The following is a 52,705-nucleotide window of genomic DNA, read 5'->3' on the forward strand; positions in this document are numbered from 1 at the left end:
TCATGTCATCCTCTCTTTCGAGGCGAGCGGAACGCCCGCGCAACGGAGCCGTCTGCTCCATGGATGACACTATGCGGTCGCGACGCTGACGATCCGCTGAGTCCGGGTGTCAGCATTCCGTCAGCAAAGAAAAGCCGTCCGGAGCAAGGCTCACGGACGGCTTGAATTCTCTGATATCAGGTCCCGCCTACTTCGGAGCGAGAACCATCATCATCTGGCGGCCTTCGAGCTTCGGCTCGGCTTCCACCTTGGCGATCGTGGTCGTGTCGTCCTTGACCTGAAGCAGGAGCTTCATGCCAAGTTCGAGGTGGGCCATTTCGCGGCCACGGAACTTAAGGGTGACCTTGACCTTGTCGCCTTCGTCGAAGAAGCGCTGCATGGCCCGCATCTTCACCTCATAATCGTGGGTGTCGATGTTCGGACGCATCTTGATCTCTTTGATCTCGATGATCTTCTGCTTCTTGCGGGCTTCGGCGGCCTTTTTCTGCGTCGCGTATTTCAGCTTGCCGAGGTCGAGGATTTTGCAAACGGGCGGCTCGGTGTTGGGCGAAATCTCGACGAGGTCGAGTCCTGCTTCTTCCGCCATCGCGAGAGCCTGAGCGGTCTCTACGACGCCGAGATTGGCGCCTTCGGCGTCGATCAACTGGATGCGGGGGACGCGTATTTCGCGGTTGGAGCGCGGGCCGCTGTTGGTAGGGCCTTCCGCCTTAAAAGGTCTGCGAATGGTCGTATTCTCCTCAGTAGTTTACAATAGGGGCTCTATCTGCCATCAGCGACGTGCGATTGCAATCACCGAAGCAGCCGGGTCCGCGTTCTTATCACGGTTTCTACGCGAAATCATCTCCGGAAATCACCGCCGGACGGCCTGCTGTGGGCTCAGACGAAGGTGGAAACAGAATGCAGGACGAGGCGCTCGGCGTACAGTTCATCGATGTGGGGCAGGTCCCACATGTAAGGCGGATTGCCGCAATTGCAACCCCCGGCGCGACCAGTGACGTTACAGTTGTCTGGCTCGGCGGCTACCGGTCAGACATGACCGGCACAAAGGCCATAGCGCTCGAGGCTCAGGCCCGCAGACTTGGTGTGAGTTTCCTTCGTTTCGACTATTCCGGCCATGGCCAGTCGAGCGGGCACTATACCGAAGGCACGATCTCGCTCTGGCTCGAGGAGTCGCTTGCCGTGATCGCCCGGCTTGCGCCCGGCAAACTGGTTCTCGTCGGATCGTCGATGGGTGCCTGGATCGCGCTCCGGGTGATTGAGGAGTTGCGCAAGCGCGGCGAAGGCAGCCGCGTCGCCGGCATGGTGCTGATTGCGCCGGCGCCGGACTTCACCTCTGTGCTCATTGAGCCGCACCTGAGTGAAAAAGAGCGCAGTTCGCTCGCTGAGAGAGGCTATTTCGAAGAAGAATCGGCCTACTCGTCGGAACCAAACCGCTACACACGTGCCCTGATCGAGGATGGCCGCCACAATTTGGTCATGAGCGGCCTGATCCACACCGGATGTCCGGTCCACATTCTCCAGGGTATGAAGGATCCAGACGTTCCCTATGCCCATGCGCTTAAAATCATGGAGAAAATCGTCGGTGACGACGCGATCCTGACGCTTGTTCGCGATGGCGACCACAGGCTTTCACGCCCCGAAGACATTGCGCAGATCGAAGCCGCGGTCGGTGCCATGCTTGCCCATGCCTGATTTCAGCCGCACGTCTTAACCATAGTTTTCAATGGCTACTATTCGTCCCCCCACAATCATTGACACCAGACCCCGAAATCACTTTAACTCTTTATTAAGAATTTCGGGGACCGGAAGTTATGGCGGGAACGATCGGAAAGGCTGCAATTGCGGCACTGGCGCTTGGCGTGAGCGCACTTTCGGGGACTTTTGCTGCTGAGGCTGCATCGCGCTACATGCGCACCGGTGCCGTCACATCGCAGCCGATCGGCCACTATCAGTTTTGCCAGGCCAACAAGGCCGAGTGCTCCCTCATATCGTCCAATGTGACACCGGCGCGTGTCACCGATTTCGGCTGGAACGTGATCAAGGAAGTGAATTCCGAGGTCAACCGCCGCATCCTGCCGATGACCGACCAGGACATCTATGGTCGCGACGAGGTCTGGGCTTTCCCGACCGATGTGGGTGACTGCGAAGACTTCGTTCTCGAAAAGCGCCGCGAACTGATGAAGCAGGGCTTCTCGGCCTCCAACCTGTTGATCACCGTCGTTCGCAAGCCCGATGGCGAAGGCCATGCGGTGCTGACCGTCCGCACCATGGACGGCGACTTCGTCCTCGACAATCTCGACGAGCGCGTCCGCCTCTGGACCGAGACCCAGTATCGCTTCATGAAGCGGCAGGCCGATTATGACAGCGGCCGCTGGGTGAAGATCGAGAACGGTTTCGACGTGCTGGTCGGCGCGGTGGATCAGTAAGGCCTGAATTCCTCACGCATTGCCAATGAGGATGCCGGCGGCGAGCACCAAAGCGCCGCCGAGCACGACTTGTAGTGTCGCCTTGAAGAACGGCGTCTCCATGAAGCGGTTCTGAATAAACGCGATCGCCCAAAGCTCCACGAACACCACGGCAATGGCGATGGCTGTCGCCAGTGTGAAATCCGGTATCAGATAGGGCAGCGCATGGCCCAGGCCACCGACCGCGGTCATGGTGCCCGAGGCCAAGCCGCGCTTGATGGGTGACCCGCGGCCCGATATCTTGCCGTCATCATGCGCCGCTTCGGTGAAGCCCATCGATATGCCTGCGCCAACCGAGGCGGACAGACCGACCAGAAAGGTCTGCGTCGTGTCGCCGGTCGCAAAGGCCGCGGCGAAGATCGGTGCCAGTGTCGATACGGACCCATCCATGAGACCGGCAAGGCCTGGCTGGACATAAGTGAGCACGAATTGGCGCCGGGACGCCTCGTCCTCTTCCGAACGTACGCTGTCCGGCGTGTGGGTCGCCGCCAGCCGCCGCGCAAGCGCCTCATGGCCGCGCTCGGCCTGGGCGAGGTCGCCAAGCAGCTTTCGCGTTGCTGCATCGGAGACGCGGGAGGCCGCTAGAGCATAGAATTCCCCCGCCGCCCGCTCCATGGCTTCCGCCTGATCCCTTATCTCCGTGATCGGCAGCGATCGGACCAGCCAATCCGCCTTTCGATCGGGAAACTCCCTGATATGTTCGCGCCTCACCAGCGGGATGCGCTCGCCGAATCGATTCCTGTGCAGTTCGATGAGCATCTGGCGATGATGGCTCTCCTCTTCGGCCATGTCCTCGAAGATCTGCGCGGACGCGGGATAGGCGTCGCGCAGCAGATCGGCATAGCTGAGGTAGATGCGACCATCATCCTCTTCATTGGAAATTGCGAGTGCGAGGATCTCCTGCTCGGAAAGAGAGGCGAGCGGGCGCTTGGAGGTACGGAAAAGGCGGGCAAGCATGGCGCGGTCCAGATTTTAGAATTATTCTAAATATGAACCGCGCCTGCCGGAAGATCAAGCTCACGGATCGAGACTGATCGTCTCGGTCGCGCCACCGGTGCAAGTGTAGCAGCAATCGGTGCAGCTTTCGCGGCCGCCGGGACCTACGCCCCAATACGTGCCGCGGTCACCCTGGATCCATGCGCCATAGCAAATCTGCTCACCTTCCTCGCAGGAGAGTGGCATCTGCTTGGCCTCGCCATCGTCGAGGATGTAGACCTCGCCGTTGCCCGGCCACACATGGTTTCGGCCCTGGCTGTGGAGCTCGACCTCCACGGCATTCGGATGGTTGTTCTGCATCATGAAGGTCACATCGGCAGCGAAAGCCGGCGCGGCACCAATGATCTGCGCGGCCAGCAAGATTGCAGCCGCCATCAAAGTTTTGAATTTCATTCTATACCCCTGACGCCCGCGGAAATGCAGGCAAGTTACTGATAGCATGGCCGAATTCCGAGTGATACATTGGACTGAGAAAAATGCTGACAGCATTGCGCCAAGCGATCCGGCCCGTTGCTACATCGCTGGACGCGGCCCTGCCTGCCACACTATATGAGGCGATCCAACTGGAACGATCCGATGCCTGAATTGCCGGAAGTGGAAACCGTGCGCCGCGGCCTCGCGCCCTATATGGAAGGCCGCCGCATCCGCACGCTGACGCTCAACCGGGCGGACCTGCGCTTCCCGCTGCCGACCGATTTCCGCGCCCGTGTCGAGGGTATCCGCGTGCACCATCTTTCCCGCCGGGCGAAGTATCTGGTGATCGGGCTCGAGAACGATCTCTCGATCATCGCCCATCTCGGAATGTCGGGGTCGTTCCGCATAGAAGAGACGACCGACGCCCTGGCCGACTTCCATCACCCGCGCTCCAAGGACCAGGCGCATGATCACGTCGTCTTCACCATGGTCGACGACGAGGGTGGCGAAGTCCGCATCATCTACAACGACCCGCGCCGATTCGGTTTCATGGATCTGATGCCAACCAGCGACCTTGACCGTTATCCCGCCTTCAGCACGCTGGGACCGGAGCCCATGGGCAATACGCTCTCGGCTGATTATCTCGCCGATCGCTTCGCGGGGAAGAAGAGCCCGGTCAAGGCGGCCCTGCTCGACCAGCGCGTCATTGCCGGCCTTGGCAACATCTATGTCTGCGAGGCCCTCCATCGTTCCGGCATAGGGCCGGAGCGGCTGGCCACGACCCTGGTCACCAAGACCGGACGGCCCTCCCGCCAGCTCGACGCGTTGACCCGCGCGATCCGCGACGTGATCGCCGAGGCCATCGAGGCCGGCGGGTCCACGCTGCGCGATCACATCCAGACCGATGGCTCACTGGGCTACTTCCAACACCGGTTCCGGGTCTACGACCGCGAGGGTCAGCCTTGCATGACGCCCAGCTGCAAGACTGCCGTGGCCAGGATCGTCCAATCGGGCCGCTCGACGTTCTATTGCCCGAGCTGCCAAAATTGAGGAGATCGCCAGCGGAACCCGACAATCTGGGCGTTCACCAGATTCTTTTCCACGGGATCATTGACGACGTCCGGCTTTGGAGCTATACGCCGCCGCACAGATTGAGAAGCTTCAAAACGGTTTCTCCTGATGCTCCCTCATTGCTTGGCATTGAGGCCGCCCCTCCGGGGCCGCGGCGCAGGGGCACGTTGGAGCATTTGGATTAGAGAGAGGCAGAAATGGCCAATACTACTTCGGCGAAGAAGGCGACCCGCAAGATCGCTCGCCGCACCGCAGTCAACAAGAACCGCCGTTCGCGCGTCCGTACCTATGTCCGCAAGGTCGAGGAAGCAATCGCTTCTGGCGACAAGGCTGCCGCAGAGGCCGCTCTCAAGGCCGCCCAGCCGGAATTGCAGCGCGCCGCCACCAAGGGCGTCATGCATCGCAACACGGCATCGCGTAAGGTGTCCCGTCTTGCCAATCGCGTGAAGACGCTCGGCGCCTAATTTTTCCTCCCTCAGGGAAATAATCGAAGCCTGGCCGTTGGCCGGGCTTTTAGCGTTTGCTAAACTACCGCACGAATTCGTGCTGCAGTGCAGCTTTTCCTAGTATTTGGTGTGACAGTTTTTCTTGTGCTTTTTCAACAACTTCCCTGAGGTTGTCACAAAACGGTCAACCTTCCCTTGCGGAAGTTCGTCACATTTGGCGGTCAAGCGAATTTTTTATTTTTCCGCAGATTCGGCCGTTTGGCAGCACCAAAAAAAGAATCTCTTTGATTCATTTGCGATTCTTTTTGGAGGGTCGCGGCCTTCAGAAACAGCATCGGAATGTCAATGCCTTTCTCTTAATGCACGGTAAAAATCCCGGTTGATTTGAGGTCCTGAACTTGCCTAAATGAAGTCCATGAAGAGCCCGGAAATCCTTCCAACGCTAGCCTTGCACGGCCGGTCAGGATGGGTCCGCGCTCCTCAAGCAAAACGGATTTTAGTTCCGAGCAATCCTTGACCGGCGGGCATTCGCGAACACACCGAGAAACATATTTGTTTCCCGGCGGGAAGTCTTTGACTACGCGAATTCGGTCCAGGATGCGAGAAAGGAGACAGGATGGGGATGCCGGACCGCTGATGGTCCGAGAACACGAATGGATAAGATGACCCGGGAAAAGCCACGAGGTCTGCATTTCGCTCCATGGGGATGAAGCGTCACGCGGAGGCAGTCCCAACAAAGATGCGATCGGGGTTCTGACCCCGTCAAAACGACATGCAGAAGGCGGCGACATGCATATCAATATTGCACAAAAGAGCGTATTTTCCCCCGCGGAAAGTGCGCCTATGTCCATAAAGAAAATTTCCGAAAATGGTGAGGGGGATGCAGGCATGCGGCAGGAGGCCTTGTTCGAGCGCTTTAGCGCGAAACTCAAGGCCAAGGTCGGACCCGAGGTCTATGCAAGCTGGTTCGGCCGGCTCAAGCTTCACTCGGCTTCGAAGAGCGTCGCGCGCTTCACTGTACCCACCACATTCCTGAAATCCTGGATCAACAATCGCTATCTCGACTTGATGACGGCGCTCCTGCAGGAAGATGAGCCGGGCATTCTCAAGATCGAGATAGTGGTGCGCAGCGCCACGCGGGCCAATGGCCGGCCGGGGGTGTCCGAAGAAGCTGCCCCTGCTGTTCCCGAAGTGCAGGTCGCGACACCGGCCCGTAAGCCGATGACGCCGTTTTTCACCGCGCCGAACAGCCATGCCAAGGACGCGCCGAGGACCGTCTCCCAGTCCCCGCTTTTTGGTTCGCCGCTCGACAGCAAATATACGTTCGACAGCTTTGTCGAAGGTTCGTCCAACCGCGTCGCCTTGGCCGCCGCGAAGACGATCGCCGAGTCCGGTTCCGGTGCGGTACGCTTCAATCCGCTCTTCATCCATTCGAGCGTCGGTCTTGGCAAGACTCACCTGCTGCAGGCCGTTGCCGCGGCGGCACTCGCCAATCCGCGCAATCCGCGCGTGGTCTATCTGACCGCCGAATATTTCATGTGGCGCTTCGCAACCGCGATCCGCGACAATGACGCGCTGACGCTCAAGGAATCGCTGCGCAACATCGACATCCTTGTTATCGACGACATGCAGTTCCTGCAGGGTAAGATGATCCAGAACGAGTTTTGCCATCTGCTCAACATGCTGCTCGACAGCGCCAAGCAGGTCGTGGTGGCGGCGGACCGCGCGCCGTGGGAGCTGGAATCGCTCGACACCCGCGTTCGCTCGCGTCTGCAGGGCGGCGTCAATATCGAGATGGAAGCGCCCGACTACGCGATGCGCCTCGAAATGCTCAAGCTTCGCCTCGCCCAGGCACGGGAAGAGGATCCCAATATCCAAATTCCGGAAGAGATCCTCGAGCATGTGGCGAACTCGATCACGGCCTCCGGCCGCGAACTCGAAGGTGCCTTCAACCAGCTGATCTTCAGGCTCTCCTTCGAGCCGACGCTGACGCTCGAGCGCGTGGATGAACTGCTCGCCCATCTCGTGGGCGCCGGCGAACCCAAGCGCGTCAGGATCGAGGACATCCAGCGCATCGTCGCCCGGCACTACAATGTCTCGCGGCAGGAACTTGTCTCGAACCGGCGCACGCGTGTCATCGTCAAGCCGCGCCAGATTGCAATGTATCTTGCCAAGACCATGACGCCGCGCTCCTTTCCGGAGATCGGCCGGCGCTTCGGCGGGCGCGATCACACGACGGTGCTGCATGCGGTCCGCAAGATCGAAGAACTGATCTCCAACGACCAGAAGCTCGGCCACGAGATCGAGCTTCTGAGGCGGCTTATCATCGAGTAGGGAAAATGTTGGTCGCAAGCCTTCTAATGTATGACCGACCGGATGTGGTCCAGAACGCCAACAATGCGCTCTGGGCGGCACTCCGCGATCGTCTCAGAGTGCGCGGCCTCGACGTTCCCGATGCGCTCGATCGCAGCGGCGGCCACGACAGCTATTGGCTGCGGCCCGATCTCGTCTTCGGCCAGACCTGCGGTTATCCTTACGTCCAGGAACTCAAGGGCCGGGTGCGACTCGTCGCCACCCCCGTCTTTCGCTATTCCGGCGGCAGGGGTGCGCGGCGCGCCAGCTTCATTGTCGTGCGGGAGGATGACACGGCCCGCTCAATCGCCGATCTCGTCGGCAAGCGGGCGGCGATCAATGACTGGCTTTCGAATTCCGGCATGAACCTGCTCAGGATCGCCGTAGCGCCCCATGCCAGGGACGGACGCTTCTTCGCCGATGTCATCGTAACGGGCGGCCATATGATGTCGATTGCCGCGATCCGCGAGGGCCGCGCCGATACGGCAGCGATCGACAGCATCACCTGGGGCCTGCATGAGCGGCATGCGCCGGAGATGGTCGCCGGCATCAAGATCATCGGGGAAACGCCGATGGGGCCGGGTTTGCCCTACATCACAAGGCTTGCTTCCAGCGATGCCGACGTCGCCGCCCTGCAGCAAGCACTGGCCGAAGTGATCGCCGATCCGGCCAATGCCGAAGCGCTGGATACACTCGGCCTAACCGGCATCGAAGTGTTCTCCGATGCCGAATATGCCGAGCTCGAAGGCTTCCGCGACGAAGCGCGGAAGCTTGGTTACCCGAAAGTCGCCTGATCTGCCCTGACCGTGGTCGCGGGCTCGCGTCCGTCCTCGGTTTCCGGATGCCAGGGATGGATCGGGCTGTGATGCTGCCGGAAAAGGTAGCGCTTCGCCACCTCCCAATAGCCGTTATAGACCAATCCGCCATTCAGCCGGATATAGGCCTCACGGTTCTCGCGATAGAGCGCTGGGATCTTGTACCAGGGAATCGCCGGCCTGTTGTGGTGGACGATGTGCAGGTTGTTGTAGAGGAACAGCAGGCCGAAGGCCGGCGAATTCTCCACGATCGCCGTCCGCTCCTCCTTGGTCTCGGCATAATTGTGCTCGGCGAAGGAGCGCAGCCGCGAGAAGGACAGGCCAGCATAGACGAAGGCCACCAGGTAGATCCAGAACGGCATCCCTGCCACCGCCAGCACCCAGTAGAGCACGACAGCAACGCCGGCAAAATGCAGGAGCCAGGTCGGGACATGCCTGAGATCGCCACGGGCGATCGCCATGGCCTCATGGCTCCACAGTGCGACGAAAGCGATGATCGGGCCGAAGAGCAGCCGGCCGACCAGCGTATTGTTAAGCTGGGTGATGAGCCGGCCGAAGCCGCCGAGCCTCTGCCAGGTCGGCCCCGTGAGATAATAGGATTCGGGATCCTCGATCGGGTCCGTCAGCCATTCGTCGTTGTGGTGCTTGAGATGCGCCCGTTTGTAGAGCGGGTATGGAAGCCAAAGACCGATCGGCAGCGAGCCGATCGCATCATTGACCCGCCGGAAGCGGGTCGGATGGCCATGCAAGACCTCGTGCTGCAGGGATCCATGCCAGGCGACAAGCCAGCCGCCGACAAGGAGAAGCAGGACTAAGGGGACCGACTGCCAGAAGTAGGTAAGAAGGAGCCAGCCGGCATAGATGAAAAGAGCAAGCAGGAGGGTGGGCCACTCGACCGTAAAGCGGGATCGTTTGCTCCGCTTCACGGACGGGCTCGGTTCATCGAAATGAATCGTCGCCATGATATTCCGAGAGTCAAGAATCAGGTTCTGAACGCGGAGAGCGGATCGTCCTGGCGCTACCTAATGTATAGATTTATTGATCAAGCTTGCGCGGAGGTCAAGTGGCGTCCCCGCGCCGAGCGAAGAAATCGACTGAATTGGTAGACTTTCCTCAGAACGCTGTTCCAGCTGCGTTATTTCCGGATCATGCCGCGAGGTCTGCCACCACCGCGTCGAGGATGAGCATGCCCTGCGGCGTGCAGCGAAGCCGCGAATTGCCGAGCCGCTCGATGAAGCCATGGCCAATGAGAAAGTTCTCGCGGTCGATGTCGAGCTCGCGGCCTGAAAGCGCGGACCAGCGGGCGAGGTCGAGGCCTTCGCGAAGGCGCAGGCCCATCAGCAGCATCTCGTCGGCCTGTTCGTCGGTCTCCAGCGCATCCCGAACGACCATGCCGTGACCGTGTTCGCCGACCAGCTTCAGCCATTCCTCCGGCGTGCGGTGCGTTGCCGTCGCATATTTCCGGCCATTCGCGGTCAAGCGTCCATGCGCACCCGGGCCGAGGCCGACATAGTCGCCATAGCGCCAATAGGTGAGATTGTGACGGCTTTCGGCGCCAGGCTGGGCGTGGTTGGAAACCTCGTAAGCCGGCATGCCGGCGTCGGCGGTGAAGCTTTGCGTGATCTCATAGAGTTCTGCGGCGTGATCCTGATCGGGAATGACGATCTTGCCGGCCTTGTGCAGGCCGAAGAAGGGCGTGCCCTCCTCGATCGTCAGCTGGTAGAGCGAGAGGTGGTCAACGGCGTAGGAGATCGCCTCCTGGAGCTCGCGCGTCCATTCCTCGCCGGTCTGGCCGGGGCGGGCATAGATCAGGTCGAAACTCATCCGCGGGAAGATTTCGCGCGCGAGCTTCACCGCCCTGAGCGCATCGGCGACATCATGCAGCCGGCCGAGGAATTTCAGGTCGCGATCGTTGAGCGCCTGGACGCCAAGCGAGACGCGATTGACGCCCGCCGCACGATAGCCCCTGAACCGTTCGGCCTCGACGCTCGATGGATTGGCCTCCATCGTGATCTCGATTCCCGAGGGCACGTGCCAGTGGCGGGCGATCCCGTTGAGGATCGCCTCCACCGTCTCCGGCTTCATCAGCGATGGCGTGCCGCCGCCCATGAAGATCGAGGTCACCGTGCGAACGCCTGTAATGGCGCGCATCGCCGTCATCTCGCGCAGGAAGGCCGCGACGAATGCATCCTGATCCACAGGCTGGTGGCGAACATGGCTGTTGAAGTCACAATAAGGGCACTTGGCCGCGCAGAACGGCCAGTGGACATAGACGCCGAAGCCGGGTTCGCCCGTATCGGCAAGCAATGGGCCGTCCGTGATCATCAGCCTTCCAGGCAGGTTTCGACGAAGAGCTTGAAGGCCCTTGCGCGATGGGAGAGCGCGTCTGCATCGCCAGGCTTCCAGCCATGCTTATCTTCGGCCGGCATTTCGCCAAAGGTCTCGGCAAAACCTGTCGGCTGGAAAACCGGGTCATAGCCAAAGCCAAGATTGCCGCGCGGCGGCCAGACGATATGGCCCTCGACCTCGCCGCGGAACAGCTCCGTATGACCATCCGGCCAGGCGAGGCAGAGCACGCTGACGAAGCGGCCGGTGCGGCTTTCGGGGGTCTTGGCACCCTTCTCGTGAAGCGCCTTCTCCACCTTTTCCATGGCCATGCCGAAATCGCGGCTGCCGTCCTCGCGCTCGGCCCAGTTGGCAGTGTAGACGCCCGGCGCGCCGTCCAGCGCATCGATGGCGAGGCCGGAATCGTCCGACAGAGCCGGCAGGCCCGAGGCCATGGCCGAGGCGAGCGCCTTGATCTTGGCATTCTCCTCATAGGTCGTGCCGGTCTCGTCGGGCTCGTCGAACTTGAGATCGGCAGCCGACTTGGCTTCGAAGCCGAGCGGGCCGATCAAGTCGCGGATTTCGCGGATCTTGCCGGCATTGTGGCTGGCGACGACGATCGTCTTGGTATCGAGCTTGCGCATTCGTCTTTCCTATTCGATACCCCAGATGCGGGCTTCAGTGAATTCGAGCGAATTGCCCGAGGGATCGCGGAAATAGATCGAGCGTCCACCCTGCGGCCATTCCATGTCGGATTCGATAGCGACGCCAGCTCTCTCCAGCCTTGCCCGCCACTCGTCCAGCTCAGTGGCCTCTGCCCGGAAGCAGAGATGGCCCGGCCCTCGCGCGCCATGCGGCGGTACCGGCAGCTGACCGACCTTATAGTGGGCCTCTGTTTCGTCAGGGTTGAAGATCAAGAGCACGCCCGGCCCGCACCGATAGAAGACATGCCTGATACCGGCGCGCGTGATCTTTTCCAGTCCCAACACGCCGCCATAGAAGGCCTCGGCGGCGTCGAGATCACCGGCGTAGAGCGCGGTTTCCAGGACCTGGGATGGCGGCTTCGTCATCGTTGCGTCAGGCGATCGCCTGCTTCTGCAGTTCGACCAGCTCGGACACGCCCTTCTTGGCGAGGCCCATGAGCGTCAGCAGTTCTTCTTCGCTGAAGGGCGCACCTTCTGCCGTGCCCTGGATTTCGACGATGCCGCCCTTGCCGGTCATCACGAAATTGGCGTCGGTTTCGGCAGAGGAATCCTCGAGATAATCGAGGTCGAGCACCGGCTGGTTGGCAAAGATGCCGCAGGAAATGGCGGCGACATGGTCCTTCAGAACCTTGTCGAGCTTGACCATGTTGCGGCCTTCCATCCATTTCAGGCAATCATAGAGCGCGATCCAGCCGCCGGTGATCGAGGCCGTGCGCGTACCGCCATCGGCCTGGATGACGTCGCAATCGACGGTGATCTGGCGTTCGGAGAGCGATTCGAGGCTGACGACGGCGCGCAGCGAGCGACCGATCAGGCGCTGGATCTCCTGGGTGCGTCCGCCCTGCTTGCCCTGCGTGGCCTCACGGCGCATGCGGTCGCCGGTCGAGCGCGGCAGCATGCCATATTCGGCCGTCACCCAACCCTTGCCGGAGTTGCGCAGCCATGCTGGCGGCTTTTCCTCGACGCTTGCGGTGCAAAGCACGTGGGTATCGCCGAAACGGACGAGACAGGAGCCCTCGGCATGCTTGGAGAAGCCCCGCTCGAAGCTCACCTTGCGCATTTGATCTGTCTTCCGCCCCGATGGCCGCATGCTCGAACTCCTTCATGAATATGCGAGCGTCTTAGAGACTTTCTCACCGAAATGGAACCGGTTCTGTTGCCGCAAGCGTTCCCGTGTGCCGGAGCTAGCATTTTCCTTTGCGAAGGCGCCGCAAACCCCTATATTCCAAGATATGCATCAGTGGGTAACGCGTATGAAGGGTCTCGACGAACGGTCTGGTGAGATTTTCCGGCGGATCGTCGACAGCTATCTCGCAAGCGGCGAGCCGCTCGGATCACGCTCGCTGTCGCGGCTGCTGCCCATGTCGCTGTCACCTGCCTCCATTCGCAATGTAATGAGCGACCTCGAGGAGCTCGGGCTCATCTATTCGCCGCATACATCCGCCGGGCGGCTGCCGACACAGCTCGGCCTCAGGTTCTTCGTCGACGCCTTCATGCAGGTCGGCGATCTCTCGGAGAAGGAACGGCTGGACATCGAACGGCAGCTGAGGCCCAGCAACCGCAATATGCCGGTCGAAAGTGCGTGGAACGAGGCGAGCCAGATGCTGTCCTCCGTCTCGCGCGGCGCGGGCCTCGTCATCACTGCCAAGAGCGACACGCTGGTCAAGCATGTCGAGTTCATCAGGCTCTCGCCGGAAAAGGCGCTTGCCGTGCTGGTCGGCGGCCTGGATGAAGTCGAGAACCGCATCATCTCGCTGCCGGTCGGCATCACATCATCGCAACTCACGGCGGCCGCGAACTTCCTCAATGCCCATCTGTCAGGTCTGTCGCTTGCCGAGGCCCGCACCCGGATCGACAAGCTCACCGATACGATCCGTGCTGAACTCGATCAGCTCTCCAGCGACCTCGTCGAGCGCGGCCTCGCCATGTGGTCGGGTGACGCCGGCGACGGCCGCTCGGCCCAACTCATCGTTCGCGGTCGCGCCAATCTGCTCGAGGGCGTCGAGGGCACCGAAGATATCGAGCGGCTGCGCCTGCTGTTCGACGATCTCGAAAAGAAGGAGTCGCTCTCCGACATCCTCAGCCTTGCGGAAGGCGGCCAGGGCGTCAGGATCTTCATCGGCTCGGAGAATACGCTTTTTTCCATGTCCGGCTCGTCGCTGATCGTGGCACCCTACCGCAATGCCGAAAACCGGATCATCGGCGCCGTCGGCGTGATCGGTCCGACCCGGCTGAATTATTCGCGCGTCGTGCCGATGGTGGATTACACCGCGCAGCTGATGTCGAAGTTTTCCGGGTGACCTTCACGGCACCTGAAATGCGCGCCCTGCCCTGCGGAAGCGTGTTTCTTCGCGACAAGCCTTGATTTTTTCGCTCCAAACCTCGATATCCGCACCAAATCCCTGGAAGATTATGAGTTGCGGAGACCGTGATGACGGACGACAACAAGAACGCCTACGAGACGGAAGTGAAGGACGCCATGGCAGCCGAGCAGGCCGCTGTCGAAACGCCTGTTGCCGCGCCCGAGGCGGAGGCCGCGTTTGATCCCTTTGAGATACTCAAGGTCGAACATGCCGACCTCAAGGACAAGTATCTCAGGCTCGCCGCCGAGATGGACAATCTCCGCCGCCGCACCGAGCGCGAGATCAAGGACGCCAAGACCTATGCGGCAGCAGGCTTTGCCCGTGACATGCTTTCGGTATCCGACAATCTTCGTCGCGCACTGGATGCGGTGCCGGCCGAAGCGCGCGCTGCCGCCGAGATCGGCCTGATGGCACTGGTCGAGGGGGTGGAAATGACGGAACGTTCCATGCTTTCGGCGCTGGAGCGCCACGGCGTCAAGAAGATCGAGCCAGCCGGCCAGAAGTTTGATCCTCACTTCCACCAGGCGATGTTCGAAGTGCCCAATACCGACCTGCCGAACAACACCGTCATCCAGGTGGTGCAGGACGGCTATGTGATCGGCGACCGCGTGCTCCGGCCCGCCATGGTCGGCGTGTCCAAGGGTGGTCCCAAGACCGACGCTCCGAGCACCGCCGAGAGCGCCAGCTAGACCGTCAAGCGACGATCGCCGCGGTGATAGCCTTCGCCGCGGCAACCGCATCGGCGGGCGCGAGCCTGACCTGCAGCCCACGCTGCCCACCATTCATGTAAACGAGATCGTGCGCCATGGCTTCGATCTCGAACACGGTGGGCACCGACTTCTTCTGGCCGAAGGGCGAAATGCCGCCCACGACATATCCAGTCACTTTTTCCGCCATCGGCGGCTTCATCATGTTGGCCGACTTGCCCTTGAAGGCAGCGGCGAGCTTTTTCATGCTCACCTCCCTGTCGGACGGAAGCACGACGCAAACCGGCTTGCCATCGACCTCGGCCATCAGGGTCTTCAGCACGATCGACGGCGATACGCCGAGCGACTCGGCCGCCTGCATGCCGATGCGGTCGGCATCGGGATCATAGTCATAGGCGATGACATCGAATTTCGCACCAGCGGCGGCGAGCGCCAGGGTGGCGCGCGTGGATTTGGACATGGTCAGCTCTTCTGGAAGATCTCTGCATATACCGCCGGCTTGAAGCCGTTCATTACTGTGTCGCCCAGGACCAGGACCGGGCGCTTGATCATGGTCGGCTCGCGGGTCATCAGGGTGATCGCCCGTTCTTCGTCGAGGTCCGCCTTGTCGGCATCGGGCAGTTCCTTGAAGGTGGTACTCGCCTTGTTGAGCACCTTTTCCCAGCCCACGCGGTTGCACCAATCCCGGACGACGGCGGCATCGATCCCTTCGGCGCGATAGTCGTGGAAATCGTAGGTGACATCGTTCGCCTTCAGCCAGTCGAAGGCCTTTTTCATCGTGTCGCAGTTCCTGATACCGTAGATCTTCGCCGTCATTGCCATGCCTCATGCGCCTGCCCGTCCATAGCACAATCGGGCGGCTGGAAAAGCGCTGATCCGGCACTATCGCATTGCCGTGTCAGGGCCTGGATTTAGTGATTGTTAAGCATCCCCGCCTACCTTGCCCGGCGCCGCCTCCATCTGCGCGGCCATAGGACCTATTATGGCTTCGACTGCCCTTGCGCTGCTGCTGCCGGCCACCATGGCCATTTGCGCCGCCGCCCTCCTGATGATTTCGCGCTTCAACGTGCCGGCTGCCTTCGCCTGGGGCGTGGGCTTCGCATTTTGTGCGGCGGGCTTCGCGACTCCGGCCACGCCTTTGCCGGTGCATCTCGCCGCGCTCATGAGCGACTTCTTCTTCGTCGCCGGCTTCCTTTTCCATGCCGAAGCGTTCCTCACGCATTTTTCGTTCCCGCTCTATCGGCGCGAGCGGGTGGCCTTTGCAGCCATCTATCTGATCATGAATTTCTATGTCGTGCTGAAGCTCGAGAGCCTGCATCTCGAACTGCTTCTCAACGACATCGCCACCTCATGCCTGCTTGGCTTTGCGCTGGTGCGGGTGATGCACCATGCCCGCACGCCCGCCGACCGCGCGGTCGTCATGACCGGCAGCGTGGTGGTGATCGATACGCTGGTCCGCGTCCTCGCCTTCGTCTATTTTGCCAATTCGACGGATCGGCTGGAAGAATTCACCCAGTCCTCCTACGCCCAGGCGATGCAGATCACCACGACGCTGATCGGCCTCGTCTATGTGCTCTCGATTGCCGCAGCACTTGCCGATCGCGTGATCCGGCAGTTGCGCGATGCGGCCGAGCGCGATCCGCTGACAGGCCTGCTCAATCGCCGCGGTTTCGACCGGGCGGTCGCCGATCTCAGCCAGGGCGGAAAGGTCGCCGGCGCTGTGGTGACCTGCGACATCGACCATTTCAAGCAGGTCAACGACCAGTTCGGTCACGCAACCGGCGACCGCGTCATCCAGGCGCTTGCCCAGGCCCTGCGGCACGGCTTGCCGATCCAAACGATTTCGGCCCGTTTCGGCGGCGAGGAATTCGTAGCGTTTCTGCCGCATGCCAGCCTCGCCGAAGCCGGCATCCTGGCCCAAACGCTGCGGGGCCGCTTCGCCGCGCGGGACTGGCGCCACATCAATATCGACCGGCAGATCACCGCGAGCTTCGGTGTCGCCGCCGTCGCCGACGACGAAGAGTCGGCGAAGCCGGCCATCAAGCGCGCCGACCGGGCACTCTATGACGCCAAGGCCGCAGGCCGGAACAAGGTGGTCTGGGACGGCGGCAACTACGAGCCCGGCAGCGCCATCGTCGATATTCAGCAGGTCCTGAAGGATGAGGCACGGCGGGCGGGCGACGGAACGTGAACGTCTCCCTTCGCGGTATCCGCCACGCGCATCGAGAGCTCTAAGCGTCAGGCAGCTTTTCCTGCGGCCACAGGAATTCATGGCTCCCCTGCCCCACCAGGCTTCGGACGAGCCAAAGTCGATCGACCGTCCAGTTGATCGGCCTCGACAGATGCTCGGGCATGACCGGCTTGTCGTAATGGATCAGCGTCATGTGGACGAGGAAGTCCTCCTGAAACCCGTGCGGCAAGGCGCCCAGCCCGTCGAGCCTGTCGGCCAAACCCAAAACCACGGAACGAAGCGCTGGATTGGGTTCGGTCGCGGCAAGCGCGATGGGACGACTTGAGCGGCTCCGCAGACTCACGACACTATCGAACTTGATTTCGAACGGCTCGAAACACACGCCATAAATCGCCGCCCTGGCATCGTAGATCAGGCTCTGCTCGAGGACCGGAGCATGGTCCAGGCCAATCAGGCTGATGTAGAGGCGCCGGTCGGACAGGGGCTGGCGGTCGATGCGATAGAGGTCACGGTAGTCGCGCGCAATGGCTTGGGCAGCCGCCGCAGTGGTACGGTCCGGCCGGGCGGCGATGAAGAGATCTTCGCCACCGGAACGGTCAGCCCATTTGCGTGACGCCTGCGGTTTTGCCGGGCTGCCGAGATCGAAACCTATTTGATCATTGGACATGCGAGCGCTCCCTCTTCTGGACGGTGTTCCGTCAAGCTATCCAGATTTTCGATTGCGTCAAGAACAAAACAGGAACATTATTCTGACGAGATGCCTTTCCCAAGAATCGGGTTGAAGGTCAGCGCGCCAAGCACGATCTTGAGGGGGAACGAACGGAAGGATTCGAGCCATGAGCCGGTCGAACCGAAATTACCAGATTTTCGAGACCGCCGCCGGCTGGTGCGGCATCGCATGGAACGAGGCGGGCATCGTCCGTTTCACCCTGCCGACATCGAGCGAGGCCAGCGCGGAGCGCTCGATGCTGCGCCGCATGCCCGAGATCACGCGCGCGGAGCCGCCGGCCGACGTGCAGAATACGATTGCCGACGCCCGGCGCTATTTTGCAGGGGAAGAGATCGACTTCTCGCATGTCCGCCTCGATCTCGGGCCGCAGGATGCGTTCTTCGCCAAGGTCTATGATGCGGTTCGCCGGCTGGGTTGGGGCGAAGCGACGACCTATGGGGCGGTGGCCAAGCAGCTCGGTGCCGGGCCGGAGGCTGCACGCGACGTCGGCCAGGCCATGGCCAACAACCCGATCCCCCTGATCGTGCCGTGCCACCGCGTGCTAGCCGCAGGCAAGAAGATCGGCGGCTTCTCGGCCCCCGGCGGCTCGGACACCAAGCGCCGCATGCTGGAAATGGAAGGCGTGGACGTCACGCCGCCAAAGCCGGTACAGCAGTCGCTGGCGTTTTAGGCTGCGCTGGTGCTGCTGCATTTCCAAACGATCGAGCAAGATCATGCCATCGGTCCGATCCACATCGTGGCCGATGGCGCCAGGCTGCTTGCCATGGAATTCGGCGACGTCGAGCATCGGCTGATGCCGATGCTGCGGGCGCGATACGGCGCCGATATCAGGCTCGAAGCAGTGGACGACCTGCATGAGATCGTGGCTACCATCCGCACCTATTTCGATGGTGATATCCATGCCATCGATGCACTTGCCGTCGATGGCGGCGGCACGGATTTCCAGCGGCAGGCGTGGGGCGCGCTTCGCAGAATCCCGCCTGGCGAGGTCAGGACCTACGGGCAGATGGCAGCCCTACTTGGACGGCCGAATGCGGCCCGTGCCGTGGGAGCGGCCAATGCGCTGAACCCGATCAGCCTTGTCGTGCCGTGTCATCGCCTCGTCGGCAGCAATGGCGCCCTGACCGGCTATGGCGGCGGGATCGAGCGTAAGCGCTGGCTGCTCTCGCACGAGCGGCGGTGGACGAACGTCTGACGCGCCGCTTAGATCGACGATCTCGACCGACCGGGTTGCTCTTTGCCGTAAAGGCTGCGCCGGGCCGCCAAGTATCATCAACGTCGATTGCCGGCGAATATGCTGTCGTCGTCATCAGGCTTCACGATCGGCGGCCAGTCGCTGGTGATGCCCGGCTGCACCGGCCGTTCGATATAGGTGGAGAGCACAACATAGCTCCGCGTCGCCTTGACGCCGGGCGTGTCGTAGAGGCGCGCCAACAGGCCTTCAAGCGAATGCGTGCTGTCGGTACGCACCTTGAGCAGCATGCAGGTGTCGCCGGCCACCGAATGGATCTCCTCGACCTCGGGATGCTCCTCGATCGCCAGCAGCGCCTGCGTCTTGCCCCAGCCGGTCGTGTCGACATGGACGAAGGCGAGCAGGGTCTTGCCTACCGCTACGGGATCGATCATCGCCGACACGCTCCGGATCACGCCGGAACGCTTCAGCCGCTTGACCCGCTCATGCGCCGCTGGCGGCGAAAGGCCGACACGATCACCGAGGTCGGCGTAGCTGATCAAGGCATCCTCGACGAGAACACCTAATATCTTTCGGTCCATCGCGTCGATTTCGCGCTCCGGCACCCGCCGCCGCCGAATGTCATCTGTATTTTGATCCATATCGACATTTCCTCTTGTTGCCGAATTTCATTCTGCAATTATGCGCTAATGACGAACTCTGATCAATCCATTTCCCACCAGACCGTAGGCCGGACACGCATCCCGCCCTTCGCCTTCGTGCTGACGGCGTGCATAGGCGTGATCGGTTCGAACTCGCTGGCGCTCGGTCCGATCGCGCCGGAAGTGGCCCAGAGCCTCGGCACAGACGTGCCCGCCGTGATGACGGCATCGGCAGCCTTCGGCCTCGGCACGGCGGCGAGTGCGATCTTTCTCGGGCGTCTGATCGACCGCCACGGCGCGCGCCGCATGCTGGCAGCCGCGCTGCTCATCTTCACCGCAGGGCTTGGCGCCAGTGCTCTGGCACCGGCACTTTCGATACTGGTCACGGCCCAGCTTCTTGTCGGCATTGCGGCCGGCATTGCGCTGCCCGCGATCTACACGCTGGCCGCGGTGGTTGCGCCGCCCGGACGCGAGAGCGAGACGATCGGCGTCGTGCTGACCGGCTGGACGCTGAGCATGGTGGCCGGTGTTCCGCTGTCGGCGACCATCGCCGATTTTGCTGGCTGGCGCACCGTCTACATCGTGGTCGCGGCCACGGCGATCCTTGCCTTCATTGCCATTCGCTTCAAGTCGGTGCGGGAAGAGGTTAGAGGCCCGGCGACTTCGCCGCTGGCCGCGCTCGGCATAAGCGGTGTCGTGCCACTCCTCGCCGCCTGCGCGGCCTTCATGGCATCCTTCTACGGCGTCTATGCCTATGTCGGCGACCATTTGCACAGCGCACTCGGACTGCCGCTCAGCGCCAATGGCCTCGTCGCGGCCTCCTATGGTCTCGGCTTTGGTGGTGCGGCTTTCCTCGATCGCCTGATCGATCGCTTCGGTGCGAAGAGGCTGTTGCCGCTCATCTTCCTGATCGTGGGCGGCGTCTATCTCGCCATGGCGGCGGGGAGCGGTTCCTATGTGGGAATGCTCGTCGTGGTCTTCTTCTGGGGCCTTGCCAATCATTTCGGCCTGAATGTGCTGATCATGCGGCTGACCGCACTGGATCCCAGCCGCCGCGGCGCGATCATGGGCTTGAACAGCGGCGTTACCTATCTCGCGCTTTTTGCCGGCACCGTCAGCTTCGGCCAGACCTATGCGCTGGCCGGCTTTGCCATCCTGCCGCTGCTTGCTGCGGCGTTGATGCTGCTGGCCGTGCTCTTTGCCAGGCTCGCGCCGAGCGACTCATTCTCATAGCTGTGGCTGGACCCGGCGCGGCGACCCAGCCACCGCCCCCGCACCTCATAGAAGCAGGTAACGCTCGTGCCGATGAAGGTGAAGGCCTGGTTGCCGGATTTCGTGGTGTCGGCATCGATGGACTTGGGGTGAGCCGATCGCGCTGGCCGCCGGGCCTTATTGGGAAGAAATGGGGACGATCAGTCTCGGTCGGGCTCCGGTCAACGCAAACGATTCAGTGATGCAAGGCGCGTTCGCGATCCTCGGCTCGTGGATTGTCCTCACGACCGGCATCACCGGCAGAATTCTGCGCCAGGTGTTCGATGAACTGCTCGCTGGCACGTTCTGCATCTTCTCGCGACGAGAATGGCCCCTCAAGCAGATGCGCTTGTCCATCGGCTATCAGAAGCGCATCACGCGTGACCAGATTGAAGAATAATTTGGGTTCGTCCAGCATCATCGGCTCCTTGCCTCAACTGATGATGCCTGCTTTGCGCGGACGAGGTAATTCTAAGATCTTGGGATATTGCGCTGCAGCAAGGCGGTGGGCGGCGGGTGGGGCCGCGGGACCCTCAGTGAAGGGCTCACGCCGGCCGATAGATCTGCGCCACCACCGCTCCGGGAAAGGCCATCGAGCTCACCAGCGTGAGGGACGTTGGCGTGGTGAGTTCGCAGAACAGCGGCAGGCCTGTGCCCAGCATTACGGGAGCTACGATCAGGGCGAACCGGCCGACCAGTCCCGGGGCGACAAGACTGCCCAGGAAGCTGCGGCTGCCCGTGCTTATCGGAGAAGGAACGAGAATATCGTCGTTTTGCCATGCCCCTTTCATGGAGAACCTGTGCGCCGCTCGCAGACACCATTTGCTTGGCGGAGTGCCCGACACCCAGAGGGTCGCCAACGCGACCTGCGGGCCACGCAGATCGTTCATACATATCCCTATGCTTTGTTCTGCGTCGCCTCGCCGACCACCAGTTCCGTTCCGGCGAGCAACTCGGCAAAACGGGCCAAAGCTGTATGATCCTGGCCTCGGCCGAGCACTTTCTGGGCGCCGGACCAGAGATCCAGGCAAAGTCCGGCGAAAGGAGCCGGCGTTTCGGTGGTTCGTGCGACCCCGAGCGCAATGCCGAGATCCTTCACCATCAGGTCAAGTCCGAATCCTGCATCGAATTTCCGGGACAGGACGAATTGCTTGAATTTCTTCTGGGTCGAATTGTTGACGCCGGTCGAAACGTTGAGGACATCGACCATGAGAGAGGGATCGAGGCCAAACTTCTGGCCGATCAGCAGCGCTTCAATCCCGATGAGAAAGCCGCCAGCGCTGACGAGGTTGTTGAGCGCTTTCATGGCATGCGCGGTGCCGACCGAGCCGGTTCGGATGATCGACGATCCCATTGCCCGCAAGACTGGTTCGGCTTCGGCGAAGCCCTCGTCTGGTCCACCGACCATGATCGCAAGTTCACCGGTCGCGGCTCGCGCCACGCCGCCCGAAACCGGCGCGTCCATCATGAGAATTTTCCGCTGGGCGGCGAGCCGGGCAAATTCGCGGGTCATATCCGGCGCGCCGCTCGACATTTCCAGAACGACGGCGCCTTCTTTGAGGCTTGCGATGGCGCCGTCGCTTCCGAACAGCACCGAGTGAACGATGGCACTGCTCGGCAACATCGTAATCAAGATGTCAGAACGCTTGGCCACCTCGGCCGGCGAAATACAGGCACAGGCGCCCGTTTCCTGAGCGACTTGAGTGCTTCGCGTCGAGTCAGCGTCGTTCACCGCCACGCAATAGCCACTGGTGGCAATTCGCGCGGCCATTGGCTGTCCCATAGCACCGAGGCCGACAAATCCGATTGCGGGCATACCATCCATAACATCATCCTCGTCAAGGCATCTTCAGCCAAATCCTGATCACAGCCAGAATTGTCATAACGACTGTTTGTCATACAGCATGACAATATGGTATTTCAAGCCGTGATCGCGTTTGCCTGAGGGAGGAGGAATACAAGTTGCCCCATTATGAGGTTTTGGCTCTTCGTTACGCCACCACTGCGCTCGACCGGCCAAGGCACGAGAACTTCATGCCCGGCATGGATATCCACGCTGGGGCCATGCCGCTCGACTATTATGTATGGGTCATCAGGGGAGAAGGTCGACTCGTCGTGGTCGACACGGGATTCGGCGCTGAAGCGGCTGCCGGGCGGGGACGCATTCTGCTGCATGAGCCCGCCGGCCTGCTACACGCGATCGGGATTGCGGCCGATCAAGTCGAGCATGTCGTGCTGACCCACCTTCACTATGATCACGCGGGCTCACTCGACGCTTTCCCCAATGCCATTTTCCACCTGCAGGACGAGGAGATGCGCTATGCCACCGGCCGGCCGATGTGCCATGCCTGCTTCCAGGCGCCGTTCAATGTCCGGGACGTGCTGAAGGCAGTCGGGCTCGTCCATGGCGGCCGCGTGCGATTCCACGACGGCACATCGGAGCTCTTTCCCGGCATCACCCTGCATCGGATCGGCGGCCATACGGGCGGGCTTCAGGTCGTGCGCGTTTCGACGGCACGTGGTCCGTTGGTGCTGGCCTCGGACGCATTCCATTTTTCCGAGAACCGCCTTCGCCGCGCGCCTTTTCCTCTCGTCTTTCACGTGGGAGAAATGCTCGAAGGATTTGCCCGCTGCGAGGAATTGGCCGGCGGAAACGATGAACTCCTGATACCTGGCCACGATCCCGAGGTTCGCCTGCGGTGGCCCGCGCTATCTCCGGAGTTCCCCGATGTGGTGCGTCTTGACCTTCCACCGCGCAAAATTTGAACCGATCACTCCTTGATGCCGGAAATCGAGTTCAGGACCGCGGCAGCGGCGGCTTCCACATGGACAATGCAGGTCCGCCAGGCGCGCTCTTCATCGCGGCTCTCAAGTGCGTCGAGAAATTCGCGCAGTTCCTGGATCGATTGGCGGGCAAGATCCGAATTGGGCAGTGGCACGGCGCGAAGCTGGGAAACACGGGTATGTATCCGGCGCAGCATGTCGGCGGCGACCTCGTTGCCTGCGCCTTCGAGGAGAATGTCGTAGAAGCGCGTCTTGTTCGCGATGAAAGCTTCCGCAGAGAAGTCGTCATAGACCTTCTCGAGGGCGTCAACGCTCTCGCGCAGTGCTTTCATCTGATCAGGTGTGGCGTTGCGGGCAAAAAGCCGCGCCGCGAGACCCTCGAGCATAGCGCGCACCTCATAGATCGAGCGGGCCGTCTGCTCCGAAATGACGCTGACGCTTAGACCCTTGTTCGGCTGGAGCGTTATGAGGCCATCGGTCTGCAGTTCGCGCAAGGCTTCCCGGAGCGACGTGCGCGATACACCCATCATCTCGCAAAGCTCGCGCTCGATAAGCCTCGTCCCGGCTGGGAAGCGACCGGATGCAATGGCCATGCGCAACATGTCCGCAACCTGTTCGCGCCGCCCAGGAAGGGTTTGCACGCGCATCGACAGATCCTGGGAAGCCTTTTGCATGAGTGAATCCGTTCCTATTGGTTTGCTCGCTGCGGCCGCAAGGCGATCATGGTTTGCTATCGGGCCGCTAGCGATTCTCATTTTGTCATACCGTATTTTTGTCTGTCAAAAAACAAGCGGACGCGAAAGCGATCGTTCGGATCGCGCACGGGTTCCGCTCTGCCCGCCAACACGACACCATACTGTATTATGTCGTATTGACATTCTGTCATACAATCTTTAGAAAAGCCATATGCGTCGGGGGAGGCAACTGGGCATGCAATTGAATGAGAGCTTGGCGGCCAAAGAGCGAAGCTTCCATTTCGGTGGAGATTACGATCCCGCGTTCCGCGGTGTCGTCGATGCCTTCATCGAGAACTATGCCATCGAAGAAGAGATCGGCTCGGCCACGGCACTCATGATCGACGGTCGCAAAGTGGTCGATGTCTGGGGCGGATTCCGCGACGCTGGCTTTCAGCAATCCTGGCAGGCCGACACGATCGTCTGCATGATGTCGGTCGCCAAGGGTATCTCCGGCATCGCCTTCAACATTCTCATCGACCGCGGCCTTGTGGACCCCGAGCAGCCAGTGGCGCGCTACTGGCCGGAGTTTGCACAGAACGGCAAGGAAGGCGTGCTTTTGCGCCATGTGCTCGACCATACGGCCGGTTTGCCGGTCGTGCTCGAACCGCTCTGGCGGGGTGCGATTTTCGACTGCGACGCGATCGTTGGCGCGCTGGAGCGACAGGCACCGCTCTGGGAGCCGGGCACGACGGCGGCCTATCACATCCATACGCAGGGCAATATCCTCGGCGAGATCGTTCGCCGCATCACCGGTAAGCGCTATCCGCAATTCATCGCCGATGAGCTCGTGGCGCCGCTCGGCCTCGACTATCGCATCGGTGGCTTGACCGATCGGGATATCGATCACTGCGCCGAACTGATGCCGACCGTCGAGGGGACGCTCTTTGCCCGCAAAGATGCCGAACCGGATTCGCTGCTCGCCAAGGGCTTCCGGCAGCATCCCGACGAGCCGATCGGCACAACGTTGAATTCCACGGGCTGGAGGCAGTCCGAGATCGCCAGCGCCAACGGCCATGGAACGGCCCAATCCGTGGCGACAATTTATGGGACCATCGCAAGGGGTGGCTCGCTCGGCGATATCACGATCATGCGACCCGAGACCGTGGCCCGGATGATCACGGAACAGCACAACCAGACCGAACAGATGCAGCAGCGCGCCTACCACCAGGGTCTCGGCATTCTGCTGAACACCGAACAGTCCGTCTGGATGGGACCCAATCCGCGGTCCTTCGGCCATCATGGTTTCGGCGGCTCGATCGGCATGGGCGATCCGGACGCCAAGCTCGGTTTTTCCTATGCCTGCAACAAGATGCATGCCCGGCCCGACAACGGGCCGCGTGCGCGACGCATCATCGAAGCCGCTTACCGGCAGATTTGAGGGGTCACGATGGGCGCCGATAGCCAGATCAAGGTTGCAGCGGTGACGGGCGGGGCTGGTGGTATCGGCGCGGCGCTGGTCGCAAGGCTGGTTCAATCCGGTTGGCAGGTCGTCGTCCTCGATCGGGACGCTGTTCAGGCCGAGGCGGTCGCCCGCCAATATGATTGCGTCGCCCATCCGATCGATATCGGCGATGCGGCCAGTATCGAGGCGGCCGCCGAATTCGTCGAGACGGAAGTCGGTCCGTGTGTAGCACTCGCCTGCGTGGCGGCGCATCTTGAAAATCCGCATCCGCCCCAGGACCAGGATTATTCGGAGTGGGACGATATCGTCCGCGTCAATCTGACGGGCACGTTCCGGACCATGAACGCGTTCGGGCGTGGAATGCGAGAGAGACGCCGCGGCGCGATCGTTACTGTCGGCTCGATCACCGCCTTCAATTCCTCGCCGCTCCAGGCCTACGGGCCGACCAAGGCCGGGATCATCAACATGTCGCGCAACTTTGCGGTGGCATGGGGGCGCCAGGGTATCCGTGTCAATACAGTTTGTCCGGGACCGACCCGCACCCCCGCAGTCGAGGCGAGCTATGCCCGCGGTGAACGCGATCCTGAAACCATGATCCGCCAGACGGCGCTTGGACGCCTGGTGCGTCCCGAGGAGGTGGCGAACGCCATCGCGTTTCTTCTGTCGGACGAGGCATCGGCGATCACGGGTATCGAATTATCCGTGGATTCCGGGACGGTCGCGGCGCAGCTGTGGTCGCTCTACGGGGGCGTGCCAGACGTGCGGGTCTGAAAAAAAAATCGAACACGGCCTTCAAGGCCGGAAGAAATGGATGCGTGAGGCAAGGGCCTCGATGGGAGGGTGTTTTGACTGGAGAATTGTCCGATCAGGTCGTTCTGGTAACGGGTGCCGGCCGGGGTATCGGACGTGCGGCGGCTGAAAGGCTTGCCGCGCTGGGTGCCGCCGTCGGGGTCGTTGACATCGTGGCGGAAACAGCGCTCGAGACGGCGGCGCACATCTCCGGCAAGGGCGGCCGTGCGCTGGCCCTGACCGCGGATGTCGCGGACCGCGCCGCCGTCTTGAGGGCTGCCGAAACGCTTGCGGCCGCATTCGGACCGCTGACAAGTATTGTCAATGACGCGGTCTGGATCCGTTATGGACCTGTCGAGGGCGTCGATGAGGAGGTGCTCGACCGGATGTTGGCCGTCGGCGTCAAGGCCGCCTTCTGGGGTGTGCAAGCTCTGTTGATCCATGGTGCGGAGGGCCAACGTGCCGTCGTCAATATAGCCTCTCCCGTGGCCAGTCTCGGCATGGCGAACACTGCCGCCTATACCGCCGTCAAGGGTGCGATCGTTTCACTTACGCGGCAGATGGCCGTCGAGCTCGGCGCACGCGGCATTCGCGTGAATGCCGTGGCGCCCGGCGCGGTCCCAACTCCAGGTGCTCGCAGCGTCGTTGATGACGCAGGCTATGCAAAGAGGCGGGCTCAAACTCCGCTCGGCAGGCTCGGCGAGGAAAGCGAGATTGCCGCGGCGATTGCCTTCCTGATTGGTCCGGACGCAGGCTTCATCACCGGCGAGGTGCTGCATGTCGATGGCGGAATTTCCGTCAAATCGATGTGAGGAGAACAATGCAGAAGAGCGAGGCAGTGATGCAGACCCAAACCAATGACGACAGCATCGACGACCTGTTCGCGCGCGGCCTGGCGCTGCGCCGGCAAGTGCTCGGGCCGGATTATGTAGACCGGTCCATGGCGTCGGCCAATGATTTCATGATGGCCTTTCAGCGCATCACCACCGAGTGGTGCTGGGGCTATGCCTGGTCGCGCGACACACTCGACCTCAAGACCCGCAGCATGCTCAATCTCGCCATGCTGACAGCGCTCAACCGCGCCGCTGAAATCAAGCTGCATGTGCGTGGGGCGATCAACAACGGTGTGACGGCCGACGAAATTCGCGAAGTTCTGCTGCATGCCACGATCTACTGCGGGATTCCCGCCGGTTTGGATGCCTTCAAGGCCGCGAATGAAGTTCTCACGGAAATGAACGCGTTCTCTGCCGGCAATGACGGCTAGTGAGCGCGAGACGAGATCGATCCCGCGCCGGGGAGGCGAACATCGATTGGGCAACGCGGCCTGATGGCCGCAACTAGAGGGAGGAATGCACATGAACAAGCTTCTGAATGACGGTTTGCTTGCAAACCGCCGGCAGGTGATCAAAGGCCTTGCCGCCGGCGGCGCGACTGCGGCGCTCGGCATGCCCTATTTCGCTCGGGCACAGACCGCCGATACGATCCGGATTGGCTATATCGACCAATTTACCGGAATGCGGTCGAACTTTGCCGAAACTGCTCCTTGGGTGGTCGAGCAGATGCAGGCTCATCTCAAGGATGGGATTGAGATCGGCGGCAAGCGTTACGCGGTCGAGATCCTCCAGCGCGACAGCCAGTCGGATCCGAACCGCATGGGCAGCCTGGGCAATGAACTCGTCCTGCGCGAAAATGTCGACTTGCTACTGGTCGCTGACGGCCTTGCCGCCCCGGCGCTGGAGATCTGCGACCAGAACGGCACGCCGGCCATTTCAACGATCCTGCAGTGGGAGCCGTTCTATGCCTCGCGCGGCTCAAGCCCTGAAAAGGGCTATCCCTGGAGCTTCCTGTTCTTCTGGAGTGGTGCCGACATTATCAAGAACTATATCGGCATGTGGGGCGCCTCCGGCATCGACAAGGTGGTCGGCACTTTCTACGAAGACAATGATTTCGGCCGCGGCTTCTCCGGCGGCATGACCGCGTCGCTGCAAGGTGCCGGCTTCAAGGAAGTGCCGGGTGGCCTGTTCAAGGAGCAGGTCGACGACTTTTCCAACCAGGTCGCGGCCTTCCGCGATGGTGGCGCCAAGATCGTCACCGGCCTTGTCTTCCCGCAGCATTTCGCCACCTTCTGGGGGCAGGCGCAGCAGGCTGGCCTTGAACTGGAAGCGGCCACGATCGCCGCCGCCTTCGTCTTCCCGAGCGGCGTGGAGGTGCTCGGCGACCGCGGTGCGGGCATGTCGACCGAGATCTGGTTCAATAACAAGCTTCCCTTCAAGTCGAGCCTGACCGGAGAGAACGCCGAAGCCTTCTGCTCGGCCTATGAAGCGTCGACGGGCCGGCAATGGGCCCAGCCCATGGGCTATCATCACGCGATCTGGGAAGTCGGTCTTGCCGCGCTCAAGGCATCCGGCGATCCGAAGAACCGTGCTGCGGTCCGCGACGCCATTGCCGGGCTCGATCTCGATACGATCGTCGGCAAGGTCGACTTCAAGAACTCGAAGATGAAGTCCGTCGCCAATACCTGGGTGACGATGGGGCAGTGGCACAGAAGCGCCGAGGGCAGCAAGTTCCCCTACGAACTCTTCGTCACCAACAACGTGACGGCACCGCAGGTTCCGGTCCAGAAGGAGTTCCTGCCGCTCTCCAAATTCCGCTGAGCGGAATAGGATGGAATCGGGCGGGCGCTCTCCGGCGCCCGCCCAGGCATCAACAAGGAGGTTTCCGTGGCACCGGTTCTTCATGCCGACGGTCTGACCCGCAGCTTCGGCTCGATCGTCGTCGCCGACGACCTCAGCTTTTCGGTCGACATGTCAGAATGCCTCGGCATTATCGGGCCGAACGGTGCCGGGAAGACATCTGTCTTCAACATTCTTGCGGGAGCCATCCAGCCCCAATCCGGCAAGGTCTTCTTGGACGGCCGTGACATCACGGCGTGTTCGCAATTCGAGCGTACCCGCCTCGGCATCGGCCGGACCTATCAGGTTCCACGGCCCTTCGGCCTTCTCACGGCATTCGAGAATGTGCTGACCGCGGCGACGTTCGGCGGCGGACGCAAAGGGCGGGAAGCGGACAATTTTGCCTTTGATATCCTCGACCGAACCGGCCTCGTCGGCCGCGCCGACACGGCCGCGGGTTCCCTGCCGCTCCTGGACCGCAAGCGCCTCGAACTGGCGCGTGCCATGGCTTTGACACCGCGGCTTCTGCTTCTCGACGAGATCGCAGGCGGCCTCACCGAGGCCGAAGTCGCCCAACTGGTCGAACTGATCCTCTCGATCAAGAAGGACGTCGCCATTGTCTGGATCGAACATGTCACCCATGCGCTGCAGGCGGCGGCTGACAGGATCGTCGCCATCAACACCGGACGCAAGATCGCCGAAGGCCTGCCGCAGGAAGTGATGGCGGACGCCGCCGTGCAGGAAATCTACATGGGAGCCATGCTCGATGCCGCTTCTGTCGGTTGAAAATCTCGACGTCTTCTATGGCGATTTCCACGCCGTCAGGGGTGTGAGTCTCGCTGTCGAGGAAGGCCAGACCGTCGCTATCATCGGCGCCAACGGGGCCGGCAAGTCGACGCTGCTGCAAGCGATTACGGGGCTCAATGCCCACAAGCGCGGCAACGTTTCCTTCGCGGGCACGGATGTCGCCCGCATGCGCGCCGACCTCATTGCTCGTGAGGGCATCACCATGGTCCCGGAGGGCCGGCGCCTATTTGGCTCGCTCTCGGTCGAGGACAATCTTCTCGTCGGTGGATCCACGGAGCGAAACGGCCCCTGGACTCTGAAGGCGGTCTACGACCTGTTTCCCCGTCTCGGCGAACTCCGCCGCATGCAGGCCGCAACCCTCTCGGGCGGGCAGCAACAGATGGTGGCGATCGGCCGGGCGCTGATGACCAATCCGCGCCTTCTGCTGTGCGATGAAATCTCGCTCGGGCTTGCGCCCAAGATCATCGGCGACATCTACCGATGCTTCGATGCGATCCGCGAAAGCGGTGTTTCCGTTGTCATCATCGAGCAGAACGTCGCCCAGGCCTGTCATGCCTCCCAGTATATCTACTGCCTGCTCGAAGGACGCGTCAGCCTCGAAGGCGACCCGCGGGCACTGTCCATGAAGGACATCACAGCCGCTTATTTCGGAACGGAGCATCGTCCATGATCTGGGTGGAAACCATCGTCAACGGCATCCTGCTGGGCGGGCTTTATGCCTTGATCGGCCTCGGATTGGGCTTCGCTTTCGGCGTGATGCGCGTCGTCAATGTGGCCCAGGGCGATTTCATCGTCTCCGCGGCCTTCATCGGCCTCTATCTTTATCCCTGGACGCCGCTGCACCCGATCCTCGTCATCATTCCGGTGGCCCTGATCGCCTTCGGCATCGGCATGGTGGCCCAGCGGCTGCTGATCAACAGGGTTCTGGGCCACGACCAGATCCCGCAGATCCTGCTGACATTCGGCCTCGCCATCGTCCTGCGCAATGGCATGGTCGAGTGGTTCGGCGCCAACAGCCAGTCGATCAATGTCGGCGACATGCGCTTCTGGGGCTTCAATTTCCTGGGCCTGCGTCTCGGTGTGCTGCCGGTCGTGGTCCTCGCCATCTCCATCGTGCTGTTTGCCGGGCTGAGATATTGGCTAAATGCTTCGCGCATGGGTCGCGTTATCCGGGCCACCGCTGACGATTTCCAGGTCGTGCAACTGCTCGGCGTGAACTATCGCCGCGTTTACGCCGTGGCCATGGGCCTGGCACTGGCTCTGTCGGCCGTCGCAGGTGTGCTGCTCGCCATGCGCGGCTCCTTCACGCCCTATGCCGGCGCCGACCGCCTGCTGATCGCCTTCGAGGTGGTCGTCATCGGAGGCCTCGGCTCCTTCTGGGGCATGTTCATCGGCGGCATCGTGCTCGGGGTCACCCAACTCGTGGCCCTGAAGATCGATCCGTCTTCCGGGTTGATGTACGGCCATATCGTCTTCTTCATCATCCTGATCCTGTCGCCCCAGGGTCTGTCATCCGCCTTCCGCACGGGGTTCTTCCGCAAATGACCGCCACGAGACCCATGCAGACGCGGCCTTTCCTTGTCTTCACACTCGCTCTCCTCTGCTTCCTCGCCCTTGCAGCCATGCCGACGCTCGTCTCGGAGGGCAATCTCAGGCTGATGATCGAGATCCTCACGGTCTTCGCCTTCGCCCAGAGCTGGAATTTCCTCGCGGGCTATGTCGGGCTGATGTCCTTCGGACAGCAGCTGTTCATCGGACTGGGTGCCTATTTCGTGTTCCTTGTTTCGGACAGGACGGGCATCAATCCCTTCCTGCTCCTGCCCGTTGCCTTCTTGTTCTGCGGCGCGGCCGCGGCGCTGATCTCGCCCTTCGTTTTTCGTCTGCGCGACGCCTATTTCGCGATCTCCATCTGGGTGATCGCCGAAATCGTGCGCCTGTTCATCTCGCAGAAGGATTGGCTCGGCTCGGTCAGCGGGTTGCCACTGGTGGCGACGCGCGAAATGGATCGTACATTGGTGGCGGTCAGCAATTTTTATGCGGCGGCCATCCTCGCCTTTCTCGGCGTCTTCGGCCTCTACTGGCTCTCGCGGAGCAGGCTGGGCCTCGCGCTTGCCGCGGTCCGCGACGATGAAGGCACGGCGGCAGCCGTGGGCATCAATGTCTGGTGGACACGCTTCTTCGGCTTCGTCCTCGCCGGCGGTTTCGCCGGTGTCGCCGGGGCGACTTACTACATGTCGGTCTTCCACGTCGAACCAGGCGGCGCCTTCGATGCGAACTGGATGGTTATCATGTTGTTCATCGTCATCATCGGCGGCGTCGGCACGATCGAAGGGCCGATCATCGGCACCGCGATCTATTTCCTGCTTCGCGCCTGGTTTTCCGGCACAGGAAACCTCTACCTCATGCTGCTCGGCGCTGCCGCCGTGGTGACCATGCTCTTCGCCTCCAGAGGACTATGGGGCGTGGTGCAGCCGCGGCTGGGTTTTAACCTCTTCTCCACACGGCGCCTGCCGCCGCAGCGACCTTGAACTGAAACTGGAGACCCCGCAGATGGTGACACGACTTCTCGATAAACGCATCCTCGTCATCGGCGCCGCCACCGGGATCGGACGAGCGGTGGCGGTGGCTGCCCTGGCGGAAGGTGCGGGCGTGGTCATCGCCGACCGGGCCGAAGATGCCGGGCGGCGCACGGCCGCGGAACTCGGCTGCCAATTTCTTGCCTGCGACGTCTCGAACGAGGCGAGTATGGCGTCGCTCTTCGACGGCGCCATCGCTCAACTCGGCGGGCTTGACGGACTGGTGAACAATGCCGGCCTGCAAAGAGCCGGGCCGCTCGAAGCCTCGACGGTCGCCGACTGGGATTCCCTGATGGCGGTCAATGCCAGAGGCGTCTATCTTGCCACGCGCCTTGCCATCCCGCACCTGAAGGCGGCCGGCGGCGGCTCGATCGTCAACACCGCCTCGCTCGCCGCCAAGCGGGGCGGGCCGGGGATCACGGCCTATGCCGCCTCCAAGGGTGCGGTCATGGCCTTCACCACGGCTGCGGCTCTCGAGCTTGCACCGGATAAAATTCGCGTCAACTCGATCTGCCCCGGCTTTATCGACACGCCCTTCAACAATCCGGCCATCGATTTCATGGGTGGACGGGACGCGCAGGCAAAACTGGTGAAGGCCATGGTACCGCTCGGACGCCAGTCCACGCCTGAGGAAATCGCGCCGCTCTATACGTTCCTGCTATCGGATGAGTCGGCCTATGTGACCGCACAAGCCTATTCGATCGATGGCGGGGTCCACAATTAGACATTCTGGAGGCTGCCGTGCGGGAGGAGGATGGCCGGGTTGGCAAGTGCGGTGCGGCTGTCACGAGTTTGCCCAAGTCGGCCGGCAAGTTCCGCAGGGGCCGTTTGTTGTCTGGTGGGTTTTGGATGACCGCTGAAGTTGAGCAGACACTTCTTGTTGCGCTCACAAGGGTTCAGGTTAAATGAGGCGATGAAGTTGGTTGTTGTCCCGGCTTAGCTAAAGAAGTCCTGGCCGAGTGTTCCTTCGAGTCGCTCCTTGAGGCCAGACGAGAACTCACGAACGACGGCAAACGGGCTTTGGAAAAGCTTGATGTTGTTGATGAGGCCAGACTCATTCCGAGTGATGATGGTGGTGCCGGCGATCGGCTTACCTCCGTGGATGGCATCCCATTCGAGGTAAGTTTTCGCACCGTCAACCGTCTCCGCGGTGAATTCGAAGTGTTCGTACATCGTACTCGTAGCGGTAAAGAACGCCCCAATGAATGTCGGGCCGACCACGGCCTTGCTGAGGGCTGAGGTCTGAAGGCTGGCGTCAGCGGTGAAGGACGCCGCGAAGTCGCTCGTTCCTTTCTTCTTGATGATTTGCATCCATGCCGTTCCCGGCTGGTTGGTGTCAGTAGTCATGATAATCTCCTAGGCTGGTGTCAGTAGTCGTTACAATCTTCCGATCGCATGTCTGCGACTTCTATTTCTCAAGGTGCCCGATGAGAAACTCGCCGGCTCTCCGCAGCGCGTCGTGCGCCTGAGGCAAAGAGCCTGTCTGAATGTGCCAGAGGTGCAGCATCTCCGGCCAGACCTCAAGGTGCGACTCGCCGCCGGCCGCGCGCACCTTTCGATCAATTTCAAGCGCGTCGTCGAGAAGTACTTCGTCGCTTCCGACATGGATGAGCAATGGAGGAAAACCGTGCATGTCAGCGAACAGGGGCGAGATGCGCGGGTCCTTCAAATCGTAGTTGCAAGCATAGGCCTCTACCATCTCCCGCATCGCGCTTGCATTGACCATTGGGTCGCGGTCGGCCAGTTGCGTTAACGAAGGCAGCGTCAGCGTTAAGTCTGCCCATGGGCTAATGAGTAGCGCTGCTCGCGAGTCCTTGTGGCCCTTCGAGGATGCGTAGGCGAGAAGGTTGAGAACCATGCCACCGCCGCTGGAGTCTCCTGTCACGGCGAAAGGCTTGCCAAGCGCACGCACTGCTTCGTAGCCGCGGATGGACTCGTCGTATGACGCCGGAAATGAGTGCTCGGGCGCCTTGGAGTGGTCCAGGACGATGACCTGGGACTTTGCCGCTCGAGACAGCTCTCCGAGCATGCCTAAATGCGAGGCAGGAGAGCCAGCCACCCAGCCACCACCGTGGAAATGGTAGATGACTCGGTCTTTGGACGCGCCGGGAGCCGTAATCGCCACCGCGGCTACGCCACCGAGTTCGGTCGGCTCGACGGTAAGGTCGGCCGCCGGCGGGTTTGCTTGTGAAATTGCCTCCATGTCGGCGCGGAGCGTCTCGATGGTGCGTACGGGATGCGCAAGGTTGAAGGCGAACATCGCATCGCGGAGCTTGCGGACGGAAGATGAATCATAGCTCATGGCTCAACTCACTCCAGGCCTTGGAAGGTCGCTGGCACCCAGTCGTAACCAGCGCCGGTGTCGACCTTGCGAACACGGCCCAGGCCAGGGAACGGCATGTGGGCGGCAGCAATCATCGTCTTGTCCGCAGCCAGTTTCACCAGAAGGTCTTGACGCGTTTTGATGGCCGTCGCGCCGTCTGAGTCAAAAGCGATGCCAATTTCAGGGTGCGGCATCTGAACGGCGACGACGTGAGTGACGTCGCCCCAGACCAGCAGCGATTGACCCTTTGACGAAATCATGTAGCCGGTGTGACCGGGCGTATGGCCGGGAATGGCATAGGGAGCGATGCCGGGGACGATTTCGTCCATGCCTTCGAATGGCATCCATTTGCCTGCAGCGATGTAAGGCACGGCGCCATCCTGTGCCATTGTAAAGAAGACTTTTGCTTCTTCCGGCGCCTTTGCGGCGATTTCCTTCGACAACCAGAAGTCGGCATCGGCCTTCTTCATCATCACAGTCGCGTTCGGGAAGACGCGTTTCCCGTTTTTGTAGATCCCGCCAACATGGTCAGCGTGAAGATGCGTCAGCAGTACCAGGTCAACCTGCTCCGGCTCGTAGCCGGAGGCCTTCAAATTCTGCACGAGCTTGCCCAGTGTGGGGCCGCCCCAGTGGCCGCCTGCACCAGTGTCGATGAGAACGAGCTTGGACCCGGTGTTGACGAGGTAGCCCTGAACGGAGGCCGTGACATTCTTGGGATCATCTTGGAAGGAGCGCGCCAGGAGGGACTGGATGAGCGCTGCGTCGCCGTGCAGGAGGCTGGAGTCAATGCCGCCGCCGCCGTCATAGAGAGCGGTGACTTCATAGTCGCCAATCATCGTGCGATAGAAGCCCGCAACCTGCTGGTGCTGCATCGGCGCGTCAGCTTGGGCCGGTGCGACAGCAACGGTGACGCCGGCGAATACTAGCGACAGCGCGAGCATGGTTCGCGAAGTGATGGTGGAGAGTTTCATAGTGTTTCCTAACCATGTGTGTGAGGATATGTAGGTACGTAGATACGTAATAATTCTTGGCGGAACGCCAGCTCATCGTGCTATGTCGTTGTTGCTACCTTTCCGGCCACCCGCACTATCGAATTGCCGCCGTAACACGTGATGGAATTCAACTTCTGTGCCAGGCACGCTACGCGCACCTTTCGCAACCGCCTCGGCTTGAGGGGCAAGTGCATTAGGAACATTCCCGGGCCGGCACGCATGCGGGTCAACGGCACCATCACCACGCGATGGGCCAATTCACGGGAGCCAATGTGGGGTGAGGACATCCGACGAATCCTTTGCAAGCAATCACCGCGCCCACGACGCGAAACCAAGGCCAGAGCAGAGTTTTCAACAGGCCACCCCGGCTGGCTGAATTAATATATGACCGGTCGTCTTATATTTGTCAAGGCCGATAAGCGCTATTGGCAAAGAGGTTGCCCCGCCAGTCGGTTCGACTGACCTTGACACCCCCTTACCTTCACCACATTTTAAGACGACCGGTCGTATTTTTTGTGCTGAGGTTTTAAGAAGATGGAACCGCAAACAACCCCTGCTCGCCGTGGACCGAAGCCGAGGCCACACTTACGGGACAACCTGATCCGCGTTGGAGTGCGAATACTCCACGAGTCGGGATACACCGCAACAGGAATCAAGGACGTCGTTGACGCTGCCGAAGTGCCCAAGGGCTCCTTCTACAACCACTTCGAAAGCAAGGAAGCTTTCGGAAAAGAAGTGGTCGACTTCTATTTCGACAAAGGCCTTGTTGAACTGCGCGCACTCCTTGGCAATCGCGATATCCCGCCGCTAGAGCGATTGCAGAGTTATTTTAGCGAGAGAACTCGTGACTTTCAGGCGGCCGGTTATGTGCGAGGCTGCATGCTTGGGAACTTAAGCCTCGAAATCGCGGATCACAGCGCTTCAATTCGCGACCGGCTCGCTGTGCATTTCAGGACCTGGAGCGGCCTCTTTGCAGAGTGCATTTCCGAAGCACAGGCCACGGGTGCAATCAGCAATCAGCTGCCAGCAGCGTTGCTCGCTCAGTTCCTCTTGAACAGTTGGGAAGGCGCCATGCTGCGGATGCGGGTGGAGAAGAGTGACGTGCCGCTGCAAGAATTCACTGAAGTCATCTTCGGATCGCTTCTCGTCTGAATGGAGCATGAGGGAAATGATGAATCCCCTGCAAATGACGGGCCTTGAATTGCTGCGCGCCGCAGCGGCGGGCCAGTTGGCACGGGCGTCGATGACGGAAACGACCCCCATGTCGTTCATAACGGTCGATGTTGGCATGTGAAAATGTCGGCACGTGCCGACCAACGGCATCTCAATCCATTTGGTGGCGTCCACGGCGGATTCGCCGCAACCGTGCTGGATTCTGTGACGGGTTGCGCGGTCCATTCGCCCCTGGAGGCCGGCGTTGGTTGCGGCACCATCGACCTGCAGGTGAAAATGTTGCGACCGGTACCGCCGATGAGGAATTGGTCGCAGAGGCTAACTCCGTTTACCTCTCCCGAAACATCGCAACTTCGGAACGCACATTGAAGTCCTCCGACGACAAGCTTTTGGCGACTGCGACGGCAACCTGCTTCTTGAAGAGGGGGTGATCAGCGCAAGGTCCGCTTTCGGAAACTGACGGTAACCTCGTGAACGACCATGATGCGGGCGCAAAGCAGACGGCCCTAGTGCTATTCAACCCTAGAGCAAGCCAGCATGCCGGCAGTTTGATGCGACGTAACCTAGCACGAAAACGGGCGCGGAACGGGTTTGCGAGTCAGACACGGAAGGCGTCTGCTCAGCGGAAGTGAGATAGACGGCAAATCAACTTCATGACGGCGAAAACCATTGAAACTACGCTATTGCCGCCGTCTGCCCGCCTACTCCCACTCGATTGTGCTCGGCGGCTTGCTGGTCACGTCGTAGACGACGCGGTTGATTCCCCGCACCTCGTTGATGATCCGGGTGGCGGCGCGGCCGAGGAAGTTCATGTCGTAGGGGTAGAAATCCGCGGTCATGCCGTCGACCGAGGTGACGGCGCGGAGCGCGCAGACGAAGTCGTAGGTGCGGTAATCGCCCATGACGCCGACGGTCTGGACCGGGAGCAGCACGGCGAAAGCCTGCCAGATCGTGTCGTAGAGGCCGGCCTTGCGGATTTCGTCGAGATAGATCGCATCGGCCTTGCGCAGGATGTCGAGCTTTTCGCGGGTGATCACGCCAGGGCAACGGATGGCGAGGCCGGGACCGGGGAAGGGGTGGCGACCGATGAAGCTGTCGGGCAGGCCGAGTTCGCGGCCGAGCGCGCGGACCTCGTCCTTGAAGAGTTCGCGCAGCGGCTCGACAAGCTGCATGTTCATCCGCTCGGGCAGGCCGCCGACATTGTGGTGCGACTTGATCGTCACCGACGGGCCGCCGGAGAAGGAGACGCTTTCGATGACGTCAGGGTAAAGCGTGCCCTGGGCGAGGAATTTCGGCGCGCCCTTGCCGTCCGCGGCGATCTTGGCGGCTTCGGCTTCGAAGACTTCGATGAAGAGGCGGCCGATCGTCTTGCGCTTGACTTCCGGATCCGAGACGCCGTCGAGCTGGCCCAGGAACAGGTCCGCTGCATCCACATGGACGAGCGGGATATTGTAGTGGTCGCGGAACATGCCGACGACCTGCTCGCTCTCACCCATCCGCATCAGGCCGTGGTCGACATAGACGCAGGTCAGCTGGTCGCCGATTGCCTCATGGATGAGGATCGCGGCCACGGAGGAATCGACGCCGCCGGAGAGGGCGCAGAGGACGCGCCCGTTGCCGACCTGGTCGCGGATCTTGCGGATCATCTCGGCGCGATAGGCCGACATGGTCCAGTCGGATTTCAGGCCGACAATGCCGTGCACGAAATTGGAGAGCAACTTGGCGCCGTCGGGCGTATGCACCACTTCGGGGTGGAACATGGTCGTGTAGTAGCGGCGCTTCTCATCCGCCGCGATGGCGAAGGGCGCGTTCTCCGAGGTGGCGATGACTTCGAAGCCTTCAGGCAGCTTGGTGACGCGGTCGCCGTGGCTCATCCAGACCGGATAGTGGCCGCCGACATCCCAGAAGCCTGCGAAGAGCGGGCTCGCCTTCTTGATCTCGACATCGGCACGACCGAACTCCGCGGCATGCCCGCCTTCGACCGTACCGCCGAGCTGGGTGGCGAGCGTCTGCTGGCCGTAGCAGATGCCGAGGATCGGAACACCGCTGTCAAACACCGCCTGCGGCGCCCGGGGGCTGCCTTCCGTCGTCACCGAAGCGGGGCCGCCCGAGAAGATCACGCCTTTCGGCTGCATCTTTTCGAAGGCGTCGCCAGCGTTCTGGAAGGGATGGATTTCGCAATAGACCCCGGCTTCACGGATGCGGCGCGCGATCAGCTGCGTCACCTGGCTGCCGAAATCGATGATGAGGATGCTGTCGGGATGCGCTATCTGGGTCATGTCGGGCCTATAAAGAAGGACGGGCGGTTAGGCAACGGGGTTTCCACCGCTTCGCCGCAGTTTTCCCAGCAGTTCGGAAAGGCGGGCGAATTCGTCGTCGCCGATGCGGGCGCGGTAGCCGGCCTCGATCTCGAGCTTGATGCGGTTCGCGTCCTTCATCGCCGCCCTGCCCGCGTCCGTCAGTCGAACGATGCGACCGCGCTTGTCGTCGGGGTCGGCGACGCGCTCGAGGATGCCATCGGCCTCCAGCCCGTCGATCAGCTGCTGCACCGCCTGCTTGGAAATGCCGATCCGATCGACCAGCAGCCCCTGCTTGGTGCCCTTAAGGGCGATGTGACCCATCAGGGTCGAGCGCGCGGCCGTGAACCAGCTGTGCCCTGCGGTCTGCATGCGCTCGACGAATTCCACGTTCCAGTCCTGGCTCGCGCGCCAGAGCAGCCAGCCGATATGGTCGGGATATTCATCGTCAAGCATCTTGACTAATTCTCGGTTTCAGCTAGATGGGCATTTAGTCAATGTACTTGACTATATCGCAGACGTCCTGAGATGAAAGGCACGATCATGATCACCCTCGAAAAACCTGTCCTCGCCGCCCTGATGGTCAACGCCACCCACGAAATCGACATGGGCGAAGGCCGGCAGGCAACGATCTATTACGAAACCGATCGCCTCGCCCATATGCGACGGCCCGACGGCGTTGTCATGACCGGCGACTGGTCGCTGCTCGATGACGGCTATGCCATAGAATGGCGCGGCGGCCCGGCAGCGACCTGGACTCTGAAGGCCACTCCCGGTCGGATCGGCTATGTCGATGCCGAGGGCAATGACCGCGGAGCGGTCAAGTCGATCGCCTTCGGCAACAGCGCCAACCTACCCGGCTGAGAACCCCGTGAGCTGTCCGCCGGCGATCGCCTGTTCCAGCGCCCGGACGGCTTCGGCCAGTTTCTCGTCGATGACATGGAGATATTCCGTCCAATCGTCGATGTGATGCACTTCGGCCTTGCCGTCCGACACTCCGCGCAGGCCGATCAGCGGAATGCCGAAGCTCATGCAGGCGCGAAGGATGGCGAAGGTCTCCATCTCGACCAAGTCGGCCTCGATCGCCTGATAGGCGTTGCCTGAGACCACATTGGCGCCAGTGGAGAGCGTCGCCTCCTTCACGCCGGGAATGCGGATCGGCAACGACACGACTGCCGGAAGATCGAGGAAGGGGGTCGTGCCCTTGGGGAAACCGAAGGCGGACGCGTCCATGTCACGATAGGCGACCGAGGTGATCTGGTAGACCTCGGCCTGTTCGAGCTTTGCCGAGCCGGCCGAGCCCAGGCAGACGACGAGGTCGGGCTTGCGGCCATCGAGTGTGAATTCCGAGAGCGCCCGGGTCAGCGATACCGCAGCCTCGACCGGACCGACGCCGGTCATGACAGGCGTGAAGAGCGCCTTGAGATGCGGGCCGTATTCCGCGTCGGCCGCCATGACATAGAGCACCGACTTGCCGGCGACATTTTTCAGCCTGTCGGTCATCCCCTGATATCCTCCCGGCCACGCAGTGCCATCTTGGTGCCGGTCATCGAGGCGATCAGCTTGGCCGGACCATCGCCGATCGCATAGGCTTTGCCGTCGGCAACGATGATATTGGAGCCCGGCTTGGTGATCTCGCCCCGAAACAGGAAGCGATCACCCTTGCCCGGCGACATAAGGTTGACCTTGAATTCGATGGTGAGGATCGAGACATCGGGATCGATCATCGTATAGGCGGCATAGGTACAGGCGCTGTCGAGCGCGGCGGCGATCACGCCAGCATGCAGGAAGCCATGCTGCTGGGTCAGTTCCGGCCGGTTCGAGAGTTCGATCTCCACCGTACCATGATGGATGCGGGTCAGTTCGGCGCCGATGAGCGTCATCGCGCCCTGTCGTCCGAAGGAGGCCCGGATACGCTCCCTGAAATCGTGTTCCTGTTCGCTGGCCATGGGATTGCGTGAGTCCTTTCGCAGATGCGAAACTGCCACTCGCGGCCGCGCTTCACAAGATTTCGCCGCGTCAATCCGGAGATATTTTCCATCATGGTACTGCCATCAACCACATCGACTTGCGGTAACGCCTGAAGGGATTATGACGGTTCCATGCTCGACGTCGCACAGAATGTCCTACCCGTCTTCCTGATGATCTTCATCGGTTGGCTCATCGTCGCCACCCAATATCTGAAGCCCGAGGCTGGAATCGCACTCTCCGAATTCGTCTTCAAGCTCGCCGTCCCGGTGCTGATTTTCAGGACGCTGGCGCAGGCGGAGTTCCATGGCGCCTTCCCGGTACGGCTCTGGATCGCCTATTTCAGTGGCGTCGCCGTGACCTGGACCGTCGGGCATCTGGTCGCCTCGAAGCTTTTCCACGCCGACCAGCGCACGGCGACCGTAACCGGCGTCTCCTCCGCTTTTGCCAATACGGTCTTTGTCGGCCTGCCGCTGGTGGAACGCACTGTCGGCAATGAGGGGCTGGTGGCGATCTCGATCCTCATCGCCATCCACCTGCCTGTGATGATGATCGCAAGTTCCCTGTTGATCGAACGCGCCGAACGGCGGGATATCGGCAAGGCGCCGGTCGGCTGGTTCGAGCTGCTGCGCTATCTCGGCCTCAATCTCAGCCGCAATCCGCTCGTCTTCGGCGTGCTGGGCGGCATTGCGCTCAACCTGTCCGGCATTCCGCTCACAGGCGTGCCGAAACTGGTGGCGGATCAGTTGTCAGCGATCGCGGGGCCGGCGGCGCTGGTCTCGCTCGGCATGGCCATGCGGCGCTATGGGACAGGCGGCAATATGAAGATGGCGTCGGTCGCGACGGTCCTGAAGCTCTTCCTTCTGCCGCTCTGCGTCATGATCTTCTCGCACCTTCTTGGTCTCAGCACCGACTGGCAGGCTGCGCTGGTGCTCACGGCTGCAGTGCCCACCGGCGTCAATGCCTGGCTGATTGCTGCTCAATTCCGTACGGCGGAAAGCCTTGCCGCGACCACAATCACGACGACCACAGCCCTTGGGGTGGTCAGCGTGATGTTCTGGGCCTGGGTGATGGGCTAGCTTAGAGAAAGCGCGCCGGAATCGCCTCGTTGAAGGGAAAATAGGGGAAGTAGGGTTTTGCTTCTTCCAGCACGCGCTTGACCGACGGTCGCGACATCAGCCGGTCGAAATAGGCGGCCATGACTGGATAAGTCGGCGTGAAGGGGTGGATGCATTCGGAATAGAAGAGCGCCGGTGCCGCCGAGCAATCGGCCATCGAGAACGCCTCGCCCGCGGCCCATTCCTTCCCGGCGAGCTGCTTCTCCAGCATGTCATAGGCGCCATCGAGATTGACCCGCGCTTCGATCACGCCATAGTCGTCGGTCGTGTCCTGCGCCCGCAGCCGGTCGCCCACAACTTTCTGCATCGGAGCCGACACATAGAGGTCGAAGAACCGGTCCCACAGCCGGACTGCGCGAGCCGCATCAGGATCGGCGGGAATGAGGCGGATGGCGCCCGGATAGAACTGGTCGAGATATTCGATGATGATGGACGTCTCGGGAACGACCACGTCGCGCACGGTATCCTTGATAACCGGGAATTTGCCGACCGGCCAGGCAGCCAGCAATTCGGCGCTCGACTCGGCATCCGAGAGGTCGACGACCTGCGGCTCGAACGCGGTGCCGTTCTCATAAAGCGGAATCAGCACCTTGTGGCAGTAGGAGGCAAGCGGATGATAATAGAGGATGAGCGACAAGCGGAACCTCCTGGCATAGCGGCCGAAATCGGGTGATTTCAAAAAGCACGCTGCGCGGCTTCAACAATCTTGGGCGTCCTTTGCTCGACCTTCCGGTCGAGCGACGGTCTTGGCGCATGGCAGAGGTCGGATCAGGCCGCGGAGGCCTGCTCCTGATTGAGGCAGGCTTCGATCGCCGGAACGGTGTCGGATGAGCGCAGCCGCGCGACGAGATCCTGGTCGCGCAGGGCGCGTGCAATACGGGAAAGCGCCTTCAGATGATCAGCGCCCGCGCCTTCGGGCGCCAGCAGCATGAAGACGAGGTCGACGGGCTGGTCGTCCAACGCCTCAAAATCGACGGGCGTCTCCAGGCGAGCGAAGACGCCGGTGATCTTGGTGAGCGCCTTCAACTTGCCGTGAGGAATGGCGATTCCAGCACCGACCCCGGTCGAGCCGAGCCGCTCGCGCTGCAGCACGACGTCGAAGATTTCGCGCTCTGGAATGCCGGCGATCTTGGAAGCAGTGGCTGCGAGTTCAACAAGCAATTGTTTCTTCGTATGCACACGTAGCGCCGGAATGATCCCTTCCGGGTGCAGAATATCCGCCAAAGCCATTCATATTGTCCTTTTTTGGCCCGGTATGCCTGGGCCGGCGGCCAACGCCGGCCCAGGGGTTCAATATTCTTTCGCCAGCCTTGTCAGCCTTTGATATTGGCGGAATCAATCCAGCCGATATTACCGTCATTGCGGCGATATACAATATTGAGCTCGGAGGAGCCGGGCTTGCGGAACAGCAAGAGGGGTTCGTCGGTCATATCGAGCGCCATGACGGCGGTTGCGACAGTCATGTTGGCAAGCTTCTTCGTTGTTTCAGCGACAATGGCGGGAGCGAAGTTCTCCTGAACTTCCTCCTCCTCGTCGGAGCCCCCCTCCATAACCGTGTAGGGGATTTCTGTCGCGGCGGCACGGCTTTCGCCATGGTGATGATCGCGGAGCTTGCGCTTGTAGCGGCGGAGGCGCTTCTCGATACGCTCGAAGGCGCTTTCGAACGCAATCTGAGGATCATTCGCCTTGCCCTCGGCGTGAAGGTTTGCGCCTGAGTCGAGATGAATCTTGCAATCGGCACTGAACCGCGCACCAGCCTTTTCTACGAGTACCTGACTGGAAAAACCTCCGTCGAAATACTTGGCGATGGCGTCGCTTATCTGCCCGGTTATCCGAGTTCTAAACGAGTCGCCAATATCCATATGCTTGCCGGTTACACGCACGCTCATGGTGTTATCCTTCCTGCATTCGAAGTTTCGAAGTCCTCATGATCTCCCTTTCGCCTGGGCCGGACCCCGAATCCCGGGCGAATCCCTCGACTTGACGATACCGAACGTACCCACCGGCTATGAAGACCAGATCCGGTCTACAAACCGGCGCCCTCCGATACATACCACCAAGTGCGATGACACACATCGGAACGTAGTCTATGCCAAGCCGTTCCACGTTAAAAGGGGTCTATTGAGGCACTCTCCACCGTGTGCTGCCCTGATGAGCGCGGCTCCTTAGAGGCGGCAGGCAGGTTGAGTCAAGGGTGACCCCGAATATTTCAGTGGGTAATCATTCGCGCGATGATTGTCCGTCCCGGATGGAATTGACGGATGTTCACACGGCACCGGCCTTGGCGACAGCCCGCTTTTCGCGCCTGCGTTGCACCGAGGACGGGATGTTCATAGCCTCGCGATATTTGGCGACCGTCCGGCGGGCGATTTCGATGCCACCTGCCTTGAGGGAGTCGACGATATCGTCATCGGAGAGAACCTTCTCCGTTTCCTCGTCCTGGATCATCGCGCGGATGCGATGGCGAACAGCTTCGGCCGAATGCGCCTCGCCCCCTTCCACGGCCGCAATGGAAACCGTGAAGAAGTACTTGAGCTCGAAGAGGCCGCGCGGCGTCAGCATGTATTTATTGGAAGTAACGCGACTGACTGTCGACTCATGCATCTTGATCGCATCGGCCACGGTCTTGAGATTGAGTGGGCGCAGATGATCGATGCCGCGCATCAGGAAAGCGTCCTGCTGGCGCACGATCTCCGTCGCGACCTTCATGATGGTCTTGGCCCGCTGGTCGAGGCTGCGCGTCAGCCAGTTGGCATTCTGCAGGCATTCGGTGAGGAAAGTCTGATCGGCATGATCGCGCGACGACGCGTTCGAAACGTGTTGGTAGTAGTCCTGATTGACCAGAACCCGCGGCAGCGTTTCCGGATTGAGTTCGACCATCCAGCCGCCATCGGGCGCGGTCTGAATGATCACGTCGGGCACCACCGATTCCGTCGACGACGCCTCGAAGCCGTTGCCGGGCTTGGGGTCGAGCGTGCGGATTTCGGCGAGCATGTCGAGCAGGTCTTCCTCGTCGACACCGCAGATCTTCTTGAGCGACTGGAAATCACGGCGCGCGAGCAGTTCGAGATTGCCAATCAGCGCCTCCATGGCGGGATCGAAGCGGTCCCGCGCTTTCAGCTGCAGGGCGAGGCATTCCCCGAGCGACCGCGCAAAGATGCCCGGCGGATCAAGGCTCTGGAGCTTTGCGAGAATGCCCTCGATCGCGGTGACGTCCTTGCCGAGCGTCGTCGCCACCTCGCCCAGGTCCTGATGGATGTAGCCACAATCGTCGAGCATATCGGTCAGATGGCGCGCGACGATAATGTCGATCGGATCGTGCAACAGGAAAGGCACCTGCTGGGCGACATGCTCCTTCAGCGTCACCTGGCCGGCGACGAAATCGTCGAGGTCGTAGGCTTCGCCACTCTCGCCGAGGCTGCCCGGCATCGACTTCCACTGATTGAGAAGCTCGGGCGCGTCGGCTTTCCGCGGCCCGGCGTCGTCCTGATAGACGTTCTCGAAGCCGCCATCGAGTGCCTCGCTCAGGCGCTCGGTCTGGCTTGGGCGGCGGTCGCCGTCGTGATCGTCCGCATGGTCTTCACCGCGGCCATCTCCGTCGAAGTCCGGGGCATTGTCGGAAGACGAGAATTCGAGCAGCGGATTCTTCTCGACTTCCATGGCGATGAACTGGCTGAGTTCGAGATACGTCATCTGCAGCAACTGGATCGACTGCATCAGCTGGGGCGTCATCACCAGCGATTGGGTCTGTCTCAGAAGCAGGCTTGCGGACAAGGCCATGACGTACGCTGAACTCCTCGACTTCTATGGCCCCGGTTCCGGAACCACTAGAACGCCCCCAAGGGAACTGGCCCAAAAATTGCTTATTGATCCGACCGGGTCAAGCACAAATCGCCAGCGAGGTTAAATGCTGCGTCCATTGCGACGCAATTTTGTCGTTCAGAGGCTGAAATTGTCGCCCAGGTAAAGCCGGCGAACATCTGGATTGGAGACGATATCTGCAGCCCGGCCATGGGTCAGCACTTCGCCGGCATGGATGATATAGGCGCGGTCGATCAGACCGAGCGTCTCGCGAACATTGTGGTCGGTGATCAGAACGCCGATGCCGCGGCGCGTCAGGTGCCGGACGAGATTCTGGATATCGGCGACGGAGATCGGGTCGACGCCCGCAAAGGGCTCGTCGAGCAGCATGAAGGCCGGATCGGTCGCGAGCGCTCGGGCGATTTCCAGTCGCCGCCGTTCACCGCCCGAAAGGGCCACGGCGGGCGAATTCTTGAGATGGGTTATCGCGAATTCGGCGAGCAGGGATTCGAGCTTGTGCTCGCGCGCATCCCTGTTCTTCTCGCGGAGTTCGAGCACGGCGCGCAGGTTCTGTTCGACCGTCAACCCGCGGAAGATCGAGGCTTCCTGCGGCAGGTAGCCGACGCCGAGCCGCGCACGCTGATACATCGGCATCCAGGTCACATCGTTGCCGTCAATCTCGATCCGGCCCTGGTCTACGGGGACAAGCCCGGTGATCATATAGAAGCAGGTCGTCTTGCCAGCACCGTTCGGGCCCAACAGACCAACGGCCTCGCCGCGTCGCACGACCAGCGACACACCGTTGACGACGCGCCGCGAGCGATAGGCTTTCGTGATGCCGCGCGCGATCAGCGTGCCCTCGTATCGCGCCTGCTGCGCCGGATCACGTGGTTGCTGAGGGGCCGAACCGTTGCCGCCCCGAGAGTTGATGAACGGAATTTTCAAGGCTTCAGTTTGACTTAGGATCAATCAGGATCTTCACGCGGGTGCCGCAGCTATTGAGATTGGCAAGGCCGCTCTTCATCTGGACCGTCAGCTTGCAGCCGGTGAAGACATTGCCGCCTTCTGACAATACGACCGGATTGCCATTCAGCACCAGCACCTCGCTGACCATGTTGATGGTGCCGGTATCGGCGGTCGCCTTCTGGGTCGCCGAGGATAGCTTGACGCTTCCGGACACGTCGATGCGGTCGATATCGGCACCACCGGCCGCGATCGATTTGGTGCCGGTCTTGTAGAAGACAGTCATTTTTCCGGCCTGGAGCGTCATCTGGCCCTGCGCCACCCGTACATTGCCGGTAAAATAGGCTCGCTTTTCTTGCTCGCGAATCTCGAGATTGTCGGCCTCGATTTGGATAGGCTTATCGTTGGAGAGTGCAAGGCCGCTGTTCTTCGACTGAGCATGCGCGGCGTGTGACGCCGCGAGGCAGACTGTGGCGACGGCCAGCACGGCCGGAATACGAAATGCGCGCATGGTCGACTGCGTCCTATTGCTCGCTGGTTGCCTTGACGTCTTCGGCAGTGCGCCGGACTGCGGTCGGGTCGACCTTCAGCCGGACTTTGCCCGAGAAATTCATGATCCTGCCCTTATCCGTTATCTTGAGGCTGTTCGCAACAAGCGTCGCGCCCTTGGAGATGATCGAAACCGGGTCGTCGGAACTCATCAGTCCGCCGCGTACATCGAGATGGGCGGATTGGAAAGAGGCCTTGAGGCCGGACGAGAGCTGAACTTCGAACGGCTTCGTCATGTCCAGCTTGTCGGTGTCGCGGTCATACTTTGCGCCGCTCGCCTTGATGCGGGCCACCAGATCGCCGCGGACGGGCACGGCGGCATCGATATCCTCGAGCTCGATATCGCTCGGGTTCATGATGGCCTGAAGCGCGCGCCGGGCATTCATGAAATAGCTGATCCCATCTTCGTTCCGGCCCGAGATGGCCGGCTTTTCCATCACCACGCGGCCGTTCTCGATCCGCGCGCCGGCAATGGTGAGATTTTCAGGGAACATCGTCCGGATCCAGGACACGGCGACAAAGGCCATGGAAATCACCACGGCAAGGATAGGCAACAGCATCTTAAGCCGGCGCACGGTTCCGGAATGCCTCGTCGCGCGAGCATACAGCTCGGCGGGGCTCATCCGGGACAGGGAGAGAGGTGCGCGTACGTCCATTCATATTCCTGAGAGCCGCCCGCGGCCCCTGCGCATCACACATAGGCAAACCATCACGCAAAAACAATGCGTGAAACCTCTCGTCATAAGATGTCGGAAATTGCAGACCGCTGTTTCCTTCCGCCGCGGCAGGCGCTATCGATAGCGCACAAGCCCCAGACAGAGAGAACGACCGCATGGCCTTCACCGATATCGCCGAACGGCGCCAGCTGCGCCGCAAGCTGACATTCTGGCGTGTGATGGCCTTCGCACTCGTCCTTCTTGCCATCGTCGGGCTCGGATCCCTGCTTTTCGGCACCGAGGGCAGCGAGAAAATGCGGGCGCATATTGCACGCGTCACGGTTTCAGGGCTGATCGTCGACGACACCGAACTGGTCGAACGCCTCGACGCGATTGCCGAAAACAGCTCGGTCAAGGGTCTCATCGTCTCGATCAACTCGCCGGGCGGAACGACCTATGGCGGCGAGATGACCTACAAGGCGATCCGTCGCGTGGCTGCCAAGAAGCCCGTCGTCTCCGATGTCCGCACGCTCGCAGCCTCGGCCGGCTATATGATCGCGATTGCCAGCGATCATATTGTCGCCGGCGAAACCTCCATCACCGGCTCGATCGGCGTCATCTTCCAGTATCCCCAGATCAAGGGCCTGCTCGACAAGCTCGGCGTCTCGCTCGAGGAAATCAAGTCCGCGCCGCTCAAGGCCGAGCCCTCGCCCTTCCATACGCCGCCCGAAGGCGCGAAGGTGGCGATGCAGGCGATGGTCGATGATTCCTTCGCCTGGTTCGTCGATCTCGTTGCCGAGCGCCGCAAGCTGCCGCGGCCCGACGCGCTGCGCCTCGCCGACGGTCGTGTCTTCACGGGCCGGCAGGCGGTGAAGGAGAAACTTGTCGACAAGGTCGGCGGGATCAAGGAAATCCGCGCCTATTTCACAACCAAGAATGTTGCCGCCGATTTGCCGGTGGTCGATTGGAAGCCGAAGTCCGCGGGTTCTAATTTCCTGCTCGGCTCGCTGGCCGAGTCGCTCGGCCTCGGCTGGCTCGCAAATGCCGTCGCATTCAAAAATATGAGTGAAGACAAGTTGTTGCTTGACGGTCTAGTCTCCGTTTGGCACTTTGAAGGCAAATGAACGGGAAATAGAAACCGTCTGAGGGGGCACTTGTGATCAAGTCAGAGCTGGTGCAAATCGTCGCGGCTAAAAACCCGCATCTTTACCACCGCGACGTTGAGAATATCGTCAATGCCGTGCTCGATGAAATCACCGATGCTCTTGCTGGCGGAAACCGCGTCGAGCTTCGTGGGTTTGGCGCCTTTTCGGTGAAGAATCGCCCGTCCCGCTCGGGTCGCAACCCGCGCACGGGTGATGCCGTTTTCGTCGAGGAGAAGTGGGTGCCGTTCTTTAAGACTGGCAAGGAACTCCGAGAGCGGCTCAATCCCGATCTCGCCGACGTCGAAGACGACGACGATTGATCGCATCGGCAATGGCTTGATCTGACGGCTGCTTCGGTTCTATCAGGGAGCCAAACAGGGAGTTCGCCCAATGGTCCTGCGCTTTATCAAGCTCATCATTCTCGTGCCTGTCGCGATCGCGCTGATCGTGCTGTCGGTGGCAAACCGCCATTTCGTCACGCTCGCGCTCAATCCGTTCCGACCGGAAGACCAGGTTCTGTCGTTCTCGCTGCCGCTTTTCGTGCTGGTTTTCGCCGCTCTGATCGTGGGCGTGATCATCGGATCCGTCGTCACCTGGCTCGCCCAGGGGCGCTACCGCAAGCAGGCGCGCGATGAGGCACATGAAGCGCGCAAGTGGCGGGACGAGGCAGGCAAGCAGCGGACGCGGGTCGAGGAAATCACGACCCGCAACCTGATCACCGCATCGAAATAGGCTTATTCGTCGCCGTCATCATCGTCGGCGGTCGACTTGTTGGCCTTGTTGGCCACCTTGGCCGCACGCTTGGCGGCGATCTTGCCAAACTTCTTGAAGAAGCCGGTCGCGACCTTCTTGGCCGAGGCTTCGATCATCTTCGCGCCGATCTTGGCAAGCGCGCCGCTCATCTGTGCGCCGACCTTGTAGGTCAAAATCGTCTCGTCGCCGTCCTGCACCAGCGAAACGTCGCAGGTTCCCTTGGCGGAACCGGCAAGACCGCCCTGCCCATCGACGAGGATCGTATAGCTTTCCGGCGCATTGAGATTGGCGAGGGTGATGTCGCCCTTGAAGGTCGCCGGAATCGGGCCGACCTTGAATTTTACGGTCGCCACCATCTGGGTAGGCGACTTCTTCTCGAGCGATTCGCAATTGGTAATGCATTTGCGCAGAACGTTGGGGCTGTTCAGTGCCTGCCAGACGATCTCGCGCTTTGCGGAAATCCGCTCCTCGCCAGTCATATCCATTATCAGTTCTCCCTGATGGCTTACGGACCTGCATGCAGCCGCCAAAGCGCTTTGCCAAGTGGCGTCGGCCTGCTATTTGGTCGTTCGTTGACGCATTATTGAGAAACAAACCGTTGGTAAAGAGCAAAAATCAGGCGCGGGGAGCGCGGCAGCAGGGCAAACCGCAGGGCCGCGACGCCCGCCCCGCCGCAAAGCCCAAGCCGCGGACCGAAGATCCCGTCCGCCGAGCCCCGCCCGCCGCCGAGCTGACCGAGCGCCCGGCCCGCAAGCGCGAGGAGAAATGGGAGAAGGCCAGCAGTTCCATACAGGTCTTCATGCCGGCACGACAAGGCAGGCGGCCGAGCGAGGTTGCCCCCGTCATCCTTGAGACTTCAGGCGAAGACGGCTACCGCCTGCTCGATACCGGCGACGGCCTGAAACTCGAGCAATATGGCGATATCCGTGTCGTCCGTCCCGAGGCGCAGGCGCTGTGGCCCAAGGCGCTCGCCGAGAGCGAGTGGGAAAAGGCGGACGCGATCTTCTCCGGCGACGCGGACGACGATAGCGCCGGCCGCTGGCGCTTTCCGAAAAAGAATCTCGGCGAGACCTGGCCGCTTAGGCTGCTCGATGTCGATTTCTTCGGGCGCTTCACCTCCTATCGCCATGTCGGCGTGTTTCCCGAGCAGATCGTCCACTGGTCCTGGGCGGCGGAGAAGATCCGCAAGCGTGGCAACCGGCCGAAAGTGCTGAACCTCTTCGGCTATACCGGTGTCGCTTCACTGGTCACCGCAAGCGCCGGTGCCGAGGTCACCCATGTCGATGCCTCCAAGAAGGCCATAGGCTGGGGCCGGGAGAACCAGGCACTCGCCCGCCTCGACGACAGACCGATCCGCTGGATCTGCGACGATGCGATGAAATTCATCGAGCGCGAGCAGCGCCGCGGCAGCCGCTACGACATCATTCTTGCCGACCCGCCGCGATTCGGTCGTGGTCCCGAGGGCGAAATCTGGCAGCTCTTCGACCATCTGCCGAAGATGCTGGATATCTGCCGCGACCTGCTCGCTGACGACGCGATCGGCCTTGTCCTGACCGCCTATTCGATCCGTGCCAGCTTCTACTCCATCCACGAACTGATGATGGAGACGATGCGAGGCCGTGGCGGGTTGGTGGAATCGGGCGAACTCATCATCCGCGAAAGTTCGGAAGCCCGCCGTGCGCTCTCGACCTCGCTATTCAGTCGGTGGACACAATGATTAGAGACGACGGGACCCGGGACGACACGCTGCCACGCCGCGGCCTGGTAAAGGAAGTCACCTCGCTCGCCAATCCTGTGATCAAGGACATCAAGGCGCTCAGCCAGAAGAAGAACCGCGAGGCCAGCGGTCACTTCATGGCCGAAGGGTTGAAGCTGGTGATCGATGCACTGGATACAGGCTGGCATATCGACACGCTGATCTACGCCAAGACTGCCAAGGGCAAGCCGCTGGTCGACAAGGTCGCCGCGCGCGTCGTTGCCGGCGGTGGCCTCGTGCTCGAAGTGACCGAGAAGGTGCTGTCCTCGATCACCCACCGCGACAATCCGCAATCTGTCGTCGGCATATTCCAGTCGCGCTGGAAGCCGCTTGCCGATGTGAGACCCTGGGCGGGCGAGACATGGGTCGCCCTCGACCGCGTCCGCGATCCCGGCAATCTCGGCACGATCATCCGGACAGCCGATGCGGCCGGTGCCTCCGGCGTGATTCTGATTGGTGAAACCACTGATCCCTTTGCGCTCGAAACCGTGCGCGCAACGATGGGCTCGATCTTCGCCTTGCCGGTTGTCCGCACGTCCCCCGCTGATTTCCTGAAATGGCAGCGCCATGCCGGTTCGACTGTTGTCGCGACCCACCTCAAGGGCGCGATCGATTATCGCAAGCCGGATTTCTCGTCAAAGCCGGTCGTGCTTCTCATGGGCAATGAGCAGGCCGGCCTGCCTGACGATCTCGCCGAAGCGGCCGACGTCCGAGTCCGCATTCCCCAGCAAGGCCGCGCCGATTCGCTCAATCTTGCTGTCGCAACGGGCATCATGTTGTT

The 52,705-nt window shown here is 61.3% G+C and carries 64 protein-coding genes (2 of these 64 cut by a window edge); 33 read left to right on the forward strand and 31 right to left on the reverse strand.

Going from position 1 to position 52,705, the window contains the following annotated elements:
* Positions 1-67: the 3' portion of a hypothetical protein gene (locus AC2YI2_RS03920; RefSeq protein ID WP_487385106.1), read on the forward strand. 449 nt of this gene lie to the left of the window's left edge; the window shows 67 of its 516 coding nt (coding positions 450-516); the start codon falls outside the window, past its left edge; its stop codon occupies positions 65-67.
* 120 nt (positions 68-187) lie between these two features.
* Here AC2YI2_RS03920 and infC read toward each other — a convergent pair whose 3' ends face one another.
* A complete protein-coding gene (gene infC / locus AC2YI2_RS03925) occupies positions 188-724 on the reverse strand; it encodes a translation initiation factor IF-3 (protein WP_487385290.1) in 537 nt (178 codons plus the stop codon).
* A 173-nt stretch (positions 725-897) separates the two neighbouring features.
* On the opposite strand from infC, the gene AC2YI2_RS03930 reads away from it, so the two are divergent.
* Both AC2YI2_RS03930 and AC2YI2_RS03935 read left to right on the forward strand, forming a co-directional pair.
* Positions 898-1,692 carry an alpha/beta hydrolase gene (locus AC2YI2_RS03930; RefSeq protein WP_487385107.1) on the forward strand — a complete coding sequence of 265 codons (795 nt, stop codon included), beginning with the start codon at positions 898-900 and terminating at the stop codon, positions 1,690-1,692.
* 119 nt (positions 1,693-1,811) lie between these two features.
* The gene (locus tag AC2YI2_RS03935) at positions 1,812-2,426 is read left to right on the forward strand and encodes a transglutaminase-like cysteine peptidase (RefSeq protein ID WP_487385108.1); all 615 of its coding nucleotides are present in this window, start codon (positions 1,812-1,814) and stop codon (positions 2,424-2,426) included.
* Between the two features lie 12 nt (positions 2,427-2,438).
* Here AC2YI2_RS03935 and mbfA read toward each other — a convergent pair whose 3' ends face one another.
* Together mbfA and AC2YI2_RS03945 are read right to left on the reverse strand one after the other, a co-directional pair.
* Entirely contained in the window at positions 2,439-3,422 is a 984-nt protein-coding gene (mbfA, locus tag AC2YI2_RS03940) for an iron exporter MbfA (RefSeq protein WP_487385109.1), read from the reverse strand.
* 60 nt (positions 3,423-3,482) lie between these two features.
* Positions 3,483-3,854 (reverse strand): hypothetical protein, encoded by a 372-nt coding sequence (locus AC2YI2_RS03945; protein ID WP_487385110.1) that lies wholly within the window; start codon positions 3,852-3,854, stop codon positions 3,483-3,485.
* Between the two features lie 183 nt (positions 3,855-4,037).
* Between AC2YI2_RS03945 and mutM the strand changes: the two genes are divergently transcribed.
* The 4 genes from mutM (at position 4,038) to AC2YI2_RS03965 (ending at position 8,538) form a co-directional block, all read left to right on the forward strand.
* Positions 4,038-4,925 carry a bifunctional DNA-formamidopyrimidine glycosylase/DNA-(apurinic or apyrimidinic site) lyase gene (gene mutM, locus AC2YI2_RS03950; protein WP_487385111.1) on the forward strand — a complete coding sequence of 296 codons (888 nt, stop codon included), beginning with the start codon at positions 4,038-4,040 and terminating at the stop codon, positions 4,923-4,925.
* Between the two features lie 218 nt (positions 4,926-5,143).
* The gene (rpsT, locus tag AC2YI2_RS03955; RefSeq protein ID WP_487385112.1) at positions 5,144-5,410 is read left to right on the forward strand and encodes a 30S ribosomal protein S20; all 267 of its coding nucleotides are present in this window, start codon (positions 5,144-5,146) and stop codon (positions 5,408-5,410) included.
* Between the two features lie 825 nt (positions 5,411-6,235).
* Complete coding sequence (gene dnaA, locus AC2YI2_RS03960; protein WP_487385113.1) at positions 6,236-7,726, forward strand: chromosomal replication initiator protein DnaA; 1,491 nt, start codon at positions 6,236-6,238, stop codon at positions 7,724-7,726.
* Between the two features lie 5 nt (positions 7,727-7,731).
* Positions 7,732-8,538, forward strand: a complete 807-nt coding sequence (locus AC2YI2_RS03965; RefSeq protein ID WP_487385114.1) for a phosphate/phosphite/phosphonate ABC transporter substrate-binding protein — start codon at positions 7,732-7,734, stop codon at positions 8,536-8,538.
* On the opposite strand, the gene AC2YI2_RS03970 is transcribed toward AC2YI2_RS03965, so the two are convergent.
* The 5 genes from AC2YI2_RS03970 to rph all read right to left on the reverse strand — a co-directional run bounded on the left by AC2YI2_RS03970 (position 8,520) and on the right by rph (position 12,678).
* Positions 8,520-9,521, reverse strand: coding sequence for a fatty acid desaturase (locus AC2YI2_RS03970; protein ID WP_487385115.1), 1,002 nt, complete (start codon positions 9,519-9,521; stop codon positions 8,520-8,522). The two genes, AC2YI2_RS03965 and AC2YI2_RS03970, sit on opposite strands and share 19 nt — an antisense overlap.
* Positions 9,522-9,705: 184 nt before the next feature.
* Positions 9,706-10,884, reverse strand: coding sequence for a radical SAM family heme chaperone HemW (gene hemW, locus AC2YI2_RS03975; RefSeq protein ID WP_487385116.1), 1,179 nt, complete (start codon positions 10,882-10,884; stop codon positions 9,706-9,708).
* Entirely contained in the window at positions 10,884-11,528 is a 645-nt protein-coding gene (locus AC2YI2_RS03980; protein WP_487385117.1) for a non-canonical purine NTP pyrophosphatase, read from the reverse strand. The genes hemW and AC2YI2_RS03980 overlap by 1 nt, the downstream gene beginning before the upstream one ends.
* 9 nt (positions 11,529-11,537) lie before the next feature.
* Complete coding sequence (locus AC2YI2_RS03985; RefSeq protein ID WP_487385118.1) at positions 11,538-11,954, reverse strand: VOC family protein; 417 nt, start codon at positions 11,952-11,954, stop codon at positions 11,538-11,540.
* 7 nt (positions 11,955-11,961) lie between these two features.
* Complete coding sequence (gene rph, locus AC2YI2_RS03990; protein WP_487385119.1) at positions 11,962-12,678, reverse strand: ribonuclease PH; 717 nt, start codon at positions 12,676-12,678, stop codon at positions 11,962-11,964.
* A gap of 163 nt (positions 12,679-12,841) precedes the next feature.
* Here rph and hrcA point away from each other — a divergent pair, with 163 nt between their 5' ends.
* Together hrcA and grpE are read left to right on the forward strand one after the other, a co-directional pair.
* Complete coding sequence (hrcA, locus tag AC2YI2_RS03995) at positions 12,842-13,888, forward strand: heat-inducible transcriptional repressor HrcA (protein WP_487385120.1); 1,047 nt, start codon at positions 12,842-12,844, stop codon at positions 13,886-13,888.
* A 131-nt stretch (positions 13,889-14,019) separates the two neighbouring features.
* The gene (gene grpE, locus AC2YI2_RS04000) at positions 14,020-14,640 is read left to right on the forward strand and encodes a nucleotide exchange factor GrpE (protein ID WP_487385121.1); all 621 of its coding nucleotides are present in this window, start codon (positions 14,020-14,022) and stop codon (positions 14,638-14,640) included.
* Positions 14,641-14,644: 4 nt separating this feature from the next.
* On the opposite strand, the gene ybaK is transcribed toward grpE, so the two are convergent.
* Positions 14,645-15,118, reverse strand: a complete 474-nt coding sequence (ybaK, locus tag AC2YI2_RS04005; RefSeq protein WP_487385122.1) for a Cys-tRNA(Pro) deacylase — start codon at positions 15,116-15,118, stop codon at positions 14,645-14,647.
* Positions 15,119-15,120: 2 nt separating this feature from the next.
* Positions 15,121-15,474, reverse strand: a complete 354-nt coding sequence (locus AC2YI2_RS04010) for an arsenate reductase (RefSeq protein ID WP_487385123.1) — start codon at positions 15,472-15,474, stop codon at positions 15,121-15,123.
* A gap of 166 nt (positions 15,475-15,640) precedes the next feature.
* Here AC2YI2_RS04010 and AC2YI2_RS04015 point away from each other — a divergent pair, with 166 nt between their 5' ends.
* A complete protein-coding gene (locus AC2YI2_RS04015; protein ID WP_487385124.1) occupies positions 15,641-16,849 on the forward strand; it encodes a GGDEF domain-containing protein in 1,209 nt (402 codons plus the stop codon).
* 40 nt (positions 16,850-16,889) lie between these two features.
* On the opposite strand, the gene AC2YI2_RS04020 is transcribed toward AC2YI2_RS04015, so the two are convergent.
* Complete coding sequence (locus AC2YI2_RS04020) at positions 16,890-17,516, reverse strand: 2'-5' RNA ligase family protein (RefSeq protein ID WP_487385125.1); 627 nt, start codon at positions 17,514-17,516, stop codon at positions 16,890-16,892.
* A gap of 169 nt (positions 17,517-17,685) precedes the next feature.
* Here AC2YI2_RS04020 and AC2YI2_RS04025 point away from each other — a divergent pair, with 169 nt between their 5' ends.
* Both AC2YI2_RS04025 and AC2YI2_RS04030 read left to right on the forward strand, forming a co-directional pair.
* Complete coding sequence (locus AC2YI2_RS04025; RefSeq protein ID WP_487385126.1) at positions 17,686-18,249, forward strand: methylated-DNA--[protein]-cysteine S-methyltransferase; 564 nt, start codon at positions 17,686-17,688, stop codon at positions 18,247-18,249.
* Between the two features lie 9 nt (positions 18,250-18,258).
* Complete coding sequence (locus AC2YI2_RS04030) at positions 18,259-18,774, forward strand: methylated-DNA--[protein]-cysteine S-methyltransferase (RefSeq protein WP_487385127.1); 516 nt, start codon at positions 18,259-18,261, stop codon at positions 18,772-18,774.
* 77 nt (positions 18,775-18,851) lie between these two features.
* Here AC2YI2_RS04030 and AC2YI2_RS04035 read toward each other — a convergent pair whose 3' ends face one another.
* Positions 18,852-19,412, reverse strand: coding sequence for an Lrp/AsnC family transcriptional regulator (locus AC2YI2_RS04035; protein WP_487385128.1), 561 nt, complete (start codon positions 19,410-19,412; stop codon positions 18,852-18,854).
* 48 nt (positions 19,413-19,460) lie between these two features.
* Between AC2YI2_RS04035 and AC2YI2_RS04040 the strand changes: the two genes are divergently transcribed.
* Positions 19,461-20,645 carry an MFS transporter gene (locus AC2YI2_RS04040; protein ID WP_487385129.1) on the forward strand — a complete coding sequence of 395 codons (1,185 nt, stop codon included), beginning with the start codon at positions 19,461-19,463 and terminating at the stop codon, positions 20,643-20,645.
* Between the two features lie 214 nt (positions 20,646-20,859).
* Here AC2YI2_RS04040 and AC2YI2_RS04045 read toward each other — a convergent pair whose 3' ends face one another.
* The 3 genes from AC2YI2_RS04045 to AC2YI2_RS04055 all read right to left on the reverse strand — a co-directional run bounded on the left by AC2YI2_RS04045 (position 20,860) and on the right by AC2YI2_RS04055 (position 22,488).
* Positions 20,860-21,081, reverse strand: coding sequence for a hypothetical protein (locus AC2YI2_RS04045; RefSeq protein WP_487385130.1), 222 nt, complete (start codon positions 21,079-21,081; stop codon positions 20,860-20,862).
* A 127-nt stretch (positions 21,082-21,208) separates the two neighbouring features.
* Positions 21,209-21,553, reverse strand: a complete 345-nt coding sequence (locus tag AC2YI2_RS04050) for a hypothetical protein (RefSeq protein WP_487385131.1) — start codon at positions 21,551-21,553, stop codon at positions 21,209-21,211.
* Between the two features lie 8 nt (positions 21,554-21,561).
* Positions 21,562-22,488, reverse strand: a complete 927-nt coding sequence (locus AC2YI2_RS04055) for an NAD(P)-dependent oxidoreductase (protein ID WP_487385132.1) — start codon at positions 22,486-22,488, stop codon at positions 21,562-21,564.
* Between the two features lie 137 nt (positions 22,489-22,625).
* Between AC2YI2_RS04055 and AC2YI2_RS04060 the strand changes: the two genes are divergently transcribed.
* A complete protein-coding gene (locus AC2YI2_RS04060; RefSeq protein WP_487385133.1) occupies positions 22,626-23,429 on the forward strand; it encodes an N-acyl homoserine lactonase family protein in 804 nt (267 codons plus the stop codon).
* A gap of 5 nt (positions 23,430-23,434) precedes the next feature.
* On the opposite strand, the gene AC2YI2_RS04065 is transcribed toward AC2YI2_RS04060, so the two are convergent.
* Complete coding sequence (locus tag AC2YI2_RS04065) at positions 23,435-24,121, reverse strand: GntR family transcriptional regulator (RefSeq protein WP_487385134.1); 687 nt, start codon at positions 24,119-24,121, stop codon at positions 23,435-23,437.
* 256 nt (positions 24,122-24,377) lie between these two features.
* On the opposite strand from AC2YI2_RS04065, the gene AC2YI2_RS04070 reads away from it, so the two are divergent.
* The 10 genes from AC2YI2_RS04070 to AC2YI2_RS04115 all read left to right on the forward strand — a co-directional run bounded on the left by AC2YI2_RS04070 (position 24,378) and on the right by AC2YI2_RS04115 (position 33,154).
* On the forward strand, positions 24,378-25,562 hold the full coding sequence (locus AC2YI2_RS04070; RefSeq protein ID WP_487385135.1) for a serine hydrolase domain-containing protein: 1,185 nt from the start codon (positions 24,378-24,380) through the stop codon (positions 25,560-25,562).
* A gap of 9 nt (positions 25,563-25,571) precedes the next feature.
* Entirely contained in the window at positions 25,572-26,357 is a 786-nt protein-coding gene (locus tag AC2YI2_RS04075) for an SDR family NAD(P)-dependent oxidoreductase (protein WP_487385136.1), read from the forward strand.
* 74 nt (positions 26,358-26,431) lie between these two features.
* Positions 26,432-27,187 carry an SDR family NAD(P)-dependent oxidoreductase gene (locus AC2YI2_RS04080; RefSeq protein WP_487385137.1) on the forward strand — a complete coding sequence of 252 codons (756 nt, stop codon included), beginning with the start codon at positions 26,432-26,434 and terminating at the stop codon, positions 27,185-27,187.
* An 8-nt stretch (positions 27,188-27,195) separates the two neighbouring features.
* Positions 27,196-27,639 carry a carboxymuconolactone decarboxylase family protein gene (locus AC2YI2_RS04085; RefSeq protein WP_487385138.1) on the forward strand — a complete coding sequence of 148 codons (444 nt, stop codon included), beginning with the start codon at positions 27,196-27,198 and terminating at the stop codon, positions 27,637-27,639.
* Between the two features lie 91 nt (positions 27,640-27,730).
* Entirely contained in the window at positions 27,731-29,029 is a 1,299-nt protein-coding gene (locus tag AC2YI2_RS04090; protein WP_487385139.1) for an ABC transporter substrate-binding protein, read from the forward strand.
* A gap of 66 nt (positions 29,030-29,095) precedes the next feature.
* Positions 29,096-29,833, forward strand: coding sequence for an ABC transporter ATP-binding protein (locus AC2YI2_RS04095; RefSeq protein WP_487385140.1), 738 nt, complete (start codon positions 29,096-29,098; stop codon positions 29,831-29,833).
* The gene (locus tag AC2YI2_RS04100; protein ID WP_487385141.1) at positions 29,814-30,524 is read left to right on the forward strand and encodes an ABC transporter ATP-binding protein; all 711 of its coding nucleotides are present in this window, start codon (positions 29,814-29,816) and stop codon (positions 30,522-30,524) included. Before AC2YI2_RS04095 ends, AC2YI2_RS04100 begins: the two co-directional genes overlap by 20 nt.
* Positions 30,521-31,399: a branched-chain amino acid ABC transporter permease gene (locus AC2YI2_RS04105; protein ID WP_487385142.1), complete on the forward strand. Its 879-nt coding sequence runs from the start codon at positions 30,521-30,523 to the stop codon at positions 31,397-31,399. The genes AC2YI2_RS04100 and AC2YI2_RS04105 overlap by 4 nt, the downstream gene beginning before the upstream one ends.
* Positions 31,400-31,413: 14 nt before the next feature.
* Positions 31,414-32,382 (forward strand): branched-chain amino acid ABC transporter permease, encoded by a 969-nt coding sequence (locus tag AC2YI2_RS04110; RefSeq protein ID WP_487385143.1) that lies wholly within the window; start codon positions 31,414-31,416, stop codon positions 32,380-32,382.
* Positions 32,383-32,404: 22 nt separating this feature from the next.
* Entirely contained in the window at positions 32,405-33,154 is a 750-nt protein-coding gene (locus tag AC2YI2_RS04115; protein WP_487385144.1) for an SDR family NAD(P)-dependent oxidoreductase, read from the forward strand.
* A 212-nt stretch (positions 33,155-33,366) separates the two neighbouring features.
* On the opposite strand, the gene AC2YI2_RS04120 is transcribed toward AC2YI2_RS04115, so the two are convergent.
* The 3 genes from AC2YI2_RS04120 to AC2YI2_RS04130 form a co-directional block, all read right to left on the reverse strand.
* The gene (locus tag AC2YI2_RS04120; protein ID WP_487385145.1) at positions 33,367-33,777 is read right to left on the reverse strand and encodes a hypothetical protein; all 411 of its coding nucleotides are present in this window, start codon (positions 33,775-33,777) and stop codon (positions 33,367-33,369) included.
* A 61-nt stretch (positions 33,778-33,838) separates the two neighbouring features.
* On the reverse strand, positions 33,839-34,732 hold the full coding sequence (locus AC2YI2_RS04125) for an alpha/beta hydrolase (protein ID WP_487385146.1): 894 nt from the start codon (positions 34,730-34,732) through the stop codon (positions 33,839-33,841).
* 8 nt (positions 34,733-34,740) lie between these two features.
* Entirely contained in the window at positions 34,741-35,724 is a 984-nt protein-coding gene (locus AC2YI2_RS04130) for an MBL fold metallo-hydrolase (protein WP_487385147.1), read from the reverse strand.
* A 555-nt stretch (positions 35,725-36,279) separates the two neighbouring features.
* Here AC2YI2_RS04130 and AC2YI2_RS04135 point away from each other — a divergent pair.
* A complete protein-coding gene (locus tag AC2YI2_RS04135) occupies positions 36,280-36,897 on the forward strand; it encodes a TetR/AcrR family transcriptional regulator (protein WP_487385148.1) in 618 nt (205 codons plus the stop codon).
* A gap of 16 nt (positions 36,898-36,913) precedes the next feature.
* The gene (locus tag AC2YI2_RS04140; protein ID WP_487385149.1) at positions 36,914-37,039 is read left to right on the forward strand and encodes a hypothetical protein; all 126 of its coding nucleotides are present in this window, start codon (positions 36,914-36,916) and stop codon (positions 37,037-37,039) included.
* Positions 37,040-37,619: 580 nt separating this feature from the next.
* Here the strand turns inward: AC2YI2_RS04140 and guaA are convergent.
* Both guaA and AC2YI2_RS04150 read right to left on the reverse strand, forming a co-directional pair.
* Positions 37,620-39,197, reverse strand: a complete 1,578-nt coding sequence (gene guaA / locus AC2YI2_RS04145; RefSeq protein ID WP_487385150.1) for a glutamine-hydrolyzing GMP synthase — start codon at positions 39,195-39,197, stop codon at positions 37,620-37,622.
* Positions 39,198-39,224: 27 nt separating this feature from the next.
* The gene (locus AC2YI2_RS04150) at positions 39,225-39,671 is read right to left on the reverse strand and encodes a MarR family winged helix-turn-helix transcriptional regulator (RefSeq protein WP_487385151.1); all 447 of its coding nucleotides are present in this window, start codon (positions 39,669-39,671) and stop codon (positions 39,225-39,227) included.
* 72 nt (positions 39,672-39,743) lie between these two features.
* On the opposite strand from AC2YI2_RS04150, the gene AC2YI2_RS04155 reads away from it, so the two are divergent.
* Entirely contained in the window at positions 39,744-40,079 is a 336-nt protein-coding gene (locus AC2YI2_RS04155) for a hypothetical protein (RefSeq protein ID WP_487385152.1), read from the forward strand.
* On the opposite strand, the gene AC2YI2_RS04160 is transcribed toward AC2YI2_RS04155, so the two are convergent.
* Positions 40,068-40,718: a 5'-methylthioadenosine/S-adenosylhomocysteine nucleosidase gene (locus tag AC2YI2_RS04160; RefSeq protein ID WP_487385153.1), complete on the reverse strand. Its 651-nt coding sequence runs from the start codon at positions 40,716-40,718 to the stop codon at positions 40,068-40,070. The two genes, AC2YI2_RS04155 and AC2YI2_RS04160, sit on opposite strands and share 12 nt — an antisense overlap.
* Positions 40,715-41,164, reverse strand: coding sequence for a PaaI family thioesterase (locus tag AC2YI2_RS04165; RefSeq protein WP_487385154.1), 450 nt, complete (start codon positions 41,162-41,164; stop codon positions 40,715-40,717). Before AC2YI2_RS04165 ends, AC2YI2_RS04160 begins: the two co-directional genes overlap by 4 nt.
* Positions 41,165-41,317: 153 nt before the next feature.
* On the opposite strand from AC2YI2_RS04165, the gene AC2YI2_RS04170 reads away from it, so the two are divergent.
* Positions 41,318-42,262, forward strand: a complete 945-nt coding sequence (locus AC2YI2_RS04170; protein WP_487385155.1) for an AEC family transporter — start codon at positions 41,318-41,320, stop codon at positions 42,260-42,262.
* Between the two features lies 1 nt (position 42,263).
* Here the strand turns inward: AC2YI2_RS04170 and AC2YI2_RS04175 are convergent, their stop codons facing one another.
* From AC2YI2_RS04175 to lptC, 7 genes are all read right to left on the reverse strand, one after another.
* Positions 42,264-42,938 carry a glutathione S-transferase family protein gene (locus AC2YI2_RS04175; RefSeq protein ID WP_487385156.1) on the reverse strand — a complete coding sequence of 225 codons (675 nt, stop codon included), beginning with the start codon at positions 42,936-42,938 and terminating at the stop codon, positions 42,264-42,266.
* A gap of 131 nt (positions 42,939-43,069) precedes the next feature.
* Positions 43,070-43,531, reverse strand: coding sequence for a PTS IIA-like nitrogen regulatory protein PtsN (gene ptsN, locus AC2YI2_RS04180; RefSeq protein ID WP_487385157.1), 462 nt, complete (start codon positions 43,529-43,531; stop codon positions 43,070-43,072).
* Between the two features lie 83 nt (positions 43,532-43,614).
* Positions 43,615-44,190 (reverse strand): ribosome hibernation-promoting factor, HPF/YfiA family, encoded by a 576-nt coding sequence (gene hpf / locus AC2YI2_RS04185; protein WP_487385158.1) that lies wholly within the window; start codon positions 44,188-44,190, stop codon positions 43,615-43,617.
* A gap of 376 nt (positions 44,191-44,566) precedes the next feature.
* The gene (gene rpoN, locus AC2YI2_RS04190) at positions 44,567-46,081 is read right to left on the reverse strand and encodes an RNA polymerase factor sigma-54 (protein ID WP_487385159.1); all 1,515 of its coding nucleotides are present in this window, start codon (positions 46,079-46,081) and stop codon (positions 44,567-44,569) included.
* A gap of 159 nt (positions 46,082-46,240) precedes the next feature.
* Positions 46,241-47,032 carry an LPS export ABC transporter ATP-binding protein gene (gene lptB, locus AC2YI2_RS04195; protein ID WP_487385291.1) on the reverse strand — a complete coding sequence of 264 codons (792 nt, stop codon included), beginning with the start codon at positions 47,030-47,032 and terminating at the stop codon, positions 46,241-46,243.
* Positions 47,033-47,051: 19 nt separating this feature from the next.
* The gene (locus AC2YI2_RS04200; RefSeq protein WP_487385160.1) at positions 47,052-47,576 is read right to left on the reverse strand and encodes an LptA/OstA family protein; all 525 of its coding nucleotides are present in this window, start codon (positions 47,574-47,576) and stop codon (positions 47,052-47,054) included.
* 13 nt (positions 47,577-47,589) lie between these two features.
* On the reverse strand, positions 47,590-48,270 hold the full coding sequence (gene lptC / locus AC2YI2_RS04205; protein ID WP_487385161.1) for an LPS export ABC transporter periplasmic protein LptC: 681 nt from the start codon (positions 48,268-48,270) through the stop codon (positions 47,590-47,592).
* A gap of 176 nt (positions 48,271-48,446) precedes the next feature.
* Here lptC and sppA point away from each other — a divergent pair, with 176 nt between their 5' ends.
* From sppA to AC2YI2_RS04220, 3 genes are all read left to right on the forward strand, one after another.
* Entirely contained in the window at positions 48,447-49,394 is a 948-nt protein-coding gene (gene sppA, locus AC2YI2_RS04210) for a signal peptide peptidase SppA (protein ID WP_487385162.1), read from the forward strand.
* A gap of 32 nt (positions 49,395-49,426) precedes the next feature.
* Positions 49,427-49,735 (forward strand): integration host factor subunit beta, encoded by a 309-nt coding sequence (locus AC2YI2_RS04215; RefSeq protein WP_487385163.1) that lies wholly within the window; start codon positions 49,427-49,429, stop codon positions 49,733-49,735.
* Positions 49,736-49,805: 70 nt separating this feature from the next.
* Positions 49,806-50,147 carry a LapA family protein gene (locus tag AC2YI2_RS04220; RefSeq protein ID WP_487385164.1) on the forward strand — a complete coding sequence of 114 codons (342 nt, stop codon included), beginning with the start codon at positions 49,806-49,808 and terminating at the stop codon, positions 50,145-50,147.
* 2 nt (positions 50,148-50,149) lie between these two features.
* Here the strand turns inward: AC2YI2_RS04220 and AC2YI2_RS04225 are convergent, their stop codons facing one another.
* Positions 50,150-50,653, reverse strand: a complete 504-nt coding sequence (locus AC2YI2_RS04225) for an SRPBCC family protein (RefSeq protein ID WP_487385165.1) — start codon at positions 50,651-50,653, stop codon at positions 50,150-50,152.
* Between the two features lie 113 nt (positions 50,654-50,766).
* Here AC2YI2_RS04225 and AC2YI2_RS04230 point away from each other — a divergent pair, with 113 nt between their 5' ends.
* Positions 50,767-51,885: a class I SAM-dependent methyltransferase gene (locus AC2YI2_RS04230; RefSeq protein ID WP_487385166.1), complete on the forward strand. Its 1,119-nt coding sequence runs from the start codon at positions 50,767-50,769 to the stop codon at positions 51,883-51,885.
* Positions 51,882-52,705, forward strand: the 5' portion of a protein-coding gene (locus AC2YI2_RS04235; RefSeq protein ID WP_487385167.1) for a TrmH family RNA methyltransferase. It continues 40 nt past the right edge of the window; 824 of the gene's 864 nt are visible here — the first part of the coding sequence; its start codon is at positions 51,882-51,884; its stop codon lies beyond the right edge, outside the window. The genes AC2YI2_RS04230 and AC2YI2_RS04235 overlap by 4 nt, the downstream gene beginning before the upstream one ends.

It is taken from the genome of Rhizobium sp. SRI_017, assembly GCF_057586295.1.

What these genes read in the sequence shown, in the direction of transcription:
- AC2YI2_RS04225 (WP_487385165.1), bottom strand. Translation starts at nt 50,653, where the DNA reads ATGGATATGACTGGCGAGGAGCGGATTTCCGCAAAGCGCGAGATCGTC.
- ptsN (WP_487385157.1), bottom strand. Translation starts at nt 43,531, where the DNA reads ATGGCTTTGGCGGATATTCTGCACCCGGAAGGGATCATTCCGGCGCTA.
- AC2YI2_RS04020 (WP_487385125.1), bottom strand. Translation starts at nt 17,516, where the DNA reads ATGTCCAATGATCAAATAGGTTTCGATCTCGGCAGCCCGGCAAAACCG.
- AC2YI2_RS04035 (WP_487385128.1), bottom strand. Translation starts at nt 19,412, where the DNA reads ATGGATCAAAATACAGATGACATTCGGCGGCGGCGGGTGCCGGAGCGC.
- AC2YI2_RS03965 (WP_487385114.1), top strand. Translation starts at nt 7,732, where the DNA reads ATGTTGGTCGCAAGCCTTCTAATGTATGACCGACCGGATGTGGTCCAG.
- AC2YI2_RS04045 (WP_487385130.1), bottom strand. Translation starts at nt 21,081, where the DNA reads ATGCTGGACGAACCCAAATTATTCTTCAATCTGGTCACGCGTGATGCG.
- AC2YI2_RS04090 (WP_487385139.1), top strand. Translation starts at nt 27,731, where the DNA reads ATGAACAAGCTTCTGAATGACGGTTTGCTTGCAAACCGCCGGCAGGTG.
- mbfA (WP_487385109.1), bottom strand. Translation starts at nt 3,422, where the DNA reads ATGCTTGCCCGCCTTTTCCGTACCTCCAAGCGCCCGCTCGCCTCTCTT.
- AC2YI2_RS04040 (WP_487385129.1), top strand. Translation starts at nt 19,461, where the DNA reads ATGACGAACTCTGATCAATCCATTTCCCACCAGACCGTAGGCCGGACA.
- rpoN (WP_487385159.1), bottom strand. Translation starts at nt 46,081, where the DNA reads ATGGCCTTGTCCGCAAGCCTGCTTCTGAGACAGACCCAATCGCTGGTG.
- AC2YI2_RS04100 (WP_487385141.1), top strand. Translation starts at nt 29,814, where the DNA reads ATGCCGCTTCTGTCGGTTGAAAATCTCGACGTCTTCTATGGCGATTTC.
- dnaA (WP_487385113.1), top strand. Translation starts at nt 6,236, where the DNA reads ATGTCCATAAAGAAAATTTCCGAAAATGGTGAGGGGGATGCAGGCATG.
- AC2YI2_RS04130 (WP_487385147.1), bottom strand. Translation starts at nt 35,724, where the DNA reads ATGAAACTCTCCACCATCACTTCGCGAACCATGCTCGCGCTGTCGCTA.
- AC2YI2_RS03985 (WP_487385118.1), bottom strand. Translation starts at nt 11,954, where the DNA reads ATGACGAAGCCGCCATCCCAGGTCCTGGAAACCGCGCTCTACGCCGGT.
- rph (WP_487385119.1), bottom strand. Translation starts at nt 12,678, where the DNA reads ATGCGGCCATCGGGGCGGAAGACAGATCAAATGCGCAAGGTGAGCTTC.
- hemW (WP_487385116.1), bottom strand. Translation starts at nt 10,884, where the DNA reads ATGATCACGGACGGCCCATTGCTTGCCGATACGGGCGAACCCGGCTTC.
- AC2YI2_RS04070 (WP_487385135.1), top strand. Translation starts at nt 24,378, where the DNA reads ATGCAATTGAATGAGAGCTTGGCGGCCAAAGAGCGAAGCTTCCATTTC.
- AC2YI2_RS04075 (WP_487385136.1), top strand. Translation starts at nt 25,572, where the DNA reads ATGGGCGCCGATAGCCAGATCAAGGTTGCAGCGGTGACGGGCGGGGCT.
- AC2YI2_RS04135 (WP_487385148.1), top strand. Translation starts at nt 36,280, where the DNA reads ATGGAACCGCAAACAACCCCTGCTCGCCGTGGACCGAAGCCGAGGCCA.
- AC2YI2_RS04055 (WP_487385132.1), bottom strand. Translation starts at nt 22,488, where the DNA reads ATGGATGGTATGCCCGCAATCGGATTTGTCGGCCTCGGTGCTATGGGA.
- AC2YI2_RS04155 (WP_487385152.1), top strand. Translation starts at nt 39,744, where the DNA reads ATGAAAGGCACGATCATGATCACCCTCGAAAAACCTGTCCTCGCCGCC.
- AC2YI2_RS03980 (WP_487385117.1), bottom strand. Translation starts at nt 11,528, where the DNA reads ATGCGCAAGCTCGATACCAAGACGATCGTCGTCGCCAGCCACAATGCC.
- AC2YI2_RS04140 (WP_487385149.1), top strand. Translation starts at nt 36,914, where the DNA reads ATGATGAATCCCCTGCAAATGACGGGCCTTGAATTGCTGCGCGCCGCA.
- AC2YI2_RS04065 (WP_487385134.1), bottom strand. Translation starts at nt 24,121, where the DNA reads ATGCAAAAGGCTTCCCAGGATCTGTCGATGCGCGTGCAAACCCTTCCT.
- AC2YI2_RS04050 (WP_487385131.1), bottom strand. Translation starts at nt 21,553, where the DNA reads ATGAACGATCTGCGTGGCCCGCAGGTCGCGTTGGCGACCCTCTGGGTG.
- AC2YI2_RS03945 (WP_487385110.1), bottom strand. Translation starts at nt 3,854, where the DNA reads ATGAAATTCAAAACTTTGATGGCGGCTGCAATCTTGCTGGCCGCGCAG.
- sppA (WP_487385162.1), top strand. Translation starts at nt 48,447, where the DNA reads ATGGCCTTCACCGATATCGCCGAACGGCGCCAGCTGCGCCGCAAGCTG.
- AC2YI2_RS04110 (WP_487385143.1), top strand. Translation starts at nt 31,414, where the DNA reads ATGCAGACGCGGCCTTTCCTTGTCTTCACACTCGCTCTCCTCTGCTTC.
- AC2YI2_RS03935 (WP_487385108.1), top strand. Translation starts at nt 1,812, where the DNA reads ATGGCGGGAACGATCGGAAAGGCTGCAATTGCGGCACTGGCGCTTGGC.
- grpE (WP_487385121.1), top strand. Translation starts at nt 14,020, where the DNA reads ATGACGGACGACAACAAGAACGCCTACGAGACGGAAGTGAAGGACGCC.
- AC2YI2_RS04125 (WP_487385146.1), bottom strand. Translation starts at nt 34,732, where the DNA reads ATGAGCTATGATTCATCTTCCGTCCGCAAGCTCCGCGATGCGATGTTC.
- rpsT (WP_487385112.1), top strand. Translation starts at nt 5,144, where the DNA reads ATGGCCAATACTACTTCGGCGAAGAAGGCGACCCGCAAGATCGCTCGC.
- hpf (WP_487385158.1), bottom strand. Translation starts at nt 44,190, where the DNA reads ATGAGCGTGCGTGTAACCGGCAAGCATATGGATATTGGCGACTCGTTT.
- AC2YI2_RS04010 (WP_487385123.1), bottom strand. Translation starts at nt 15,474, where the DNA reads ATGACGGCGAAGATCTACGGTATCAGGAACTGCGACACGATGAAAAAG.
- AC2YI2_RS04115 (WP_487385144.1), top strand. Translation starts at nt 32,405, where the DNA reads ATGGTGACACGACTTCTCGATAAACGCATCCTCGTCATCGGCGCCGCC.
- AC2YI2_RS04150 (WP_487385151.1), bottom strand. Translation starts at nt 39,671, where the DNA reads ATGCTTGACGATGAATATCCCGACCATATCGGCTGGCTGCTCTGGCGC.
- AC2YI2_RS03930 (WP_487385107.1), top strand. Translation starts at nt 898, where the DNA reads ATGCAGGACGAGGCGCTCGGCGTACAGTTCATCGATGTGGGGCAGGTC.
- AC2YI2_RS04200 (WP_487385160.1), bottom strand. Translation starts at nt 47,576, where the DNA reads ATGCGCGCATTTCGTATTCCGGCCGTGCTGGCCGTCGCCACAGTCTGC.
- AC2YI2_RS04105 (WP_487385142.1), top strand. Translation starts at nt 30,521, where the DNA reads ATGATCTGGGTGGAAACCATCGTCAACGGCATCCTGCTGGGCGGGCTT.
- AC2YI2_RS04165 (WP_487385154.1), bottom strand. Translation starts at nt 41,164, where the DNA reads ATGGCCAGCGAACAGGAACACGATTTCAGGGAGCGTATCCGGGCCTCC.
- lptC (WP_487385161.1), bottom strand. Translation starts at nt 48,270, where the DNA reads ATGGACGTACGCGCACCTCTCTCCCTGTCCCGGATGAGCCCCGCCGAG.
- AC2YI2_RS03970 (WP_487385115.1), bottom strand. Translation starts at nt 9,521, where the DNA reads ATGGCGACGATTCATTTCGATGAACCGAGCCCGTCCGTGAAGCGGAGC.
- guaA (WP_487385150.1), bottom strand. Translation starts at nt 39,197, where the DNA reads ATGACCCAGATAGCGCATCCCGACAGCATCCTCATCATCGATTTCGGC.
- hrcA (WP_487385120.1), top strand. Translation starts at nt 12,842, where the DNA reads ATGAAGGGTCTCGACGAACGGTCTGGTGAGATTTTCCGGCGGATCGTC.
- AC2YI2_RS04015 (WP_487385124.1), top strand. Translation starts at nt 15,641, where the DNA reads ATGGCTTCGACTGCCCTTGCGCTGCTGCTGCCGGCCACCATGGCCATT.
- ybaK (WP_487385122.1), bottom strand. Translation starts at nt 15,118, where the DNA reads ATGTCCAAATCCACGCGCGCCACCCTGGCGCTCGCCGCCGCTGGTGCG.
- AC2YI2_RS04085 (WP_487385138.1), top strand. Translation starts at nt 27,196, where the DNA reads ATGCAGAAGAGCGAGGCAGTGATGCAGACCCAAACCAATGACGACAGC.
- AC2YI2_RS04120 (WP_487385145.1), bottom strand. Translation starts at nt 33,777, where the DNA reads ATGACTACTGACACCAACCAGCCGGGAACGGCATGGATGCAAATCATC.
- AC2YI2_RS04025 (WP_487385126.1), top strand. Translation starts at nt 17,686, where the DNA reads ATGAGCCGGTCGAACCGAAATTACCAGATTTTCGAGACCGCCGCCGGC.
- AC2YI2_RS04220 (WP_487385164.1), top strand. Translation starts at nt 49,806, where the DNA reads ATGGTCCTGCGCTTTATCAAGCTCATCATTCTCGTGCCTGTCGCGATC.
- AC2YI2_RS04170 (WP_487385155.1), top strand. Translation starts at nt 41,318, where the DNA reads ATGCTCGACGTCGCACAGAATGTCCTACCCGTCTTCCTGATGATCTTC.
- AC2YI2_RS04160 (WP_487385153.1), bottom strand. Translation starts at nt 40,718, where the DNA reads ATGACCGACAGGCTGAAAAATGTCGCCGGCAAGTCGGTGCTCTATGTC.
- mutM (WP_487385111.1), top strand. Translation starts at nt 4,038, where the DNA reads ATGCCTGAATTGCCGGAAGTGGAAACCGTGCGCCGCGGCCTCGCGCCC.